Origin of the sequence: Baaleninema sp. (assembly GCF_049974805.1) — a bacterium.
Classification (GTDB): domain Bacteria; phylum Cyanobacteriota; class Cyanobacteriia; order Cyanobacteriales; family Geitlerinemataceae; genus Baaleninema.
Map to the genome: position 1 here is coordinate 1 of NZ_JBNGCO010000015.1, position 57,671 is coordinate 57,671.

47 protein-coding genes and 1 tRNA gene (1 of these 48 running past the window's edge) are annotated in these 57,671 nt (G+C 53.6%); 20 read left to right on the top strand and 28 right to left on the bottom strand.

Translation table 11 applies throughout. The features are described 5' to 3' along the window. The first annotated feature begins 903 nt into the window (after positions 1-903). The 6 genes from ACP5D4_RS04940 to ACP5D4_RS04965 all read left to right on the top strand — a co-directional run bounded on the left by ACP5D4_RS04940 (position 904) and on the right by ACP5D4_RS04965 (position 5,926). The gene (locus ACP5D4_RS04940; protein WP_428010518.1) at positions 904-1,176 is read left to right on the top strand and encodes a hypothetical protein; all 273 of its coding nucleotides are present in this window, start codon (positions 904-906) and stop codon (positions 1,174-1,176) included. Then, complete coding sequence (locus tag ACP5D4_RS04945; RefSeq protein WP_428010519.1) at positions 1,176-1,856, top strand: energy-coupling factor ABC transporter ATP-binding protein; 681 nt, start codon at positions 1,176-1,178, stop codon at positions 1,854-1,856. Before ACP5D4_RS04940 ends, ACP5D4_RS04945 begins: the two co-directional genes overlap by 1 nt. Before the next feature lie 123 nt (positions 1,857-1,979). Further along, positions 1,980-2,528: an NYN domain-containing protein gene (locus tag ACP5D4_RS04950; RefSeq protein ID WP_428010520.1), complete on the top strand. Its 549-nt coding sequence runs from the start codon at positions 1,980-1,982 to the stop codon at positions 2,526-2,528. 142 nt (positions 2,529-2,670) lie between these two features. Beyond that, positions 2,671-2,742 (top strand) — tRNA-Asn (locus ACP5D4_RS04955). A 304-nt stretch (positions 2,743-3,046) separates the two neighbouring features. Beyond that, positions 3,047-3,868, top strand: coding sequence for a thioredoxin (gene trxA / locus ACP5D4_RS04960; RefSeq protein ID WP_428010521.1), 822 nt, complete (start codon positions 3,047-3,049; stop codon positions 3,866-3,868). Positions 3,869-4,357: 489 nt separating this feature from the next. After that, positions 4,358-5,926, top strand: coding sequence for an AAA family ATPase (locus ACP5D4_RS04965; RefSeq protein ID WP_428010522.1), 1,569 nt, complete (start codon positions 4,358-4,360; stop codon positions 5,924-5,926). A gap of 65 nt (positions 5,927-5,991) precedes the next feature. Here ACP5D4_RS04965 and ACP5D4_RS04970 read toward each other — a convergent pair whose 3' ends face one another. Further along, complete coding sequence (locus tag ACP5D4_RS04970) at positions 5,992-6,252, bottom strand: phage tail protein (RefSeq protein WP_428010523.1); 261 nt, start codon at positions 6,250-6,252, stop codon at positions 5,992-5,994. Positions 6,253-6,443: 191 nt separating this feature from the next. Here ACP5D4_RS04970 and ACP5D4_RS04975 point away from each other — a divergent pair, with 191 nt between their 5' ends. After that, complete coding sequence (locus tag ACP5D4_RS04975) at positions 6,444-6,824, top strand: hypothetical protein (RefSeq protein ID WP_428010524.1); 381 nt, start codon at positions 6,444-6,446, stop codon at positions 6,822-6,824. A 219-nt stretch (positions 6,825-7,043) separates the two neighbouring features. Here ACP5D4_RS04975 and ACP5D4_RS04980 read toward each other — a convergent pair whose 3' ends face one another. Next, on the bottom strand, positions 7,044-7,472 hold the full coding sequence (locus ACP5D4_RS04980) for a secondary thiamine-phosphate synthase enzyme YjbQ (RefSeq protein ID WP_428010525.1): 429 nt from the start codon (positions 7,470-7,472) through the stop codon (positions 7,044-7,046). Between the two features lie 124 nt (positions 7,473-7,596). Then, positions 7,597-8,706 (bottom strand): glycosyl transferase, encoded by a 1,110-nt coding sequence (locus tag ACP5D4_RS04985; protein WP_428010526.1) that lies wholly within the window; start codon positions 8,704-8,706, stop codon positions 7,597-7,599. 439 nt (positions 8,707-9,145) lie between these two features. On the opposite strand from ACP5D4_RS04985, the gene ACP5D4_RS04990 reads away from it, so the two are divergent. From ACP5D4_RS04990 to ACP5D4_RS05000, 3 genes are all read left to right on the top strand, one after another. Then, positions 9,146-9,262, top strand: coding sequence for a photosystem II reaction center protein I (locus ACP5D4_RS04990; RefSeq protein WP_017662665.1), 117 nt, complete (start codon positions 9,146-9,148; stop codon positions 9,260-9,262). A gap of 142 nt (positions 9,263-9,404) precedes the next feature. Further along, positions 9,405-11,897, top strand: a complete 2,493-nt coding sequence (locus ACP5D4_RS04995; protein WP_428010527.1) for a DUF3769 domain-containing protein — start codon at positions 9,405-9,407, stop codon at positions 11,895-11,897. A gap of 77 nt (positions 11,898-11,974) precedes the next feature. Further along, entirely contained in the window at positions 11,975-12,514 is a 540-nt protein-coding gene (locus tag ACP5D4_RS05000) for a hypothetical protein (protein ID WP_428010528.1), read from the top strand. Positions 12,515-12,754: 240 nt separating this feature from the next. Here ACP5D4_RS05000 and ACP5D4_RS05005 read toward each other — a convergent pair whose 3' ends face one another. Then, a complete protein-coding gene (locus ACP5D4_RS05005; RefSeq protein ID WP_428010529.1) occupies positions 12,755-14,479 on the bottom strand; it encodes an iron uptake porin in 1,725 nt (574 codons plus the stop codon). A gap of 470 nt (positions 14,480-14,949) precedes the next feature. On the opposite strand from ACP5D4_RS05005, the gene ACP5D4_RS05010 reads away from it, so the two are divergent. Further along, positions 14,950-15,528: a DUF3122 domain-containing protein gene (locus ACP5D4_RS05010; RefSeq protein WP_428010530.1), complete on the top strand. Its 579-nt coding sequence runs from the start codon at positions 14,950-14,952 to the stop codon at positions 15,526-15,528. Positions 15,529-15,560: 32 nt separating this feature from the next. Here ACP5D4_RS05010 and ACP5D4_RS05015 read toward each other — a convergent pair whose 3' ends face one another. Together ACP5D4_RS05015 and ACP5D4_RS05020 are read right to left on the bottom strand one after the other, a co-directional pair. Then, positions 15,561-16,529, bottom strand: coding sequence for a pentapeptide repeat-containing protein (locus ACP5D4_RS05015; RefSeq protein WP_428010531.1), 969 nt, complete (start codon positions 16,527-16,529; stop codon positions 15,561-15,563). A 45-nt stretch (positions 16,530-16,574) separates the two neighbouring features. Further along, positions 16,575-17,660: a hypothetical protein gene (locus tag ACP5D4_RS05020; protein ID WP_428010532.1), complete on the bottom strand. Its 1,086-nt coding sequence runs from the start codon at positions 17,658-17,660 to the stop codon at positions 16,575-16,577. Positions 17,661-18,096: 436 nt separating this feature from the next. Here ACP5D4_RS05020 and ACP5D4_RS05025 point away from each other — a divergent pair, with 436 nt between their 5' ends. Then, complete coding sequence (locus ACP5D4_RS05025) at positions 18,097-19,686, top strand: glycoside hydrolase family 57 protein (RefSeq protein ID WP_428010533.1); 1,590 nt, start codon at positions 18,097-18,099, stop codon at positions 19,684-19,686. Between the two features lie 77 nt (positions 19,687-19,763). After that, positions 19,764-20,039: a hypothetical protein gene (locus ACP5D4_RS05030; protein WP_428010534.1), complete on the top strand. Its 276-nt coding sequence runs from the start codon at positions 19,764-19,766 to the stop codon at positions 20,037-20,039. Positions 20,040-20,227: 188 nt separating this feature from the next. Here ACP5D4_RS05030 and ACP5D4_RS05035 read toward each other — a convergent pair whose 3' ends face one another. Next, complete coding sequence (locus tag ACP5D4_RS05035; RefSeq protein WP_428010535.1) at positions 20,228-20,803, bottom strand: glyoxalase-like domain protein; 576 nt, start codon at positions 20,801-20,803, stop codon at positions 20,228-20,230. Positions 20,804-21,091: 288 nt separating this feature from the next. Here ACP5D4_RS05035 and ACP5D4_RS05040 point away from each other — a divergent pair, with 288 nt between their 5' ends. Continuing rightward, positions 21,092-21,793, top strand: a complete 702-nt coding sequence (locus ACP5D4_RS05040) for a sigma-70 family RNA polymerase sigma factor (protein ID WP_428010536.1) — start codon at positions 21,092-21,094, stop codon at positions 21,791-21,793. A gap of 38 nt (positions 21,794-21,831) precedes the next feature. Continuing rightward, entirely contained in the window at positions 21,832-22,848 is a 1,017-nt protein-coding gene (locus ACP5D4_RS05045; RefSeq protein WP_428010537.1) for a tetratricopeptide repeat protein, read from the top strand. A gap of 48 nt (positions 22,849-22,896) precedes the next feature. On the opposite strand, the gene ACP5D4_RS05050 is transcribed toward ACP5D4_RS05045, so the two are convergent. The 3 genes from ACP5D4_RS05050 to ACP5D4_RS05060 all read right to left on the bottom strand — a co-directional run bounded on the left by ACP5D4_RS05050 (position 22,897) and on the right by ACP5D4_RS05060 (position 27,194). After that, a complete protein-coding gene (locus ACP5D4_RS05050; RefSeq protein ID WP_428010538.1) occupies positions 22,897-23,787 on the bottom strand; it encodes a carbohydrate ABC transporter permease in 891 nt (296 codons plus the stop codon). Between the two features lie 82 nt (positions 23,788-23,869). Further along, a complete protein-coding gene (locus tag ACP5D4_RS05055; protein WP_428010539.1) occupies positions 23,870-24,748 on the bottom strand; it encodes a metallophosphoesterase in 879 nt (292 codons plus the stop codon). A gap of 298 nt (positions 24,749-25,046) precedes the next feature. Beyond that, positions 25,047-27,194 (bottom strand): polyribonucleotide nucleotidyltransferase, encoded by a 2,148-nt coding sequence (locus ACP5D4_RS05060; protein ID WP_428010540.1) that lies wholly within the window; start codon positions 27,192-27,194, stop codon positions 25,047-25,049. Between the two features lie 281 nt (positions 27,195-27,475). On the opposite strand from ACP5D4_RS05060, the gene ACP5D4_RS05065 reads away from it, so the two are divergent. Next, entirely contained in the window at positions 27,476-28,795 is a 1,320-nt protein-coding gene (locus tag ACP5D4_RS05065; RefSeq protein ID WP_428010541.1) for a peptidylprolyl isomerase, read from the top strand. A 23-nt stretch (positions 28,796-28,818) separates the two neighbouring features. Here ACP5D4_RS05065 and ACP5D4_RS05070 read toward each other — a convergent pair whose 3' ends face one another. The 15 genes from ACP5D4_RS05070 to ACP5D4_RS05140 form a co-directional block, all read right to left on the bottom strand. Beyond that, on the bottom strand, positions 28,819-29,250 hold the full coding sequence (locus ACP5D4_RS05070) for a hypothetical protein (RefSeq protein WP_428010542.1): 432 nt from the start codon (positions 29,248-29,250) through the stop codon (positions 28,819-28,821). A 155-nt stretch (positions 29,251-29,405) separates the two neighbouring features. After that, positions 29,406-30,992, bottom strand: coding sequence for a CapA family protein (locus ACP5D4_RS05075; RefSeq protein WP_428010543.1), 1,587 nt, complete (start codon positions 30,990-30,992; stop codon positions 29,406-29,408). Between the two features lie 115 nt (positions 30,993-31,107). Beyond that, positions 31,108-31,707 carry a DUF4126 domain-containing protein gene (locus ACP5D4_RS05080; RefSeq protein ID WP_428010544.1) on the bottom strand — a complete coding sequence of 200 codons (600 nt, stop codon included), beginning with the start codon at positions 31,705-31,707 and terminating at the stop codon, positions 31,108-31,110. A gap of 386 nt (positions 31,708-32,093) precedes the next feature. After that, positions 32,094-32,921, bottom strand: a complete 828-nt coding sequence (dapB, locus tag ACP5D4_RS05085; RefSeq protein WP_428010545.1) for a 4-hydroxy-tetrahydrodipicolinate reductase — start codon at positions 32,919-32,921, stop codon at positions 32,094-32,096. A gap of 189 nt (positions 32,922-33,110) precedes the next feature. After that, a complete protein-coding gene (locus tag ACP5D4_RS05090; RefSeq protein WP_428010546.1) occupies positions 33,111-33,419 on the bottom strand; it encodes a PEP-CTERM sorting domain-containing protein in 309 nt (102 codons plus the stop codon). A 415-nt stretch (positions 33,420-33,834) separates the two neighbouring features. Beyond that, the gene (locus ACP5D4_RS05095; RefSeq protein WP_428010547.1) at positions 33,835-34,374 is read right to left on the bottom strand and encodes a PEP-CTERM sorting domain-containing protein; all 540 of its coding nucleotides are present in this window, start codon (positions 34,372-34,374) and stop codon (positions 33,835-33,837) included. A 552-nt stretch (positions 34,375-34,926) separates the two neighbouring features. Beyond that, positions 34,927-36,069: a 5-(carboxyamino)imidazole ribonucleotide synthase gene (locus ACP5D4_RS05100; protein WP_428010548.1), complete on the bottom strand. Its 1,143-nt coding sequence runs from the start codon at positions 36,067-36,069 to the stop codon at positions 34,927-34,929. A 157-nt stretch (positions 36,070-36,226) separates the two neighbouring features. Next, positions 36,227-37,069 (bottom strand): lysostaphin resistance A-like protein, encoded by an 843-nt coding sequence (locus ACP5D4_RS05105; protein WP_428010549.1) that lies wholly within the window; start codon positions 37,067-37,069, stop codon positions 36,227-36,229. A gap of 159 nt (positions 37,070-37,228) precedes the next feature. Beyond that, positions 37,229-37,645: an AbrB family transcriptional regulator gene (locus ACP5D4_RS05110; RefSeq protein WP_428010550.1), complete on the bottom strand. Its 417-nt coding sequence runs from the start codon at positions 37,643-37,645 to the stop codon at positions 37,229-37,231. A gap of 321 nt (positions 37,646-37,966) precedes the next feature. Then, complete coding sequence (gene lpxD / locus ACP5D4_RS05115; RefSeq protein ID WP_428010551.1) at positions 37,967-39,007, bottom strand: UDP-3-O-(3-hydroxymyristoyl)glucosamine N-acyltransferase; 1,041 nt, start codon at positions 39,005-39,007, stop codon at positions 37,967-37,969. Between the two features lie 103 nt (positions 39,008-39,110). Next, positions 39,111-41,855, bottom strand: coding sequence for a filamentous hemagglutinin N-terminal domain-containing protein (locus ACP5D4_RS05120; RefSeq protein WP_428010552.1), 2,745 nt, complete (start codon positions 41,853-41,855; stop codon positions 39,111-39,113). Between the two features lie 433 nt (positions 41,856-42,288). Continuing rightward, positions 42,289-43,881 carry a B12-binding domain-containing radical SAM protein gene (locus ACP5D4_RS05125; RefSeq protein WP_428010553.1) on the bottom strand — a complete coding sequence of 531 codons (1,593 nt, stop codon included), beginning with the start codon at positions 43,879-43,881 and terminating at the stop codon, positions 42,289-42,291. A 162-nt stretch (positions 43,882-44,043) separates the two neighbouring features. Then, positions 44,044-45,003 (bottom strand): NAD-dependent epimerase/dehydratase family protein, encoded by a 960-nt coding sequence (locus tag ACP5D4_RS05130; protein WP_428010554.1) that lies wholly within the window; start codon positions 45,001-45,003, stop codon positions 44,044-44,046. Positions 45,004-45,138: 135 nt separating this feature from the next. Next, a complete protein-coding gene (hemE, locus tag ACP5D4_RS05135) occupies positions 45,139-46,200 on the bottom strand; it encodes a uroporphyrinogen decarboxylase (RefSeq protein WP_428010555.1) in 1,062 nt (353 codons plus the stop codon). Between the two features lie 300 nt (positions 46,201-46,500). After that, complete coding sequence (locus tag ACP5D4_RS05140) at positions 46,501-47,766, bottom strand: lipid-A-disaccharide synthase (protein ID WP_428010556.1); 1,266 nt, start codon at positions 47,764-47,766, stop codon at positions 46,501-46,503. 76 nt (positions 47,767-47,842) lie between these two features. Between ACP5D4_RS05140 and ACP5D4_RS05145 the strand changes: the two genes are divergently transcribed. Next, positions 47,843-49,105: an O-antigen ligase family protein gene (locus ACP5D4_RS05145; RefSeq protein ID WP_428010557.1), complete on the top strand. Its 1,263-nt coding sequence runs from the start codon at positions 47,843-47,845 to the stop codon at positions 49,103-49,105. Between the two features lie 130 nt (positions 49,106-49,235). Here the strand turns inward: ACP5D4_RS05145 and hisH are convergent, their stop codons facing one another. After that, entirely contained in the window at positions 49,236-49,880 is a 645-nt protein-coding gene (gene hisH / locus ACP5D4_RS05150; RefSeq protein ID WP_428010558.1) for an imidazole glycerol phosphate synthase subunit HisH, read from the bottom strand. Between the two features lie 289 nt (positions 49,881-50,169). Here hisH and ACP5D4_RS05155 point away from each other — a divergent pair, with 289 nt between their 5' ends. From ACP5D4_RS05155 to ACP5D4_RS05165, 3 genes are all read left to right on the top strand, one after another. Then, positions 50,170-50,955, top strand: a complete 786-nt coding sequence (locus tag ACP5D4_RS05155) for a TIGR00297 family protein (RefSeq protein WP_428010559.1) — start codon at positions 50,170-50,172, stop codon at positions 50,953-50,955. Then, complete coding sequence (locus ACP5D4_RS05160; protein ID WP_428010560.1) at positions 50,949-51,149, top strand: hypothetical protein; 201 nt, start codon at positions 50,949-50,951, stop codon at positions 51,147-51,149. The genes ACP5D4_RS05155 and ACP5D4_RS05160 overlap by 7 nt, the downstream gene beginning before the upstream one ends. A gap of 1,089 nt (positions 51,150-52,238) precedes the next feature. Next, positions 52,239-53,087, top strand: a complete 849-nt coding sequence (locus ACP5D4_RS05165) for a class I SAM-dependent methyltransferase (protein WP_428010561.1) — start codon at positions 52,239-52,241, stop codon at positions 53,085-53,087. A gap of 122 nt (positions 53,088-53,209) precedes the next feature. Here the strand turns inward: ACP5D4_RS05165 and ACP5D4_RS05170 are convergent, their stop codons facing one another. Continuing rightward, the gene (locus ACP5D4_RS05170; protein ID WP_428010562.1) at positions 53,210-55,810 is read right to left on the bottom strand and encodes a family 10 glycosylhydrolase; all 2,601 of its coding nucleotides are present in this window, start codon (positions 55,808-55,810) and stop codon (positions 53,210-53,212) included. Positions 55,811-56,185: 375 nt separating this feature from the next. Further along, positions 56,186-57,671, bottom strand: the 3' portion of a protein-coding gene (locus ACP5D4_RS05175; RefSeq protein WP_428010563.1) for a DEAD/DEAH box helicase. 1,163 nt of this gene lie beyond the right edge of the window; the window shows 1,486 of its 2,649 coding nt (coding positions 1,164-2,649); its start codon lies off the right edge, out of view; the stop codon is at positions 56,186-56,188.

Below are 57,671 nucleotides of genomic sequence, written 5' to 3' on the forward strand. Positions count from 1 at the left end.
CGACGAAGACGAATCGATCGCGCTTGAGCCAGTCGTCGAGGACGTCGAACCATCCCCGCTCTGGCACGCGATTGACTGCAATGGTCATTTCGTAAATCTCCGAATGATAGCTTCAGATCGGTTGACACTCCCACGAATAGAATTTGTGGGAGTCTTGGTTAAATGACAAGACTGAAACATTTAGCTGGTAAGTCAAATGTTCAGATATTTTTATATCCCCAAGCGTTGGCGTCGCCCCTTAAGCCCCTTTACCAAGGGGGGGGATGCTTGTTCCAGTCTGCCCGACCGTACAAACGTTATTTTCAAGCGCCCGCTACACAAAATTAACGGACAGCTTGTTCTATTTGACTACTCCCCGCGCTAAAGCGACGGAGATTCCCCGAAAGGATTTCAGAACTTCCGGCAGGCCGGACTCTTAGGCGAAGTCAAAGACGCCTCTACAGGTTGCCGAAGCTTCCCTTTACGTTTTCGTTGCCGTTCGCAGCTTCCATCACAATGCCAGTTAGGTACGCTCATCATCCTGCCGTTACTGCAACTCGGAGCCGCAATGCAATATTGCGCTTTCGGTTGCCGGGGTTTCTCCGTACTAGGAATGACTCATCACGTAGATGGTTGGCCTTACTAAGTTATTTGAATTATACAGCGGCTAAAGCCGCCGTGTCGCTTTTCCGCCCCGCTCTAAAGAGACGGGCCGTGACCTCGCTTGCGAACTCTTTTCGTGTTTACGTTTCTTTACTATTCTACTCATTTTTTTGAGAAGATCCACATTTTGACGAAATCGATCGACCACTATCGAGAGCCGATCGGCGATCGATAATTTGAGAGACGGTCGTCGCCCCTCGAGGAGGCATCGATGCAGTTACACTGAGAAGGTTGAGCTAATAGGCTACGTTTCCTCATTTCATGTATACGATCGATCTGATTCTGAAATACACGCCCGTTCCTCTCTCTGTCCAACGCAAAGAGGAAGAGGACGCCCGCCAGTTGTACCAACAGTTCCGCGACGCCATGAACTCCGGCGAACCCAAGGTGATGGAATTTATCAGCGAGGACAAATCGGACAAAGCCAAAACCATCTGTATCTCTACCAGCGAGTTGATTGCCGTGCAGATGTCCCAAAAAGGCGCCGCCTCCGACGGACGCCAACCGGGATTCTTCATCGCCAGCGAAGCTTAATGACGCTCGATCGCTCCCAGACCGATCCCGCCGTTGAAGTGCGGGATTTGTCGTTTCAATGGCCCGACGGCACGTCTGTATTAAAGGATTGTTCCCTAGACGTGCCGCCGGGAGAGTTTTGGATGCTCTTGGGAACCAACGGAAGCGGCAAATCAACCCTTTTGCGGATTTTGGCCGGCTTGCTGCCGAGTCAGTCGGGAACGGTGCGCCTCCACGGACAAGTCGGGTTCGTCTTTCAAAATCCCGACCACCAACTCGTCATGCCCACGGTGGGGGCAGACGTGGCCTTCGGACTCGTAGAAGAGCAGTTGCCCGTGTCTCAGGTGCGCCAGCGGGTGGCGGAAGCTTTGTCGGTGGTCAATTTAGACGGGTTGCAGCAACGGCCGATTTACGCCCTCAGCGGCGGACAAAAGCAGCGGGTGGCCATTGCGGGAGCGATCGCCCGTCACTGCGATATTCTCCTGCTTGACGAACCGACAGCACTGCTCGATCCCGACAGTCAAATCGATTTGGTGGTGCAAGTCAAACAACTGGTCAAACAGCGTCAGATGACAGCCTTGTGGGTGACGCACCGTCTCGACGAATTGGATTACTGCGACGGCGCCATTTTGCTCGAAGGGGGAAAAGCGGTCGATCGCGGCGATCCCCAACGGCTCAAACATCGTTTTGTCAACGGCTGAAGCCCAAGATGACGATTTCCGATGGCAGGGGAGCAGTGCGATAAAACTTTACAATAGTCAGACGGGATGACTATAACAAAGTATCCCACTGTCGAAAATTAAGAAATTGTAGAGTTTGAATCCATGTCACCCACCTCCCCTTTCGTCACCTTATTCGTAGACGGCTATAACATCATCGGGATCTGGTCGCACCTGCGCCAAATCCGCAATCGAGACGGCTTAGAACCCGCTCGTAGAGCCTTAGTTGAAACCTTGGTCAACTACAGCGCCTATAAAGGGTTTGAAACCTGCATCGTCTTCGACGCGCAATATCGCAATTCTCGGGGATGTCGCGAAACCGTCTCCCGCAACCTCTGCATTCACTACACGGATTTCGACCAAACCGCCGATACCTTCATCGAGAAAAACTGCGCGGTACGCCAGCGTCAAGCTCATCCCCTCGGTTATCGCACCATCGTCGCCACCTCCGATCGCGCTCAACAGTTAACGGTAGTGGGCTACGGCGCCGAGTGGATGTCCGCCGAACAGCTCGATCGTGAAGTCAGAGCCACCACCGTTAACGTCAGACAACGACAGCGGACGTCGCCGAAGCGATCGAGCCGCCGTTTTCTCTCGAGTCGCCTCGATCCTGTGGCGCAACAACGACTGGCACAACTGAGACGAGGAATCTGAAACCCCACCGCTACGGGGGTTTAGCCGTTTTTGACGGGAAGCTCGTTCTCGGAATTGCCAAATTTTCCAAAAAATTTTCCAAACCCCCTTGCCAAATCCCGATAGGTTTGGTTAATATAGATCCTGCGTCAAGCAAAGGCGTTCCTCAGTAGCTCAGCGGTAGAGCGGTCGGCTGTTAACCGATTGGTCGCTGGTTCGAATCCGGCCTGGGGAGCCTAAAAAAAAGAGGTAGGCGATGGCCTGCCTCTTTTTTTATTGTTGGTTTTTATTGTTGGGTTTTTGGAATTGGGTGGGATTCCAACTCTCCGTGAAAACCGCTCTGTGTCCTCTGTGTCTCTGTGGTGAGAACATTTTGAAGGGGATCGATCGACGGTGTTCCCCACTTCCCCGATTCCCATAAAACTGCATAATTGATAAGGTCACGCTGAAAAGCGATCGGTGTGCAACAATTCCCGAACACCGACAGACCGACCGAACCGACAGACCGATCTCGCGTTCTAGTGAGGTATTGAATCGATATGGGATACTCCCTCGAAGTCTACGACCACAACTTTGAAGAAGAAGTTCTCGAAAAATCCCGCGAAACTCCCGTCATCGTGGATTTTTACGCCACCTGGTGCGGCCCCTGCCAAATGCTCAAACCCATCTTAGAACAGGTGGCGAAAGAGTACGATTGCGTCGTCGCCAAAGTCAACACGGACGAAAACCCCTACGTTCCCCAAGCCTACGGCGTACAAGGGATTCCCGACGTGAAGATTTTCCGCGACGGAGAAGTTGTCGATGGCTTTGTCGGCGCCCTTCCCGAACCGCAACTGCGAGATCTGTTGGCGAAATGTCAGATCCGTTCCGAACTCGACGATCGCATGGACGCCGTAAAACACGCGATGGATTCTGGCGATCTCGAAAGCGCCGAATCTAAACTCCTCGCTTTGTGCGAAGCCTACCCCGATCACCCGCAACTGTCCCTCGACGCGGCGAAATTCTACGTCAGTCTCGGCGAATTCGAGAAAGCCGAAGCTAAACTCGCGGACGTTCCCGCCAGCGATCGCCAATACGCGCCCCAAGTGGAGGCGGTTCGCGCTTTGATTACCTTCAAAAGCCAGTGCGATCGACCCCTCGGAGACAGCGAACTCGATCGAGACTTTTCCCGCGCCTGCTGCGAAACCATCTCGGGAAACTACGAAGCCGCCCTCAACAGCTTCATCGATATCGTGGGACGCGATCGCGGCTACCAAGACGACGGCGCCCGCAAAGCCACCATCGCCATCTTCAACCTACTCGGAAACGACCATCCCTTAACTCAGGAATATCGCCGTAAGTTGACGATGGCCTTGTACTAACCTGAAACTCACCGATTCGGACGAGTTTGATGTTACAGGGAAGGGCGCCGAATTCGGCGAACGCCGCAACACGCGCCTAGAGAAGCCGGAGAACGTCACATTAACAGACGAGACGGATTACAGAAGAGGGAGCAAAGCCCACGTCTTTTAAGCGGGGGACGAACGCGTTGAAACTCTTAAGTTTCGATACTAACCTCACAAAAAACCTGGCATCGAAAGATGAGAACCTTGAAAACTGAAGTTATGGGGTTCCACGCGGAAAATAGCTCGTGTGGGTAAAAACTTCAAGCGTCAAGTACGGAGACTCAGGATTTTGAACTCCACTGTACGGTAGGGCTTGGAGAGATATCGACCTCTGGGCATTTGGCTTTCGAGTCGAATGCGTCAACAGCGAGGACAGTTGACGGTTGACCGTTTCGCCTTTGCTTCTTGGTCTCCTTGTCTCCCCGTCTCCCCTGCTGCGGAAGCTCTGCTGCTCTATTAACGATTATGTCTACTTTTCTCCCTCCGCTCATCCAACAAATGCTGAAACCGGAATTTTACCCCCATCCGGTGACGCAAGATATCGAACTGGTTCAAACCCACGTCTCTTTCGTGTTGCTGACGGGAGAGTTCGTCTACAAGCTCAAGAAACCCGTCGATTTCGGCTTTCTCGATTACTCGACGCTCGAGAAACGCCGACATTTCTGTTATGAGGAACTGCGGATGAACCAACGGGGGGCGCCGGGAATCTATTTAAACGTACTGAGGATTGTTCAAAAGGGCGATCGATTCGTTTTGGGCGATAAATTAGCCGAGAAATCGCCAGAGGAGGGCGAAATCGTCGAATATGCGTTGAAGATGAAGCAGTTTCCTCCCAACTGTCTGTTCGTGGATTTGCTCGATCGCGGGGAACTTACGGACGCTTTGATGGAACGCTTGGGGAGCATCGTCGCCGACTACCACGCCAACGCCCCCACCAACGAAGAAATTCTCGAATTTGGTACTGTCGAACAAATTCGACAAGCTATCGACGATAACTATCGCTATACGGAAAACTATATCGGGCGAGTTCAGACGCGGCGACAGTTCGAGGAAACTAAAGCCTACAGCGATCGCACCTTCGATCGCCATCGAGATTGGTTCGAATCGCGGGTTCGCCAGCGCAAAATTCGCGAGTGTCACGGCGATTTACATCTTCGCAACATCGCCCTCGATGGCGATCAAATCTTACTTTTCGATTGCATCGAATTCAACAAACCCTTTCGCTTCGTTGATGTCATGTACGACGTGGCGTTTACCGTCATGGATTGCGAAGCCAGGGGAAGGGGAGATCTCGGAAATGCGTTTCTCAACACCTACATCGAACGCACGGGAGATTGGGAGGGTTTGCGGGTGTTACCCTTGTACCTGAGCCGTCAGGCTTACGTGCGGGCGAAAGTCACCTCGTTTCTCCTCGACGACGAAGCAGTATCGGAAGCAGAAAAAGCCAACGCCGCGAAAACCGCATCTGAGTATTACCGTTTGGCGTGGAAGTACACGCAATCCCATTCGGGGAAAATTTTAATGATGTCAGGATTGTCGGGTTCGGGAAAAAGTACCACCGCCGGCGAAGTCGCCCGTCGTTTGGGGGCGATTCAGGTGCGATCGGACGCGGTTCGCAAGCATTTGGCGGGAATTCCCCTCGACGAACGGGGAAGCGACGAGATTTATACGGCGGATATGAGTCGCCGCACTTACGATCGACTCGCGGAGTTGGGGGCGATGTTGGCGAAGTTGGGATGGACGGTGATTTTAGACGCGAAGTACGATCGCCGAGAATGGCGAAAGATGGTGTTCGATCGTGCCGAAGCCGCTTCGCTTCCGGTGCAGATTCTCCACTGTACTGCACCGATGTCTGTGTTGCGCGATCGACTCGATCGCCGCACGGGAGACATCGCCGACGCTACCGCCGATTTACTCGCCAGTCAACAGGCGAAAGCGGAGGGGTTTACGGAAGCCGAGAAAGCCAAGGTTGTGGAAATCGACACCACAGGGGATCTCGAAGAGATATGGGGAGATGGGGAGATCGTGGGATGATGAGATGATGAGATGGGGAGAACCTCAACTCTTCCCTGAAAAACGCCCCTCGCCCCTACCACCTTTTACGGGCGCATCGGATACATTCCTTGCAGACAGATAATATAGTTGAGGTCGTCGTAAGGGGTTCCCGTATCGGCGCCCAACACCGGACGAATGTTCGGTAACGCAAACTCCGTGTGTCCGTCTCCCCCGTACTTCATCCCAAGAATGCTAAACAGGGCTTCGTTTCCGTGAATCGGCAACAGTTGTCCTTGGCAAAACGCCCAATTGCGAGGGGCAAAGTTGCCAGCAAACAGCCGGATTTCACCAATCGTACCTTCCATGTTAAACCCCTCATTTTTTTGGTATTTTTTACAGTTCTAATATAACTTTGAGTGTTGAGGGGTGCGATTAAAAAAAGCTAAAGAATTTATTTATATAGTATTGATGCTATTATAGCATACATTTTGTTGTTATGTCCAATATATATATTAATTATTAACAAAAAAATTCAGGTTTTAGCCCCCCACGAAGGATGTCCAAGTCCGACCTCACTCTTGCCATTCAATTTGGTTCGGCGTTTCTCGTGATTTTTCTTCTCCTTGGCTACGATTCGTTACTCAGTATTCTATTAGCGATCGCCGGGGGAATTTCGGGAAGTGTCACGGTTTCGGGGTGGAACGATAAAAGTCAACCGGACGATATAAAACCGAAAAGTTTGACGGAAGATAATTTGGACAAAACGCGATCGATTTGGATACATCCGACGCCGTTGGAAAAGCGCCAACGTCAATATTTAGAAAAGCGATCGATCCAACATCGCGGTCGTCCGAAAACGCTATGGAATCGGATTTCTAAATGGTTGGGTTTAGAAAAGAGTGGAGAGACAAAGTCTGAGGAGGAGAGTGAGGAATAAGGCAGTGTTTACTACAGAAATACAGAGAAGACCGAGAGGTTTGGCGCAGTCAAACCCCCAGCATCTCGAAGAGACTGGGGGGAGTGAAGAGACGACTCAGAATGAGGGCGATCGAGAAAAAGAAGGGTCTTCTGAGATTACGGTGTCATTTGTTAATTTAAATACAAAATCTGGGTAGGGTCGCATCACCTCAAACTCCGAAGACCCAAAAAGAACGGTCTAGGTTCCGCTGATATGTACCACCAGTTCTCGATTGTGGGAAAAACTGCGGTGTTCCCAAATGTAAATCCCTTGCCAGGTTCCTAAGACTAATCGACCTCTGGAAACGGGAATTTGTTCGGAAGTGTGGGTAATGGCGGTGCGGATGTGGGCGGGCATATCGTCGGGTCCTTCGGTACTGTGGATGTAATGCCCGTCTTCGGGAACCAGTTTTGAGAAAAAGTTTTCTAAATCCCGCAAAACGTCGGGGTCGGCGTTTTCTTGGATAATTAAACTGGCGGAAGTGTGGCGCAGAAAAATCGTGCAGAGTCCGGTGTCGATGCCCGATTCTTTCACGATGTTCTGTACTTGCGAGGTGATTTTTTGTAGGGATTTTCCTGCTGTTTTAATTTGCAGGGATTTTTGATAGTGTTGCGTTGCAGTTGGCATGGTAATTTTCAGGGTGCGATTAACGGTTTCACCACGGAGGCATATCCCCGATGGTTCAGGGGATGCAAAGTTGGGAGAAACCGCTGTGGAAAATAAGGATGGAGTTTGAAACCTTGCTTTAAGGTTAGGACGCGCGATCGAAATATTCAACCACCGCCCGGGCAATGGTTTCGTTGCCGTCGGTGGCGAAGCGATGGGGCGTTTTTGGCGGTTCGACGGGTTGGCGTAAAAAGTCCCAGTGTCCTGCCAGAAAGTCCGTCGGGGAAATAATTTGATGGCGGGCGCAGTTTTTTAAGCCCTCGAGGAGAAGGGGGGTTTCAGCGAAGCCGTCGCGGGTGATGGTGACGATGGGAAGGTCGAGGCGCATGGCTTCGGCAAAGGTGCTGTAACCGGGTTTGGAGACGACGCGATCGCACAGGGGCATCACGTCCACTGGACGCAGGTGGCGGGGCAGTTTTCCTTGACGTTCTAGGTGCAGGACGTTGACGAGATTGGGCAATTCCGGGGCGTTGAGGTCGAAGCTGAGAAACTGCCACTCGGGAAAGTCGTTGAGGGTGTCGTAGGGGATTTTTTGCAGTCCCAAGCCGCCGAAACTAAGTAAGACGGTGCGATCGCGCGGGGCGGTGATGCCGAGTAACTGACGCAGTTCGTCGATGCTGTAGCGGGGCGTTCCTCCGGTCAGTCCGGCATCGGTGATGTGGGGAAAAGCGGCGAGAGATTCGTGCATCGGCAAGCGAAACAGTCGATCGCACTGTTGAAAACACTCGCCAATCCAGTCGGCAACTTCGAGGAATTCGCCGCCCCAGTCGCGATAGATGAAATCCCAGCCGAAGTTACTCATCATCCAGCCCGGAATTCCGGCGGTTTGGGCGATGGGGGCAGCCAGAGGCGGAATGTCGGCGAGGACGAGTCCCACGCGGTTGAGGCGGATGAAGTTGACTTCGGCGGCGATGAGGTCGTTTTGGCGCCGTTGGATGTCTCGCAGTTTCTCGAGGGTGGCGTGGCGATCGGTGGTGATGCTGTCCGATTGCACCACCCCCACGTCCAGGGCGCGGGGACGATAGAGAAATTCTCCGTCAATATAGGATTCGAGTAACCAGCGGGGGGCAGTCGTCACCATCGCCACGAGAATCTCCGGGTTGAGGCGTTGGATTTCGGCGACGACGGAGGCGGCGCGGACGGCGTGACCGAATCCGTGGTTGGTGACGGCAACGTAGAGGACGGGACGGGACATTCGATTGACCTTTTTTCGATCGACCTTGGGAAAAACCTTCGTGCATGGTATCGCAACTCGGAGAGTCTGGCGGGAATTTAGCCGATCGAAACCCGGTCTCTCTAAGAGACGGGATATCCGAAACGGAGGAGGTTCCGGAGACCGGGTTTCTCTCGATGGAGATTTTGGCTTTCTTGGAAATGCACCGGCCGATCTCCACTTCAGAAAGCCTGTAAAGATAATGGTAGAATCGGAGTACTCAATTGTCGCTCGCGCGGTATGGTGAACGGCTCGTGACGGGAAACCCTGCGATCGAACGGGTCAAGACTTTCCCAAAATCAGCTTTGATTTGCCGGGAGAAAATGCCAAAATATGGAGTCGGTTGGGTTTTGCCATCGCAGCCAACTGCTAGCATCGCCAACGCATTGAAGCTTTTTTCAACAGACTGGAGTAATCGAGAATGTTAGCCCTTAAAATCACCGTTTACATCGTCGTTGCCTTTTTCGTACTTCTGTTTATCTTTGGATTTTTGTCCAACGACCCGTCTCGGAACCCCGGCCGTCGGGATTTCGAGTAAAGTCGAAGTCGGCACCACTCGATCGAAAACCAGGCGGGGGGCGGTTTGCCGTACCCCCGCTTGCTATGTGCGGTCGAGGGGGAGTACTCTGTTCGATCGCGCCTCGTCTCAACCTTTCCCGTCGCCCATATTTCGTTAAACGATGACCTACCCGGTGCAGCCTCCCGAACCGCCACCGATCGTGAAGGTGGTTCCGTCGAAGCAGTTGGCGGAACCCGAGTTTGAGTTTTCTTCCCATCCCCTCGATCGCGCGGTCAACTCGCCGGAAAACGGTCAAGCGCCGTCGGTGTCTCCGCCGGAGTCGATCGCCCCTCCTTCGGGATTTCGTCCCGATCCCCTGTCTCCCGAGATGGGTTGGGTGGCACCGAGTGCCAACGAACTGCTGCCGCCGCCGCGATGGCAAGATAAAGCGAGGCGGATGGCAGCGTTGGAATCGATCGAAAACCGCATTTCTCCGGAAGAGGAACCGGAATCGTTTCCCGAAATCGAGTTCGACGAGAGAACGCCCGATCTCGACAACGAAGCAATTGAGGATCTCGAAATTGACGAGGGGGAACTTGAGGAGGGGGAACTTGAGGAGGAAATCGACCTTGAGGACATTTCCCCAAATCTCGACCTTGACGACGGGGAAACGGAGGACGCCGAGACGGACGAGAACCTCGAAGACGACGAAATCGAAGTTGAAGGCGAAACGCCTCCCGCCAAACAACCCAACCCCCCAACGGTAGACGGTTCGAGTTTGCAGGAACCCTTGGAACTGGAAACCCCCATCGAAGTCACCGCAGACTATCAGGAATTTGACGACGATCGCCAAATTTTCACCGCCCGAGGAAACGTGGTCATGCGCTACCGCAACACGGTTATCGATGCGGACTGGCTGCAAGTGAACTTACTCACGCGCATGGCGAGGGCGGAAGGAAACGTCGCCCTGACGCAGCCGGGACAGGTGTTGCGCGGGGAGTTGTTTCGCTACAACTTCGTGCAGGAAATCGGCACGATCGAACAGGCGCGAGGGGAAATCAGCAGTTTGACTCGGGCCCAGGGGGCGACGCCCCAAACCGCCCCGACTGCGGTTCCTTCTGTCAATACGTTACTTCCGGTAGATATCGGGGCGCGAGGGCTGTCGGACGCGCCTCAGAGCGATCGCATCGCCGAAGAACAACCCCTGAACGTGGCGCAAGGGGGAGCGGTTCAAATCGGCGTGGGGGCTGGACGGGGCTATCAAGACGCCGCTGGCGGCGGGACGATTAACAGTTTCCGGTTCGAGGCGGAACAGGTGGAGTTTACGCCGGACGGTTGGGAAGGAACGGGAGTTCGCATTACCAACGATCCCTTTTCGCCGCCGGAATTGGAGATTCGGGCTGAACGCGCGACCCTGACTCCCATCGATCCCCTGCGGGACGAGTTGCTGTTGAGTCGCCCCCGATTGGTGTTCGACGACGGCTTTTCGCTACCGATTCTCAAACGCCGCTACGTCATCGATCGCCGGGAACGCCAGGAACCGTTTTTAGAATTCGGGTTCGATCGCGAAGATCGCGGCGGGTTTTTCATCCAACGCAGCTTTAGCATCGTCAATACGCCCCGTTTCTCCCTGCGCGTCGCCCCGCAATACTTCGTACAGCAGGGATACGACGAGCGGAATTTACTGGACCTCGACCAGTTCGGCAGCTTGTTTCGCTTCCAGTCAATTATTTCACCGACGACGACGCTGCGGGCTGAGGGAAGTTTGACGAGTTTGGATTTCGGCGGCGACTTCGACCCGGACGACGACCTGCGGGCCAGCGCCCGCCTGTCTCAGAAAGTGGCAAACCACACCCTCACGGGGGAGTACAGTTTCCGCAACCGTTTGTTTAACGGGTCGTTGGGTTTTCAAACGGTTCACAGTAGTGTCGGGGTTGTTCTGACTTCGCCTCGGTTGATTTTGGGACGGACGGGTATCGACCTGGAATATCAGTTAGGGGTCAACCGGGTGGAGGCGGATACGGACGATTTGGATTTACTCGAACCGATTCGGGACAACAACCGGGCGACGCTGACGCGGTTTCAGGGCAGTTTCGTCGCCCGTCGCGGCTTTACGCTGTGGCAGGGGGAGGCACTTCCGGCTACGGCGGAGGAAGGGTTGCGGTTTTCTCCGGTTCCGGTGATTCCCTTCGTGCGCTTTTATGTGGGGGCGCGAGGTATTGGAGGGTTTTACAGTAACGGCGATTCGGAGGTTTCGTTACGAGGGACGGCGGGATTGGAGGCGCAGTTCGGACATTTTTCGAGAAATTTCCTCGATTACACGGCGTTTAATCTAGAGTATTCTGAAACCCTGCAAGAGGGTGAGTCGCCCTTTTATTTCGATCGCGTGGCCGACCGCCGCGTGTTGCGGTTTGGCTTTACTCAACAACTGGTGGGGCCGTTCCGGTTCGGGGTGCAAGCATCGGTCAACTTGGATTCGGGGGAAAACTTTAGTACGAATTTAGTATTGGAGTACAGTCGCCGCACTCACGGCATTATCCTACTGGTCAACCCGGAACGAGAAATCGGTTCGCTGACGTTCCGCATTAGCGATTTCGACTGGAACGGCAACACGGGCGCCTTCAGCGATACGGAAACCTGTGAGGTTACGGGCGGACTGCGCTGCGATCGATAGGATCGAAGAGGTGTGGGGTGCGCGATCGCGGTTTCGGGAAATCCTACATCGTCTTAAACAAATCGTCTTTAAATAATATGACGCGCGATACTGCGGCGATCGAGGCGATTGCTTTGTTGAACTACTACAGTTTCGACCTCTCGGGAGAAACGGCCGAGGGATTTGTCGATCGATGGCTCGATCGCGTTCCGGCGGCGTGGCTGCGTTTGTCAGTGTTGGAAGCTCTCTATCAAGGTCGATATAAGGGAATTTCCGTCGAACACCTGTTGCAACTGTGGTTGCGGCGAGACCGTCCTTTTCAACATTACAGTTACGAATTCGAGCGGTTGGTGTGCGATCGACTCCCGGGAATGCCGAAACCGCCGCAAGAAACCCCTGAAATTCCCACGGCTGAGGAAGTCGAATCGGAAACGCAGGACTCTGAAGAGACGCCAACTCAAACCCCTTCTTTGGCTCCGCAACCGCAGATCGATCGCTTTACCCCCTCGGTGGAACGATCTCCACTGCACTCGAAATTGAAAAACTTTGCGGTTTCCGATGCCGCTGTTTCAGATTCCTCCGAGGTCGCGGCAGAAGACCCAGAGGATGAGGCGCGATCGTCCCCCGAAACCCCCTAACCGTCAGGGGTTGTGGATGACTCCCCAGACCCTCAGCATCTTTCGAGATCTCTTTCGAGATCCCCGGCATCTCCAAGATTCCGGGGATCTTGCCTGAATCGGTCAGAACGCCACGAAACATATATCATAAAAACTATAATTTGTCAACAGTATCGACCCATCAAAATTCAAAACCCCGGTATCTCGAGGATACCGGGGTTTTCATCAAACCGTTTTCAACCGAAGTTCTAAACCCAAAATCTAGAACTTGAAGGTCGTCCGGAGGGTCGCCACCCAATGAGCATCGTTGTTGTCATTGTGTTCCGGAGAAGTGATGACAAAGAAACCGGGGGTGATCAGGATATTATCCGTCAGAGCGTAGCGATAGAATGCCTCGATGTGCAGGGAAGTATCGTCGTCTTCCCCTGCCACCAAGGTCGGGTCAGCTCGCTCAATGCGAGTCGCTTGAGGCGGAACGCCAACCACGAGACCGGCCAAGTTGCCTTCGCCACCGAGGTCGGGAGCGGTCAGCGCCAGAGCGTAGTTAATGAGGTCCGCTTTATCGTCTTCCTCAAAGCCGTTGCCGTCGCTTTCCGCACGGGCCCAGCTATAGCCGAACCAACCCGTCAAATCGACCGGCCCCAGACCCACGAGGAACTGAGCGCCGAGAGAGTCGGACGAAGCGGCTACAGAATCGCCAAAGGGACTTTGTGCCAGGTCGCTTCCGGTGCTTCCAGTAAAGTTGACCTCACCCGCCGGGGCGTAATAGCGAGAGTAGGTCAGACCCAGAGCCATACGCTCGCCGAGATTGTAGGTCAAGTTAGCCATGGCCGAATGTTGGCCGTTGAACAGACCGTTCTTGAGAGACGGATCGTTGGCGTTGTCCGCCAAATACATGACATCCATGTGCAGGTCGCCGAAGTCACCCTGCACGGCCAAACCTGCGCCCCCCGGTTGGCGAAAGAGGGGGTTGAAACGACCGAAGCGAGAAATCGAACCGCTGCCGTCGCTTTCTTGGGGAGACAACATGTTCGCGAAATCGTAGGCTTCGTTGCTGTGAGCCAGGAGCCAGACGCGGAAGTTATCTCCCACCGGGAAGCGATAGGAGAAGTCGTCGATCCTCATCGCGTTATCGCTATTGGTTTCGTCGTAGAGACGGGTCATGTCCGTCCCCGTGACGCCAGCATTGAAGGCGGTGGCGTTTCCTGCCCGCAAGCGAGTGCGCAAGCGATCGCGCCCGGTAAAGCTGGTATCGAAGTTCAGCGTTGCCCGATAGTGGAAGTTAGTTTGCGTCGGGTCGTCGCCGTCGTTATCCTCGTCGAAGTCAACAAACTCACCGAAAGTGTCGTTGAGGGAGAAGATGACTTCACCGCTGAGTTTAGTGGTGGTGGAGAACTGGTTGGCTTCCAGTTCGGCCACGCGAGCTTCTAAGCCATCAACCCGTCCGCGCAGGGCTGCCAGTTCGGCGGCAAATTCTTCTTGCAGGCGGCGGACGGTGGCCAAGTCGGCGGGGTCGATGGTTTCACCGCCACCGATGAGGGCGACGATTTGGTCTAAACAAGCGTTCACACCCGCAGCGAATTCGTAACGGGTCATGAAGTTGTTACCGCGATAAGTCCCATCGGGATAACCGGCGATACAACCGTAGCGTTCTACCAGCGATTGCAGTGCTTGGAAAGCCCAGTCCGTCGGTTGCACGTCGGACAGTTGGGACACCGAGGTCACTTGGTCGAGGCTTTCGCGCAGTTCGTAGGCGGACAGTTCGTCCACAGTCACGGTCTGCGCCAGTTGTTGCGAGGTCTCGAGGTCGCTGACTTCGTTGAGACCTTTAGAAGCCGACAGCACCGGAGCGGATTTTTCGCTGCGTGCGGCGGTGGCTTCTTTAGCGGAGGCATCGGTTGCCCACGCCAGAGACACGAGTCCTACGAGAAGAGGGGAGACTCGCAGGAAGGATCTCAAAATGGTTTGATTCGTTCGTTCTTTCACTCTCACACCTGTGAACGTTCTGCAAAAGTTGACAAATTCTCGAAGGCGAACTCTTTTGCGGACTCTAGGCTACAGTTCTAGAGAGAACCACCGTAATGGCACCTAGCTGTACTCAGGGTACGCTTCAGAGTATCACCGACAGGTTAACGGAATGTTATCTCTGCCGGGGTTAGGCGAGGTGTCCCTCGCGCGATCGCGCCAAGCGAGCGGGGTATCGCGGCGCGTTTGCCTGCTCGAGTTTTGCAGGAAGTATCCTACTATTTTACTACGATCGACTGAGTCTGTCTGGATCGAGTTAATGGAAAATTCTGCGATCTCGTTCGGTCGTCATGCCTGTCGTCTACCGATCCATAACCGATCGAGATCGAGGGTGTCAAGATTCGATCGACGGCTGAAACCCCTATAAAAACTAGGTTTAACAAGATCGATCCCTCGTGAATTCCGTCAAAAAGCACTGCTGCGAGAAAACCATGTCCGATCTCCGCCAAAGCTCTCGAAGGTTCCCCTTTTCTCTAAGTTTCTCCCTCCGGCGTCTGCTGGCGTTGCTGCTGTGCTGTTTGGGGCTGTGGTGGGGCGTGGCGCTCCCGGCCCGCGCGAACATCGACACTTACCCCGACCCCGCCAACGGCGACGTGGTGGTGCGATCGCTGCAAAGCCTGCGAGATACGCGCGATGGCAGTTGGCAACTGGTACTGTTCGAGCGTCTGACTCCGAGGGGGGTGCGAGGGATTTATCTGCGGGTGGTGGGCTTTCCCGGTCGGCGGATCGATCGCGAGACCCCGTTACAGCTCGAAGCGGCGACGGGTCAATCCTGGGAGGCGATCGATCGATCGGCTTCGGCCTTAACCCAAGAACCGCTCCCGGCCAACATCGCCCAATACGACTTCGAGTCCATCGCCCGCCAGCTCAGCGCCGATACCGCCATGCGACTATCCTTCTCTCTCATCAACGATCGCCGCCCCGTCGAAATCCCCGTTCCCCCCGTCGTCGTGCGGGAATGGCGAACTCTCCTCTTCGAGACGGCACCATCTCTCGACCCCTTTTCCTGAAAAGCTCCAAAAAGCACTTTCTCAAAAAGGCTTCAGACGCCGCCGACCCTAACCGGAACCATCGGCATTTCCGTACCCACCTGGCGAGTGCGGAAAAAGTTCGCGTTATCCAACTTAGCCCCATCCAGCCTCGCTTGTGTCAAATCGGCATAAGCCAGGTCAGCCCCTTGTAAATCCGCCCCGTTCAGGTTCGCCCCCCGTAGGTTCGCCCCCCGCAAATTGGCATCGACCAGGTTCGCCCCCACCAAATTCGCCCGAGCGAAGTTGACGTTATCCAATTGCGCCCCTTTCAGGTTCGCCCCGGCGAAAGTCGTCGCGCCCAAATTCATCGCCGTCAACACCGCCGCTTCCAGATTGGCGTTACTGAAATCGATTCCGTCGAGATAAATTTCCGGTTCCGTCAAATCAGCCCCAGCTAAATTTATCCCCACAAACGATCGCTCTCCCGACTCGTACTGTTGCCAAAACTGATTCGTGCGTTCGGCGGTGGCGTCGTTCGTCGGCGAGAGGGGGGGAATTTCCACCGCCACGTTATTCAAGTTATTGCCGAGGTGGCCTCCGCTTTGGGCGGCGATGGCAGCGATTTGCGCCGCGAGATCTTTCATTTGCCCTTCCAAGCTCGACACGGCGGCCATCGGCTGTTGGACGTGAGCTTGTAACGCTTGTACCTGATTTTCCAGCGGTGCGATATCGAAAGCGGCGACCGCCGTGGGCTGTTGTTGTTCTCGGGAGAGGGTTTCCTCCCGCAAATCTTGCACTTGCAGTTCCACTTGACGTTCGACTTCGAGTCGCGCGTTGGCGATGCGATCGATCGTCTGTTGCTGCATTTGCTGGTGATGTCGTTGGCGGTTGACGAAATTCATCACCAACGCCAGCGTCACCGGTGCCGAAGCGTACATCACCTGTTGGAAGACAAATCCAGCACCGGTTCCCAAAACTGCCCCCACGAGGGACAATCCCTCCACTGTATCGAGCCAATGGTAAGAACGTTTCTCAGTCATGTTTGTCCCTCTCGAGGGTCGATAAAACCAAAACCAAACCAAAACTTACTGCGCTTGTTGTCGCGCGTAATCTAAATTTTTTTGATAGTCCTGAGCCTTTTGCTGGGCGACGTCGTATTTCGGATGGTCTTCTGGCACCGCTTTCATCTTATCGATGGCCGTCTGCCAGTTATCCGCCACCTGTTGCCACTGTTGGGGCGTCGAAGCGGTTTGGGCGCTTTCGGCTGCGGCGATCGCTGCGTTCACCGCTTCTCCAAAGGGATCTGGAGCTTCCGTCGCATCTGCTTCTGGAGCCTCCTCCGTGGGCGTCGTCGGTGCAGCTTCGGGCGTCGCTTCCTCCCCTTCAGTTCCGTTCCCCGGATTGAGGAAGGGAATCGCCGAGAACAGTTCCGGTTTCGTGGTGTAGAGATAATAGCCGCCACCGGCGAGAACCACCAGAACCAGGAGAACGATTAATCCCACTAAAGAGGATTTCTTTTTCGGTTGAGATGCCATTTCTTCGGCGTCCTCTTCCTCACCGCCTTCCTCGTAATCTCCTTCTTCGTAATCTCCTTCTTCGTAATCTCCTTCTTCGTAATCTCCTTCTTCGTAATCTTCGTAACTGTCCTCGTCCTCAGCGTATTCGTCTCCGACGTCGTCGTTGAGGAAGGCTTCCGCTTCCGGCGGCGGTTCGGGAAACTCGTCGGCGTCCTCTAACGGTTCCTCCCCTTCCTTGTAATAGCCTTCGAGGAGATCGTTGGGAAGGAGATTTTCATCGGCCAGTTCGTCAAGGGGAACCGCTCGATGAGAGAGTTCTGGAGGCGTTGACGGGGGAGGGGCTTCCGGCGAGGGAGTTTTCAGGACGATTTCCTCTTGCCAAACTGGCGTTTCGCGACCCACTTGGCGGCCGTAAACCCGCACCCGATCGATCGAATCGATATCGAGTTTGAGCATTCCCTCTCGCACGAAGCCCACGCTGTTCTTTTGGCTGGGGGCGTTTTCCCCTTCGAGAAGAACTTGCAAACAGCGATCTTTGAGAGTGGCTTTAACCGAAATTCCTTTCGGTTGGGTCGAACGGTTCATCAGTGCGGCGATCGCCTTGGGATCGCCCTGTTTCGCCTGTTCGAGTAATTGACTGGGGGTAGGACTCATAACGATCCAAGATCGAAGAACGGAGGTGAACGCAAAGAGGCGTGCGTTCCAGGGTTGGAGCGCCTGACCGATTCGATCGCGCCCGAGCCGGAGGGCGGTGCGACTTCTTCGATCGGGCAAAGTTTGTCTTCATCATACTGCTTTCTCTCGAAGACGCGATCGCCGCGCAGATCTCGAAAATGTCTCGATGGCATCGCTTAACCGAGGCCAATAAGCGCGGATAATTCCCAGCATTGCAGATCTTCTTTGAAATCGACGGCCGCGATCGAACAAGAACGCGAATTAAGCGGTATAGTTCTAACCAAGATCGATCCTTAAGCAATTTTTAAGTTGCCGGGATCGCCCTGCCACGGTCGTGTCGAGGCCGTCGTTATCGATCGCTCTCGCCGCGATCGATCTCCCGTCCCGTTCGCTGTCAAACCACAGGTTCTCAATTATGGCTATTGGCTATGTCGCTCTGGTGCTGCACGCACACCTACCCTTCGTCAGACACCCCGAAAGCGATTACGTTCTAGAAGAGGAATGGCTCTACGAAGCGATTACCGAAACCTACATTCCCCTGCTGCGCGTTTTTGAGGGCTTGAAACAGGACGGAGTAGACTTCAAAATGACCATGAGCATGACACCGCCGTTGGTGTCCATGCTCCGAGACCCGCTCCTACAGGAACGTTACGACGCCCACTTAACCAAACTCGAAGAACTGGTCGCCAAGGAAATCGACCATAACGAACATAACGGACATCTGCGCTATCTCGCCGAACACTACGCCTCGGAATTCCAGCACACGCGAGAAGTTTGGGAACGTTACAACGGCGACTTGGTGACGGCGTTCAAGCAATTCCTCGACAGTAACAACTTAGATATCATCACCTGCGGTGCAACTCACGGCTATTTGCCGTTAATGAAGATGTATCCCCAGGCGGTGTGGGCGCAGTTGCGCGTGGCGGCGGAACATTACGAAGAGAACTTCGGCCAGCCCCCCAAAGGCATTTGGTTGCCTGAATGCGCCTATTACGAAGGATTAGAGCGCCAAATCGCCGATGCGGGACTGCGTTATTTCCTCACGGACGGTCACGGGATTCTCTACGCCCGTCCCCGTCCTCGTTTCGGCACCTACGCCCCCATTTTCACCGAAACTGGCGTTGGCGTTTTCGCCCGAGATCACGAATCCTCTCAGCAGGTCTGGTCTTCGGAAGTGGGTTATCCCGGTGCGCCGGAATACCGAGAATTTTACAAGGATTTGGGCTGGGAAGCGGAATACGAGTATATCAAGCCCTACATCATGCCCAACGGCCAGCGCAAAAACACGGGGATTAAGTATCACAAGATTACCGGGCGCGGGCTGGATTTGAGCCAAAAAGCTCTTTACGATCCCTATTGGGCGCGGGAAAAAGCGGCCGAACACGCCTCGAACTTTATGTTCAACCGCGAGAGTCAAGTGGAGCATCTCCACGGGATTATGGGGCGTCCGCCGATTGTGGTGTCTCCTTACGACGCGGAACTCTTCGGTCACTGGTGGTATGAAGGGCCTTGGTTTATCGATTATCTGTTCCGGAAGTCTTGGTACGACCAGAATACTTACGAGATGACCCATTTGGCGGATTATTTGCGGACGAACCCGACGCAACAGGTGTGTAAGCCGTCTCAGTCGAGTTGGGGCTTTAAGGGCTTCCACGAGTACTGGTTGAACGAGACGAACGCCTGGGTTTATCCCCATTTACACAAGGCCGCCGAACGCACTATTGAGTTAAGCAAACGGGAACCGGCCGACGAGTTGGAGTGGCGGGCCCTCAATCAGGCGGCGCGGGAGTTGCTCTTGGCGCAGTCGTCGGACTGGGCGTTTATTATGCGAACGGGGACGATGGTTCCTTATGCGGTACGCCGGACGCGATCGCACTTGATGCGGTTACACAAGATTTACGACGATATCAATGCTGGTAAAATCGATTCCGGTTGGCTCGAGAAGGTGGAGGCGATCGATAACATTTTCCCCAACATCGACTATCGCGTGTATCGACCTCTTTAGAGATGAGGAAATGAGGGGAAACTGTCAACTGTTCGCTGTTCGCTGTTGATTGCTGACTGCTGATTGCTCGCTGCTCTATGAGCCATACCCGTTGTATTTTCTGTTTTCGCGCTGAATCGGTTCGATCGAACTTCGACGAGAATCAGCTTCCCGATTGGTTAGAGGTTCGGGCGAACTGGCAAGGCTACCGCGTCGCGACTCAGCCTTGGGTGGCGGATGTGGCGCGGGAAATTGGCTTGCTGTTGGCTGACGATACTCCTGATGATTGGATTCGCCATCTCGAAAGTTTGGGACTTCAAGAGATTCGCCAGATTTCTTGTCAGGACTACTATGAAGACACCCTCTATTGGTAATTCTTGACCTTCTCAGCGAGATCCCCGGTATCTTCGAGATGCCGGGGATTTTTGGAAGATCGGCAATCGAAAACGGATTTAGTATCATACAAAACAATTTTTGTCAATGCTTTAAAATCTGGTTTTGTATATCACAAAAAACAAGAATTGTCAACCCTCGAAAAACGAGATCTAAATATGAGAGGGGTTCAACTGTTGGCTTCGACCATTTCGATGACGTGGCCTTGGAGGTCTTTGACGAGGAAATTGAGGGGTTTTTCGCTGCGAATTTTGTATTTCGTGCCGTAGCTTTGGGCGCGAAGCAACACTTCTTCAAGACAGTCTCGATCGAAACAGACGTGACGCTGGCGGTTTTTCTGTCCCAAACTCGCGCCGCTAATCACGTGGAGTTGTGCGTTTTTCTTGAGTTGATACCAGAGTCCATCCGGGGCGTCGTTGCGACGAGGGGCGCCGATATCTGCCGAAAGATAAAGCGGATCGACGGTGGCAGCGCCTAAGGTTTGCTCGTAGTTGTAATAATAGTGAAGCGGCACGTCGGCGGCGGGAAGTTGTAAATCCCCTTCGTAAAACTGTCGTGCGATCTCGAGATCGGACACCATTACAGTATGAACCTTTGGCGCACTGGTCAAAAACATCCACATGGCCACCCCATAGACAGCCAGCAGCATGACCATAATGCCTTGGGTGGAGAATAAGGTATCGACCAACGGCAAGGCAGCGAGCGTCATGCCGTCGATCGAGAGAGTAGAAACTGCATCAACCATAGGTGTACGAAGGAGTTCGATCGATTAAAACAGAGCGGGTATTTTTCTAGTGTATCCAATTGTATCGGCAACCTGGCTTTCGACGCCCTTTCGGTGAGGCTCGAGGAGGGACATTATGGAAGTTCTCGGGAAAAGGGCGACAGAAGTGGTAAAGGGTCGATCGCCTGCGGTAGACGGCTAACAGGAAACAGATATCCTAGAGGGAGGTATTGCCCCATAGGGGAAAAAACCTCATCTGGGTGTCTCCTTGGTATTCTAGTTACAAACTTTGCCGACTGCCGAACAACCGTGCAAATCCCCACGTTTCCCGAAGCGAATCACCCGATCGTTAAATCGCTGTTTCACCACAGCGATCGCGAGTTGCTGACGCTTTACCAACGACACCCAGACGAAGGTAAATACTTCACGGCACTTTTTTGCCGTTACAGCGCGATCGTTTACACTTTAGTTCGCCACTCGGCGAAGTCTCCGGTACGAGCTGATTATCTGTTTGCCTTAATCTGGCAACGCATTTTTCACGAAATGCGAACCCTCGATATCAATCCGAGTTGGGAAGCCAACAACGACGAAACAGGGGAAGTCACGCTACAAAACTGGTTGATCGAACTAACGGCGATGTCGATCGATAACGCCCAGCTTCCTCCTGTCGAATCGATTCAATATTCGATCGAAGCGGCGCCGCCTCCCCTCTGGTGTTATCTCCAACAAGCTCTCGACACCCTCTCTCCCTTAACGCGGTTGATGGTGGTGATGTCGCAGACTTTTAAATGGAGCGAAACGCGCATTGCAGCGTATTTACAAGCCGAAGGCGAAACGGTGACGCCGGCCGATGTCGCCCGCGAACTTCCCCAGGGATACCGACAACTGGAAGAATCCCTTCCGGAAGACATTCGCACGATTTATCTTTACGGCTACGACTCGATCGATCGCCCCGAGTCGTCGTTTCCCGCCTCCAACAACGGAACGTTACCCGAAGCCCCTCAACACTGACGCTTCCCCCCTTCACTTTCACCACCCGGTAACTGCTCGTGAAACCTTACGTTAGCGCCCTCAGCCTCATTGCTTGTTTGGGATTAGCAACGCCTACTCTGGCTCAACTCACCGCCCAAACCACCGACGCGCCGTTTCAAAATTCCCAGCCGAGACCCTCCCTAGACGATGCGGACGAGTTGTTGGAGTTGGGACGCCAACAGCAAAACGTGGGAGATTTAGACGCCGCCATCGCCGCTTGGGAAACCGCTCTGGAAATCTATACGGACTATTACGATTGGGAGGGGATGGGACGAGCTTACAACCGTTTGGGTTTGGCTTACGCCCAGTTAGAGGATTTCGCCACCGCCGAACAGATGTTCGCGGCGCGGCTGTCGATGGCGCGACGGCGAGACGATTTGCAGGGGTTGATGGCGGGATTGAACAATTTCGGGACGGCGTTGTTGCGGCGGGGGAAATTCACGGAGGCGCAGGCGGCGTTCGGCGAGGCGTTGATGTTAGCTGAACGCACGAACTCGACGTTAATGCGGGGACTTTCGACGAGTAATTTGGGGTTGGTGGAAGCCTCGCGGGGGAATTACGAGGAGGCGATCGCGTTTTACGAGGCGGCGCTTCCGTTTCGGATGCGGGCCGACGATGCTGCGGGGGAAGCGAACACTCTCAACAACCTCGGCGATGTGTACTGGGCGGTTGATGATTACGATAACGCCATTGGTACTTACGGTTCGGCGTTGCGGTTGGCGCGGCTGAATGAGGATATTGAAAACTGGTTGAGAGCGATCGACGGGTTAGTGGAAGCCCATCGCAGTGTGGGGCGGTTTTTGCGATCGCAGGAGTTATTGGAGGAACGGTTGGAACTGTCGCGGGAACTGGGGAGTTCGCGTCAGGAAATGCGGACTTTAACGGAGTTCGCCAAGTTGTATTTGGCGGCGGAACAACCGCAGGAGGCGATTCGGTTTTATCGTGGGGCGATCGCCATCGCCCAGGAACTCGACGATACGCGGGCGGCGTCTCGACTGGCGACGGAGTTGAGCCAACTTTTGGAAAATCGGTAAACTGACGAGGATGCGATCGAACCGATCGATCGAACAAGCCAAAACTCCCTACCGCTGAGTGAGTTTCAAATTGGCAAAGGACAGCCCCAAAATCAGCAAAAACAAGACTAAACCGATGGTACAAGCGTAGCTGATTTCCAGTCGATCGAATGCCTGTTCGTATAAATAATACACCACGGTTTTCGAGCTGTTACGAGGACCGCCTTGAGTCATCACGTACACTTCCTCGAACACCTTCGTCGCCGACAACGCCGAAATCGTCCCCACCAACAACAAATAGGGACGCATTAACGGAACGGTGATGTCCCAATGCTTGCGCCACCCGTCAGAACCGTCGAGAGACGCCGCTTCGTATAATTCCTCGGGAATCGACTGCAACCCCGCCAAATACGCCACCATGTAATATCCGAGTCCTTTCCACACCGTTACCGCCATGACGCTAAACAGGGCGAATTTGGGACTCGTCAGCCAGGGAAGGCCGTTTTCGAGTCCCAACTGCTGCAAAATTTGGTTGAACAGTCCGTTTTCCGCGTAGAGATATTTCCAGGCTAATCCCGCCACGACCATTGACAAAATCACCGGAGTGTAGTATGCAGCGCGAAACCAAGAAATGGCTTTGAGGGGACGGTTGACGAGAATTGCCAAACCCAGGGGGACGGTGACTAAAACGGGAACCACACCGACGAGATACAGCAGGGTTTGGCGCAGCGTTTGCCAAAACAGGGGATCGCGCCAAAGCCGTTGGAAGTTCGCCCAGCCAATCCACTGGGGAACTTGGGTGAGGTCGTATTCGTAGCGGGTAAAGCTGAGTAGAAAGGCTTGGGCGGTGGGGAAAAAGACGGTGACGAGGAGAACCAGTCCCGCCGGGAGGAGAAAGAGATAGGGGGTGAGGGTTTGTAAGAGGCTGGAGTGAGACTGACTGGAGTAAGACTGACGCATGGTCGAAGCTGGAACCGCGATCGATCCACTTTAACGCCTATCGTGGTGGGTTCGGGAGATCGATCGCGGACTCAACCGCCGTTTAGCAAGAAAGAGCGGCCACATCGCGCTCTGGCGACACCGAGGATTTCCGTTGAGGTTCGAGGGTAAACACCGTCACTTCCGGCCAACAGAACAACCGCCCGGGAAAATAGGTTCCCAAACCGCGATTGACATAGAGTAAATTCTCGCCGACCTGGTGCAGTCCCAGGGCGTGTTCCCAATGTTCCACCACCTTCTTACATTCCGACAAATAGGGAACGAAACGACGCCAGGGTTTCGGGACGAGTTTACGAATCGGTTCGAGGGCTAACGCCAGCGGTCCGATACCAGGAACGACGATTTGTCCGCCGTGGGTATGTCCCGAGAGGATTAAATCCGCTCGCCACTGTTGCAGAACCTGGGCGCTGTCGGGGTTGTGAGACAACACCAAGCGGGGCATATCCGGCGGAATCGAGGCAAAAAGCGGTGCGGGTTTAAAGTCCCGCGACCAGAAATCTGGCAGTCCCACCAGCGCCAAACTGTCGCCGAAAGGATAGGCGACCTGGTTCCAGAGGACGCGGATACCGATACTTTCGAGAGCGTGGGTGACTTCCGTTTTCGATCGCCGTCGGTAGAGATCGTGATTTCCCAAAACGGCGTAGACTCCCGCGCGACTTTCAAGGCGTTGGAGATGTCGGACGAGTTCCCAAGCTGGCTCTGGGTCTGTGGTCACGTAATCTCCCGTGAGGAGAACGAGATCCGGTTGTTGCTCGTTACAAACTGAAATAGCGCGATCGAGCAGTCGATCGCTCAAACGCAGTCCGTCATAGTGCAAATCTGACAGTTGGACGACGCGCATCCCCTGTAAATAAGAGGGAAGAGCATCGATGGCGATCGCCAGACGTTCGACCTGTAAAGGCCCAGAAAAAACGCTGTGCATTGCTTACCGCTCGACGCAAAAGACCGTGGACTAGATTTACTGTCCATTTTTGACAGCTCGCCGGCCATTTGCCAACCCCTTGGGAGCGCGAACCGTAGGGTACGTGACTTAAAAAAATCGGGTGTGAATCCTGAAACCGAGAAATGGTCACGCACCGCCAACGTACACCGCGCGGGATGCAAGATGCCCCAAACGCAAAATTCCCAGGTTTCCCTGGGAATCGCGACTTGAAAGATTAGGAAAACGGGAGTCAAGAAAACGGCGTTACGCTTTTCTCCCCCTCTCCCTTTCTCCCCAGCTAGATCGCAGCCGCTTCGCGGGCGGCGGTGGCTTCGTCGGGGTGGATACCGAGGCGCGTGAGGTTGATGCGGTTCTTGTTGTCGATGTCGCGAACCTTCACGATCACTTCGTCGCCGACAGATAACTCATCTTCGACCTTACCGATGCGGTAGTCAGCGATTTGGGAAATGTGAACCATTCCTTCCTTACCGGGGGCAATTTCCACAAAAGCCCCAATGGGAATGATGCGCGTGACGCGGCCGAGGAAGACTTCTCCGGCTTGGATTTTGCGGGTCATGCCCTGGATGATGCGGCGGGCGCGGGTGGCGTTGGCGCCGTCCATGCCGGAAATCGTCACCGTACCATCGTTGTCGATGTCGATTTTGCACCCGGTTTCTTCCGTGATGCCTTTGATGGTTTTGCCGCCGGGGCCGATAACCAACCCGATGAGGTCGGGATCGATTTTGAGGCTGTACAGGCGCGGGGCAAAGGGCGATAAGTCCGGACTGGGCTGGTCGATCGCTTCCATCATCTTGTTCAAGATGTGGAGTCGCGCCGGAAGTGCCTGTTTGATGGCGTCGCCCACGACATTTAAGGGCAGCCCGGTAATTTTCATGTCCATTTGCAAGGCGGTAATACCGGAGTCGGTTCCAGCCACCTTGAAGTCCATGTCCCCGAGGAAGTCTTCGATCCCTTGAATGTCGGTAAGGATGCGAACTTCGTCCCCTTCTTTAATCAATCCCATCGCCGCACCGCTAACGGGTTTGCTGACGGGGACGCCCGCGTGCATCAGCGAGAGGGTGGAACCGCACACCGACCCCATCGACGTCGAACCGTTGGAGGAGAGAACTTCCGACACTACGCGAATCACGTAGGGGAATTCTTCTTTCGACGGGAGGACGGGAATCAAAGCGCGTTCGGCTAAGGCACCATGTCCGATTTCCCGGCGTCCGGGCGATCGCATCGGGCGCGTTTCGCCAACGGAGTAAGGGGGGAAGTTGTAGTGGTGCAGGTAGCGTTTTTCTTCCTGGGGGTGCAAGTCGTCCAATTCCTGGGCGTCGCCGGGAGTTCCCAAGGTGGCCAGGGACAACACTTGCGTCAGACCCCGGTTAAACAGGGCACTACCGTGGACGCGGGGGGCGAGGATTCCCACTTGACAGGAAATCGGTCGCACTTCGTCGAGTTTGCGTCCGTCAACCCGCACGCCCTCTTCGACGATTTGAGCGCGCATGAGTTTTTTGGTGACGCTTTTGAAGACGTTGGAGAGAACTTTGGCGTCTTCGGTAATGGTTTGACGAACGGGGTTGTCTTCCTCGAGTTCTTCGATTTTGGCGGCGATTTCTGCTTTGACGCCATCGAGGGCTTCGTCGCGACTGTTTTTGTCGTGGTCGAAGTTACTGAGGATTTTTTTGACGGGTTCCGTGGCGGCGTCGCGGACGTAGATTTCGAGGGTATCGTCGACTTCCGGCGGTTCTTCGGTGACTAAGCCGATACCGAGGTCTTTCATCAGTTCCTCTTGCGCCGCGATCAGGTCGCAAGCGGCTTCGTAGCCGAAATCGATCGCTTCGATGATGTCTTGTTCGGGGAGTTGGTTGGCCCCGGCTTCCACCATGACCACGCCATCTCGGGTTCCGGCGACTACGAGATCGAGGTCTCCGGTGCGAATTTCTTCAAAGGTGGGGTTGATGATGAAGTCGTCGCCGAGCAAGCCAACCCGAACGCCCGCCATCGGACCTTTGAAGGGAATTTGAGCCAAAATTGTGGAGATGGAAGCGCCCGTGACGGCGAGAACGTCCGGGGGAACTTGTTCGTCCATGGCCAGGGTCGTGGCGACGATTTGAATGTCGTCCCGCAACCATTGGGGGAACAAGGGGCGCATCGGTCGATCGATCAACCGACTGGTGAGGGTGACTTTTTCGGGAGGACGGCCTTCCCGTCGCAGAAATCCGCCGGGGATTTTCCCACCTGCATACAGTCGTTCTTCGTAATCTACGAGCAGGGGGAGAAAATCAATGCCTTCTCGACCGCTAGACCGGGTTGCGGTCACTAGAACTGCTGTATCGCCAGATTCGATTAAGACGGAGCCACCAGCTTGTGGAGCGAGTAATCCAACTTTTAGTCGAATATCCCGTCCGTCGAAGGATATTGACTTTTCCATTGCGTTCATGCAGGACTTGACTTCCAATATGTTTCTTCTTCTTCTTCTGTGGCAATCGTAACACCCTTTTACAGGGAACAGGGAACAGGGAACTCCGGAACTGGGAACTCCGGAACAGGGAACAGGGAACAGGGAACAGGGAACTCCGGAACTGGGAACAGTTTCACTCCCTCCCCCCGATCGCACCATCTCGAGGAACTTGAAGGTTGGGGGTGGCGTCGAAGGGGGTAAAAGCGTGCATAATCGAACGCGGACAGTACATAGGGATTTTAAGCCCAGTAGATCGATCGATGGCTAATTTTTCTCCTCTCTCGGGTTCTGTGACGGCGGTGATGGTCGTGGACGGCCAGCCTATCGAAATTTTCCTCGATGGCGCGAACGCTCCGGTTACGGCGGGTAATTTTGCGGATTTGGTGGAACGGCACTTCTACGACGGGATTACGTTTCATCGCGTCGATGCAGGCTTTGTGGCGCAGGCGGGAGACCCCAACAGTCGCGATCCGAATTTTCAAGGGCAACTCAGTATTCAGGGGTTTATCGACCCGGCAACGGGGCAAGAACGGACGATTCCTCTGGAAATTAAGCCGGAAGGCTTCGATACGCCCGTTATCGGGCAAACGTTAGATGAGGCGGGGATTACGGCTGACCCGGTGCTGAAAAACGAGCGCGGTACTATCGCCATGGCGCGGACGCCCGACCCGAATTCGGCGTCTTCTCAGTTTTATTTTAATTTAAGCAATTCACCGTTTTTAGATGGAAAGTATGCGGTCTTTGGTGAAATTACTGACGGCTTGGGGGTGATGGATGCGATCGAAGTCGGCGATCGCATCGACGCGGCTCGTATTGTTGATGGGATTCTCCCCTCTCGCATCTCGGGATTTCTCACCCCCGAACCGCTCAATTTTTACCTCAACCGCCTGAATCGCGCCAGTTTACCTTTGGGGTACGAGCTGTTGACGGACAACGCCGACAGTCTCGCCCTCGATAGCGCCCGCAGTGCGGCCAATCCCTCGGGATTTGTGGGATTTGGTGGCAACGACACCATGACGGGATCTGCCATCGATGACGTACTTTATGCCAATAAGGGCGATGACCTGCTGACGGGGAACGGTGGAAACGATTTGTTACGCGGCGGACAGGGAAACGATTCCCTCAGCGGCGGCGATGGGAACGATATCGCCCACGGAAATCTCGGTATCGATACGGTGTCTGGTGGGGCGGGAGATGATTTCCTGCGCGGCGGACAAAATGAGGATTTGTTGTTGGGCGAGGAGGGGAACGACGTACTTCTTGGCGATCGCGATAAGGATACGCTGGTTGGAGGTACGGGGGCCGATCGATTTGTGCTGCGGGCGGATACGGACGCCGGACAACGGGATCCCAACGCTGTCGATGTCATCACGGATTTCAACAGTGCGGAGGGCGATTTGGTGGTGGTTGCTGCGCAAGCCTCGCTCAACGACGTTCGCTTCTTGCAATCGGGGGCGGATGTCTTGTTGCAGTTGAGCAACGACGACTTTATCGGACAGGTGCAAAATGCCTCTCCCGATGTGGTTCAGGCGGCGACGGTGGTGGTGTCTCCTTTCGATTTGGGCTTGTCGATCGGTTAGGTTTTTTCAGTTAGGTTTTTCGGTTAGGTTTTTCTCGATTTCTCCTTGTGGATTGGGGCTGAATTTCGGCCCCATTTTTTTAGGGCGAATAAGGCTAAAAACAGCGATAAGGAGATTTTGTGGAAGTTGATGAAATTGCGAACGGTTTGCTGCCGTTCGTCGCTGAAAATGAAGTCTTGGGGAAAGCCGAGATAAAGGACGAGTTGGGAAAGGGCAATTAGCAAAAACAGGGCAATTCCCCAGGTTTGTTTTCGCCACAAACCGACTGCGGCGAGGGTGTCGAGGAGGGCGTAGCCGATATCGTTAATTTGAACGATTTGGGGCATTTCGCTCCAGGGAATCTCGCCGAAGCCGAGGAGGTTTCCGTAGTAGACGATGGCGCTGTAGGCGTAGGCGACGGCGAGAAAGCGCAGGAATAGATAGTACGGGAGGACGGTGAGGGGTTGGGGTTGCATGAAAACAAGGAGGGAATTGAGTATCTCAAAAGAATTTTCGGCATAGAATTTTCGATGCCTACCAATTTCTAAGTCCAGAATTATTTACGTAAAACCTAAAATTATACCATATTTTTAGTAATACCTCTACAAAAAAATATCACTAAAAATCATTTTTATTGAATAAAGATTTCTCCGTTGTCATTGATAGTAATTGGCGTATTGGGAAAGTCCGATCGAGTCAAATCTTGAATCAAGCCAACGGAGCGAAAATTGTTGTCGATTCGGGGAATTCCATCGTTACCCAAATGAACCGGAATGATTTTCCCAGACACCAAATCTCCATCGAGATTGACTTCCACTTCTAAAATTAACGAATACGCCAATTGTGCATCTGTGGAAAGGGTTTCGTACCCGACGAAATTCCCGAGAGAATAGGCAATGAGTTTGTTGTTGTAAAGTTCGATGGCTCGTGGCACGTGAGGTCCGTGACCGAGAACGAGATCGGCACCCGCCTCGACGACAGTTCGGGAAAATCTCACGATATTACCGCGATTTTCCCCGAAAAAGGATTCTTGTCGGTCGCTGACGTGCATCGCCCCGGTGCCTTCAGCCCCGGCGTGGACGGAAACCACCACGATGTCGGCGTTCTGACGGGCTTCAGACACCAGTTTTTTGGCACTTTCGTAATCGTTGACGGAGTTGTGATAGTCGTAGGTACTGAAGCCGATAAAGGCGACGGGGACGGTGTTGGCTTCGGTGTAGAGGATTTGGTTTTTCTGACCGACGGTTTGAATGCCGACGCTGCTAAAGTGTCGAATGGTATCGGCTAATCCCGGTTCGCCGAAGTCCATCGAGTGGTTGTTGGCAATGTTGAGTACGTCGAAGCCTGCGTTTTGAAAGAGCGTGGCGTAACTGGGAGGAGCGCGAAAGGCAAAGACGGCGCCGCGACTGATATCTTTGACGCTGTAGGGATAGTCTGTGAGGACGCTCTCGAAATTCCCGAAGGTGAGATCGGCGCTGGCGAGGTAGCTGGCGACGTTGCTAAAGAAAATATCGGGGTTGGCGGGAAGTTTGTTATAGGGAAAGTCGGTTCCCGGTACGATGTCGCCGACGGCTTTGATGGTAATGGTGGCGGGATAGGGATCGGAAATTTCGACGGGAGGGGGGAGGTTTTCGGACAGGTTGGTTTGGGCGAGGCGATCGAAAGTTTTGGGAGTTGTAAAATTGCTGAGGGTGCGATCGATCTCTTGACTGGCTTGGGCGAGGGGTTGTTGTAAATTGATGGGGAACGGGTTGCGATCGACCAGTCCCCAAGCCCCGCCGAGACTGAAGCCAAACAGCCCCAACGCCAACACTAACCGATACGATCGCCCTTTGAACGCGGCGGTTTGACGAGGTGGCGTCGGACGGGTGGGCGTCTTCGCCCCAGGAACGACAACAGAAGCAGAAGCTGTTGCGGAAGCCGTCGTCACGAGTCCGAATTTTTGCACCCAAGCCGGTGCGGTTTCGCCCGTTTTACGGCCGTATACCACCACCGCCCGCACCCCGGAAATCTGCAATCGAGATAATTCTAGTTTAAGTTGGGGAACGCAAGTTCTCGCCTCTGGGGGAAATTGTGCTTCGAGGAGAACTTGTAACCAGCCTTGTTGACGGTGAACGCGGACTTTGAGAGGTTGGGGTTGCAGAAGGCGACCGATAACGGTAGCGATGGCTTTGGTATCCCCTTGTCGGACTAAGGCACGCAACGGTTGAACTGCCACGAGTGTTGACTCCTCACACCACACTTTTGAGAATTCTTTTGAGAATTCTTTTGAGAATTTCGGGAATTGCGATCGATTTTAACGGCAGTTCGATCGCTTCCGCCGTTCAAAGAATTTACCCCAAAGTGCCATCGTCTTCCCACCGTTCCAGATGTTGGCGGCGCCGTCGGCGGCGATCCTCGTGGTAAGAAACATACCAGGTCGAAGAACTGCGAATCGCCAACCACAACAGTAACAGAGCGATGAGTCCTCCTTGTTGGGGCGCGTCGAAGGCGAACAACACCAGAATCGCACAGAGGGCGTCTTGCAGTAAAATCGCCCAAATGGGCAGTCCTCGCAGGCGAAAAAACCAGCCCACCTGTACCAGTTGCAAGACTAACGCCAGCAATCCCCCCACGATACCGATTAACCCCACCAGCCAATCTTCGAGACCCGTCAGTTGCGCCACCGCCATGCCTACGATCGCTCCGGCGACGGGACTGAACAGGAGCTGCACGATTTGCAAAATCCGCTGTCCGAGGAGCTTTTTGGAGGCGAACAACTCGAACAGCGACCAACTGACGAGGACGCCGACCACCACTTGGGGGGAAAATTCCGATAAAATCGGCACGTCCGACCAGAGATTGGTTTTCACTAAACCAATCAGCAGCAAGGGCAGCCCGATACGGAGTCCGGCAGCGGCGGATGCAGAGAGTGCGGCGAGAATTTCAACCATGTAGGGAATACCTGCGGGCGATGGTCTCGATCCTTTAATGCAAAGGTTTTTGGAAAAATCCCCATCTTGGTTCGACAAGGGTGCATCTCTGACCTGGCTGAAATCCACACTTCGAGAAACCCGATCGCTGGGAGAGCGTCGGTTTCTGGCGTCCTGTCTCGTTGACCGACTGGGTTGCTGTCAAACAACGGCTTTGAGATGTCCCTGTTCGAAAAAATGGGGTTTCGATCGAAATGCCAACGGCGATAAAGACTGACCTCTGTTTCTAGTGTACGAATCCCGACAAAAAACGGTCGGAGGGGATTCTCTCCGACCGCTGGTTTAGGTCGAGGGGTGAGTCGCGATCGCAAGACTTATCATGTCGATCGATACTGCGTCTGACGGTTTTACAAAATTTTCTCTAATCCATAAATCAAGGATTTCAGTTCGGTCACTTTACGAATCGCCAGTAAGACACCGGGCATATAGCAGGCGCGATCGGTAGTATCGTGACGCAGAGTGTAGAGTTGTCCCGGTGCGCCGAAGAGAATTTCTTGGTGGGCGATGAGACCGGGAAGGCGCACGCTATGGATGCGGATGTTTTCGGCGCCGAGGCTGCCCCGGGCCCCTTCCAGTTTTTCTTCTTCCTCGACCTGTTGGGGATTGTAGGTTTTGCCTAACTCGCCCAGCATTTGCGCCGTTTTGATGGCGGTTCCGCTGGGGGCGTCGGCTTTTTGGTTGTGGTGCAGTTCGATGATTTCTACGTGGTCGAAGTATTTGGACGCTTGAATCGCCGCTTGCTGCATCAGAACCACGCCGATGGAAAAGTTCGGCACCACGAGACATCCGGTACTGGCTTTTTCGGCGAAGTCGCTGAGGTCTTGCAGTTGTTCGGGACTCAATCCGGTCGTCCCGACGACGGGACGCACGCCGTAGGCGATGGCCGCTCTGACGTTATCGTACACGCCGGAAGGGTGGGTGAAGTCCACCATGACCCCCTGTTGCTGTTCTTGAGTCGCCATGACGAGGGTACTTTGCAAGTCCGTCAGAACGGGAATTTCGAGGGGTCCGCATCCGGCGATTTCTCCGATATCCTGGCCGGCGATTTCCGGGTTGGTATCGATCGCACCGAGGAGCATCATGTCATCGGCTTGCGCCACGGCTTTGACGACTTCGCGCCCCATTTTTCCGGCGGCGCCGTTGACTACGACAGGGATGGGAGATTGACTTGCCATAACCTCAGTTCGATCGAATGTGTTGCAGTACAAATTTCTACGATACAGGTATTCGATCGAAAAATCTCGGGTTCGATGGGAGCGCCCTGCCAGGCTTGGCTGCCATGTCAGTGGGGGGCAATACAGAAAACCCCGACCGCTTGACTGTCGGGGCGTTGAGGAACCGAAATTAAATTGGCCAGACGAGGGTTAGCGGTGGCGACGACGTACCGCCAAGCCGCCAAGGGCGATCGACCCCAATCCAAGCAGTATTCCCGGTTCGGGAACTGATTGCATTTGACCCAGGTTGAGGGCGTTCGCCAGCAGGGGGTTGACACTCGGGCTTCCGCCTTCGCGATCGCCGCTGGCCGAACCTTCTCCTTTCTCGGAGAGGGAGGCGTCGCAGTCGTCGCCGGAACAGGCCGCTGAGTCAGCCCGGGCTGATTCGGGTACGCCGAGAAGTCCCAAGCCGAGGGTCAACGCTACCAAAAACACGGGAAACCAGGAGTTTCGTTTCATGATGTCTCCATGATTGCTGTACAAGTAGCAGAGATTCCACAGTGACACCCAATTAAAACTGTGTTTTGCGTAGATTTTCCCTGTTTTAAGGTTTGAGAATCCGTTTGAACCCGCAACTACTGCGTGTTTGTATTTATGATTTTAGGCAGAACCATTTTAATGTCTGTAAAATTTGCGTATTTTTGCGTAAGCTTCACAAAAATCTCGGGGTTGGGGTCTCAGCTTTATCTCATCTTTAAGAAAAGTTAAGAGTTAACTTTAATCATTCGATCGAATTTGAGGGAGATCCGGACAGTTTCGATCGACTTTTCTCAAAAAGTGCGATCGCTTTACGTCCAACACAAAACCGCCGACTTTGAAAAAAGTCGGCAGTTTTGCGAGACCTATATACACAGACAAGAAAGGCGTCGAAAAATTAACGGTTGCGACGACGAATCGCGCCGAAGGCAACTGCGGCAAGTCCTAACACCATCGCCGGTTCGGGAACCGATTCCGTCGGAGGGTTGCTGGGGGTTCCGCGACCGTAAACGCTGACGTGAGACACATCTTTTTCAAACGGATTCGTCCAATTTCCGGAAGTGACCGAACCATCGAGCAAGTACCCCGTCAAGTAAGTTCCTCGACCGCTCTTGAACACGAGCATCACATCTTCAAAGTCGCTAAAGGAGCTACCGATATCCCAGCTTCCACTTTGACCGCCAGTTTCGTCTTTCGAGATAAAGCTCCAGTCCGTTTTACCGAAGAACGATTCTGCGTTGACGGTCATCGGATCGGTGTTGAGAAAGTCTTGGGTGGCAGTATCGCTGACTTCGCACAGGGACGCACCGTTGACCACGTCTTTGATGCTGACGTCACAGGCAACGGTACCTGCGGAAGCCGCTTGGGGCATGGCGATCGCGCCGAGTCCGAACGCTATGACGCCAGAGGTTGCCGAAAGTAAAAAGTTGCGATTCATTGGGTCTCTTCCTCTTGTGGATTTTGTGAAGTTCCTCGAGCATGATGCAATAACACTTACACCTGGAGATTGGAGGTAGATGTACTCTGAAACTTCTCTATGGTTTCTCGAACGGCTCGACGCCGATTTCGTTTGCCTCTCTATAAGATTATTATGACCAATCTAATTGAGTGAGTAAATACAAATGTAGTTAATTTCACATAAACATCATACTTCGAGACGTAGGCTTCACGAACACTTTAAACAGCCTACAATATAAGAGGTTGCCACCTTTTTTTTCTCTGTAAAACCCCGTATTTTGCTTACGTAAAATTACGGAATTTTGAAGACGGAGGGTGAAGAGATGGTTGGGAGAACCGAAGAAATGTACGGAGAAAGTGCAGAGAATGAGTCGCGAACCCGATCGCCGACATCCTGGGTGTATGGCGGACAACCGATTCGCGGAACCCCCCGCCGTCGAACAAGTAGGTTCGAGATTGGCTCCCCAGCATCTTCAAGATACTGGGGAGCGAATGGGAATCTGATTGATGCCAGAGAATGTTAAAGACGCCGTCAGCCTCCGTACCAAATCCCCTCGATCTCTCGAGCCACTGCCATCGCATGGTGAGGCTCGTCTGCCAAAACTGTCGCGTGGGCGAGTTTGCGCCCGGGTCGAGATTCGGTTTTGCCGTACCAATACAGAAAGACATTGGGAATGGCCGCGATCGCCTCTCGTTTGTCCCGGTAGTCGCGGCGAGCCTGTTCGTATCCCAATAAATTGACCATCACCGCTGCCGGGGACTTCATCGCCGTAGACCCCAAAGGTAAATGGCAGACTGCCCGCAAGAGTTGAGCGAATTGAGAAGTCTGGCAAGCATCGAGGGAAAAATGCCCTGAATTGTGGGTTCGCGGTGCAATTTCGTTGACCAATACCTTCCCGTTTTGGGTCAAAAACAACTCGATGCCGAAAAGTCCGACTACGTCGAGTCGATTCAAAATGGTGCCGGCGATCGCTTCGCATTGAGACACCACTGTCGAACTCACCGCCGCCGGGGCCACCACTCGGCGACAAACCTGGTCTTCCTGTTGCGTTTCCACCACCGGATAAATGGCGAGGTCTCCCGTCGCGTTTCGCGCAGCAATCACTGCCAGTTCGCGATCGAACGGGACGAATTCCTCAATTAAAACTGACGGATATCCCCACCGCTTCCAAACAGCATTTAACTCGTCTCCTGTCTCGACGATAACCGTTCCCTGGCCGTCGTAACCGTGGCGGCGAGCTTTCATCACCAGTGGAAACCCCATATCGGCAGGAATCGTTTCCTGGGGCGCGAGATTGAAAAATCGCGGAACGGGCAAGTTCCATTCTTTTAAATGACAGCGTTGGTGGTACTTATCCAGCAACGGTTCTAAGGTTTCCAGTCGCGGCTGGAAACAAACGCCGTTCTTCGCCAGTTTCGAGAGTGCCTCGAGTTCGACGAATTCGTTTTCAAAGGTGATGACATCGCATTTTTCCGCGAGTCGGCTTGTGGCTTGGGCGTCTGCGACCTCCGCCAAAACGGTCTCCGCCGCCAACTCCACCGCCGGATCGTCGGGTTTGGGGGTTTGCACGACGACCTCAAGTCCCAACGATGAGGCTTCCCGTACCATCATCCAAGCCAGTTGACCGCCGCCAATGATACCCACGCGACGGCAAGGGGTTCGATCGCTGTTCATGTCACTTTTCCTTGAAGAGCTTTCGGCATCAGGGAAGGGGGAGCTTCTGGAGAGGGGAAGAGGAGCGGTGCGCGATCCGGTAATTCCCCATTCACCTGACTTCGCCGACATTTTCCGGCCGCCTCACACAGCCTACGATTGGGTTCCCGGTTCCCTCTCAAGTATCAATTATCAATTGCAAAAAACCGCCGGTTGCCATCAGGAGACCTAAGCCTAATACTCCAGCTAAAGGGCGGCCGTCAATGCCTGAAAGCCAAGCGGGTGCTGTTTCGATCGGTACGATCGCCCCCGTACTCTCGAGAAAGATTGCCGCCCATACCCATCCGGTATGCAATCCCCATGCTAAACTCAGATTTCCGTCATCGACAACGCGGGCGAGGGTTAAAATTAGTCCCATCAGCCACAAGCCAGGAATTTCTGGCAGGGTTTCTCGCCAACCCCAAACCAAATGCAGGACGGCAAAGATTGCACTGGTTATGGCCGCCGCCGCTCCAAGAGACAGTTGAGATTGAAATTGGGTTTGGACGAATCCACGAAAGAGAAATTCTTCCGTCCCCGCCACCCAAAGGGCTAAAATCCCGGCCACGGAGAGGGGGGACATCACAGTAGGAAGAGCGTCGATCGAGGGTACTTTAAATTCCCAGCGAATCCAGCCGAAGATTCTCTGGACGGCTGCGAGAATCGCGATGCCAAATACCCCCAATCCCACCCCGATCGCCAGTGATTTCAGGCTGTCCAACTGCCAAGTCCAACCATAATCTGAAAAGGATAAGTTCTCGATCGCGGCCGCGCCAGAGATCGTCACGGGAAACAAAAAGTAGAGCGATCCCACCAACGTTAGCTTTTTCTGGGGAGTTAGGGATTTTCCCGGGTACCAGTTCCAGCGTCGAGCGAGGGGAATCGCGATCGGCAACCACAGCCCCAACCATACTCCAAAAAACCAACTTATTTTGACCCAGACTCCGGCTTCCGACCAGCGATCGAGGAACCCATGCAGCATTGACGGTTTTTTATCGGCCGACTCCGCGATCGTCTCTACTCAAACCTTTACGATCGCGGTCTTTTTGTTCGAGGAATCGGGGGAATTCCCGGAGCTTCGATCGGCTTAGATTTCACCGACGCTCTTTCGGGTCAACCCCCGTCGCGAACGAGAGAAAGCCTATTCCTCGTCGCTAGAAGACCCATTTCTATCGGAATCCGACCGATCGATCTGAATCAGGTGAATGTGCTTGTAGCCCAGTTTAATTTCAAATTCATCGCCGGGTTTCAAGCCCATCGCTCCCGTATAGGTGGAACCGATGACGATCTGACCGTTTTTGTGAACGCTGACGCGATACGTCGGTTCGCGACCGCGCCCGTCTTTTGCCCCTTCAGGATCGAGGGGAACGCCTTTAGCTGCCAGCACCGCATCGTAGAAATCTGTCAAGTTGATGCGGGTTTGGTTGTTTTTTGTGACCGTGTAGTATCCGCAGCGCTTCGCTGTTTCTCGACGGGGTAAGTGGGAGAGTTCTTTAACTTTTGTAAGTAGCGCCTTTCCCGTCAGCGGCGTTGGGTTTTCGGGTAACGTTTCGCTCATTGTCTGTTCAATTCTCCATCTAGACTCTAGATATATTAGATCGAAATCCCCTACAAATTTGCTGGTTCTATAAAAATATAGCCTCAAATCTCACAGTTTTGTCACTCTTAAACAAAACTTTCTGCAATCGAGGCGGTCGAAATTTCCTTCGACTGGCTCATAGCCGGAGCCGTTAAAGAGGATACCTATACTGAGAGCGATCGCCTGAATGCGACCCACGAAGACGAAGACAGCCACAGCGGAATTGTTCCGCCGTCGGCTGTCCCCTGTTATCTCGAGATTCCGGCGAGGCTTTCTCACTGAAAAATCGGAGAATTTTCGTTAAGAGCGATCGTTGAGACGGCGTTGAATTTGCCGTAGGCTTTGGTAAATTTCCGGCAGTCGTTTGTATAAAGCAGCACTGCGAAGCCATAACGGATTCGCGATGGCCGGAAATCCCGAAACCACGGCTCCGGCTTCTACGTCCTGATGAATCCCGGTTTTCGCCGAAGCCACTGCTCCGTCCCCGATTTTGGCGCGGTTGGCCACGCCCACCTGCCCCGCAAGGGTAATATTGTTACCCAAGGTTACACCTCCGGCAAGGCCGACTTGAGCGCAAATGGCACAATTGGCTCCGATACGGCAACCGTGACCGATTTGAACTAAGTTGTCGAGCTTGGTATTTTTCCCAATACGAGTTTCCCCGACGGCGGGTCGATCGACGGTAGAATTACAGCCGATTTCCACCCCGTCTTCTAAGACGACACAGCCGGACTGTTCCATCCGCATCAATCCCGAGGGCGTGGGAACGAAGCCGAACCCCTCCGCCCCGAGAACGGCACCGCTTTGAATCGTACAGTCGGCACCGATTTGGGTCCGTTCGTGAACGGTACAGTTGGCGTGTAACACCGTGCGATCGCCGATCGTCACTTGAGGATACACCACCACATTGGCATGAACGCACACTTCGTCCCCGAGAACGACTCCTTCGTGAATCACCGCGTTGGCGCCGATGTGGACGTTTCGCCCCAATTTCGCGGACGCCGCCACAGACGCCTTTTCGTGAATTCCCGGTTCCGGACGAAAGGGACGATACAACATCGCGATCGATCGGGCGAAGGCTTCTCGGGGGTTGCGAGTACTCACCCAAGCCATACCCCGTTGTCTGGCCTGTTCCCGTAACCCCTCGTCGTCGGGCAAAATCAAGGCACTGGCCTGGGTTTCTGCTACGTACCCCGCAAACTTGTCTCCTGCGACAAACGCGATCGTCCCCGCTATCGCCTCGTCGATGGCCGCCGCTTTCGCAATCTCTAACGTTTCGTCCGATACGTCAAAGGCCACCACATCTTCGCCGAGTCGTTCGACAATCTCCACAAATTTCACAGTTGTTTTTGCCTCCGGGTTCGACTTTGCACAGATGCAATTATGGGACAGATGGGGAGAGGGAGAGATGGGGTGATGGGGAGAAACTGTGAATTATCAATTATCAATTATCAATTGTCAATTCCGAACAAATTCCTTGGAAGCGAACTGGAACCTCAGACCGTTCGCTCGCCGACAGGCGAAGGCGACCGTTTTCTCGTCGGGTTCCCTGGGCTTCTACGATCGCGTCCCCGAGTTGCCAGGTTGGGGTTTCGGTTAGCAAGGCGGGCGGGAGGTTTGCTTCTTCTGACAACTCTCCATCGAGTCCTGTCACCGATGCGACGCCGTAGCGTCCCATCGATAACTCGTAAGGATTTTCGGGCAAACCGCCGGTTCCGGTTACTGTAAACTGTCCGCCGCTGTTGCCCCGCGTCAAACAACTGTCGGCCACCAAGCGATCGACCGCAATGAAATCGCTGGCTAGTTCCACTAACGAGGTATCGAGTTGAACGTCGGGATTGGTAATTTCGACCAAACCGCCAAATTCCGCTCCGAGGTCGGAACTGGCGGTGATATCGCTTTCTGGCGTGGTGCGATCGCGAAACTCCGTGCCGAAAATGCCCTGTGCGTTGACGAACACCCGGCCGCCGAAACCCGTTTGTGCGTTAGCGGTAATATCGCTGTTGTCGAGTGCCACCAACGTATCGGTATCGATAACAATGTTGCCTCCCGTGGCCGTATCTCGAGCGTTGGTGGAAATCGAACTTCCCCCGGACAACCGCAGGTCTTGCGATCGAATCTCGATATTCCCTTCGCGGGCGGTGGCCGTTTCCGCCACCAATCTCGCTGCGTCATCCAACCGCATCCGAGGCGCGTCGATGGATAAATTCCCCGCCCGTTCTCCTTCGCCGATGCTGCTGACGACGATTTGTCCCCCGTCGTTCATCCTCAGTTCTTCCGTGACGAGGGTAATGTCTCCCGCTGCCCCGATAACGTCGGCCGTTTCCGAGGGAGGAACGGGAGAGGGCAATGCTACGTTGGTTGCGTTCGATCGCAAGCCGCTGCGTAACTGGCCGTTCGTACTGGTTCCGGAAATCTCGACGAATTCCGACGCGCGCACTGTCAAACGTCCTGCCGCTCCTCGGTTCGAGGTGGAGGTCACGATTTCGCCCCCATCGCGCAACAGCAACCGCCCCGTCGTAATTTCGATATCCCCGGCTGCGCCACTGCCTTCGCTGCGCGTGGTGATGTTGGTGGTCACACCAGAACTCCTGGGATTTCCCCAAATTTCAACGGACTCGGAGGCTCTGACGACCACGGTTCCGCCTCGCGCCGCTCCGAAGGTCACGGCACCGACCCCCGCACCATCTCGCAAAACAATCCGTCTGGCACGAATGTTGAGAGTACCCGCTTGAGTGTTGGCTTCCTGAAAAGCGTTCGCTCCGATGCCCGTGTTATATATTCCGTTGGGGGTCGTTCCCGACATTTCGATGGTGTCCTCTGCCACCAGGTTCACCATCCCGCCGTTGCCACCGCCAAAGGTAGAGGCGAAAAGCCCGCCCCCTTGGTCGAGAACGATGTTTCGGGCGCTGACGTTCACTGCTCCCGCGTCGCCGTTGCCCACGGCTTCCGCCACGATTTGCGAACCGCTCAGATATAGGGTTTCGCTCAAGCGCACGTCGAGACTGCCGCCGCGTCCGTCGCCTCGCGTCGCTGTGGAGAGGAATGCCCCTTGACGCAAGGTGAGGTTTTCGGCATCGATGTCGATCGCCCCCGCATCGCCGTCGCTGAAGGTGTTGGCGTAGAGTCCGTTACCCACTTGCTTGGGGTTCTCGAGGGTGTCGAGGGCGAACAGTCGATCGAGTATTTCTTCGAGTTCTCCGGCACCGTCGAGGGTAATCGTCGTGGCCACCACCTGCAAATTCCCCGATCGCCCGCTGCCGAAGGTGGATGCGGAAATGAGGGAATCGTCGAGAACCTGTACGGTATCGGCTACGATATCGATTTCTCGTCCGTCTGCGTCGCCGAGGGTGTCGGCGAGAATGTAAGACATCTGGCTTAACTCGAGGTTGCCCCGCAGGAGAACGGAACCGCCGCCGTTGCCGCTGACATCGATGCGGGAACCGTTGCGGAGGGCGATCGCGCCCCAGGGCGAGATCGAATCGGTTTCCACTTCTCCAGTCTCTAGATTCCAAGTTCCCTGAGCGATCGCCACGATTGCGGCTTGTCCTTGAGGAATGCTTACAATCCCGCCGTCGAATTCGATGTCACCGCCGACGAGGGCGATGGTTTCTCCGCTATCGACGCTCAATCCCAGGGGGTTGCCCTCACTATCGCGTACTTGGGAACGGTTGGCGATCGCCCCCGGTTGCGATCCCAATCCCAACCCCACGGGAACGCTCACGGAGAGGATGGGATTCGAGACAGAATCGGTATTAAACGAAGTTCCGTCAGCGAATTCGATGCGGTTGGCGGTACTGGCGAAAAAGGACCCGCCGATATCGAGTTGGGCGTTTTCTCCGAAGACGATGCCGTTGGGATTGAGGAGAAACAGATTTGCCGTTCCTCCAGCGGCGAGGGTGCCATCAATTGTTGAAGGGAAGTCTCCCGTGACGCGACTGAATATATTGCGAACTTCTGGGGAATTTTGGAAAACGGCTCGAAATCCTGGGGGAACGGAAAAGGATTCAAAGCTATGAAAGAGGTTGCGATCGCGAGTCGTTCCCCCCTCGAGGCGAATGGTGTTTCCGTCCGTTTCCACCTGGGAAGGATTGGGTAACGTGCTGTCGGGAACGATTTGCGCCACAGCCGGAACCGTCAGACTCAGATGGAGTCCGAGGCAGAAGCAACAGAGGATTTCAGGTTTCACGGGGATAGGGAGATCGGGGGTGTCTAACCGCTATTTTACTCGCCTGTTTTGGCTGCGCAATTTGAGTGTCGAGCCTAAAACTCGATACAGAATCATGTATTCATTGTATATCCTCAATGTATATTCTTACGGTATATTCGTCAGTCAAATATTTAAATAGTATTAATGTTATTTAGGCTTGGCATACTCTTTTCGTTGAGTTAAATAAAACAACATTTATTGTCTTTTTTAACCTTGTTGACGGTAAGAATCGCGATCGATTTTCCCTTTGTCTTTTCCCTGCCCCTCGTCCTTTTCCCCTTCTCCCGGTAAAGATCCCCCCTGTAAAGATCCCCGGCATCTTGAAGATGCCGGGGATCTGGCGAATTCAGGCCAAGTTTAGGCGATTCTAATACTCTAAAAACAGCAAACAGTCAAGAGATTAAAACAAAACTTAACTATTTGCACCTGCACTGACGGCGACAGCTTTTTCACAAGACTCGTCTAAATCCGCCTTCGCTTTCAAATAAACCTCCAATTGCCTTTCGATGTTGTGGCGAACCACCTCGCGATACTCAATAAAATGTTCGCTGAGGGCGCAGGTGGCCAAATAGCTGATGACCAGACGGGGTTTTTTGAAATAAACGTCCGCCAAATAGCGCCAGAAGGTCCAACGGGTGCGTCGAAGAATCCCCTGACGCCAAGCGATCGTCAACAGGGCGCGAATTTCCGTCCAAGTGACTTTTCCCCGGTTCGAGGAGGTATGGCGCGGTTCGCTCATACCGATATAGTGTCGGTAAGTGCGATCGAGATAGCGAACGGGGTCGTACAGCCGATAGAAAGCGTCCACGTACTCTCGGGCGATGTCTTCGATGGGGCGGGTGGGGACGAAGTTCATCAGCGTGGTTTGGTTCATCCCACTGACTTGTTCGAGAAGCCGCCCTTCCTTCTTCAACCGTTCCATCAACGCCGTATTGGGAAGCACTTGTAGCATACTCATCATCGCCGTGGGAATCGCCGTTTGTTCGACAAACTCGACGATGCGATCGCCCGCCCCCGCTTTCTCGCCGTCGAAGCCGATGATAAATCCTGCCATCACGCGCATTCCCGCCTCGTTAATCGCTTTCACCGCCCCGGAGAGAGGATCGCGGGTATTTTGGAATTTTTTCGTGAGGGCGAGGCTCTCGGCGTCTGGGGTTTCGATGCCCAAAAAGACGCTGTTAAAGTTGCACTCAGCCATCAAATCCATCAATTCCGAATCTTTGGCCAAATCCACCGAGGCTTCCGTACTGAGGTTGAACGGATAGCCATGTTCCGCCATCCAGGGCGCCATCGCCCGCAACAACAGCTTGACGTTGCGCTTGTTGCCGATAAAGTTGTCGTCCACTATGAACACCGGCCCGCGCCAGCCGAGATCGTACAGCGCATCGAACTCCCGCAGCAGTTGTTCGGGGCTTTTGGTGCGGGGTTTGCGTCCGTACAGTACGATGATGTCGCAAAACTCGCATTGGAAGGGACAACCCCGCGAAAACTGCACGGACATATTGTCGTAGGCCTTCAGTTCCAGCAAGTCGTATCGCGGAACGGGGGTTTCCGTGACGGCGGGTTTTTCCGTGGCGCGGAAGATACCGCTGGTTTCGCCGCGTTCGACGGCTTCGACGAACATCGGCAGGGTAATTTCCCCTTCGTCGAGAACCAAGAAGTCCACCCCGGCTTCTTTGAACTCCTCGGGGAGGGAGGTGGGATAGGGGCCGCCTACGGCAACGGGTTTACCGCGCCGTTTGGCTTGCTGGATTTGCGCCATCATGTCGTCTTTTTGGACGATCATGCCTGAGAGAATCACCAGTTCCGCCCAGTCCCATTCTTCCTCTTTCACCGGACGCACGTTGAGATCGACGAGTTTGAGATCCCAGCGTTCCGGCAAAATGGCGGCGACGGTAATCAAGCCCAGAGGCGGTAAAACGGCTTTACGGCCGACCAGTTCCATGGCTTTGTCGAAAGACCAAAAACTCTTGGGAAATCGCGGATATAAAAGTAAAACTCGCATAAAATAAATGTTCCTCACATATTTTCGTCAGGCTAACACAAATATTTCTCAGTTAGCCCGAGAGATAGGACAGTTCGTCGTGAAAACTCGGTTAAAACTTGCTTAAGACGGAAATCCCGGCCGAGGGGGAAGACATCGAGCCTTGGCGAGTTAGGATCTTGCTTAAGATTTGGCTTGAGAGTCTGGAAGAACGCCCCGTTCCTTGAGGGCATCTGCAAAGGTCTCGCAATAAACCGGGCGATCGAACGTGGCGGGATTGACGACGCCGGGATAGGTAAACTGTCGGTATTTCAAACAAAAGCGATCCCAGGGTGACATCTGCACGTTAAACAGCACGATGAAGAGTTCGATCGCCCATTTCGGCAAGCGAAGGCGGAAGTAAATTCGTTTTCCGAGATAGTGACAGAGTTCGCTGACGGCACGATCGACCGTATAGGGTTGCGTACCCAAAACGTAGCGACGGCTCACCCCAGGGGGATGTTCCACGAAATAACTCACCACTTCAGCAATATCGCGGGCGTGGATGAAGTGAAAACTCCCGCTGACGCTGAAGAACCGCGCTAAATTCGCCCATTTCGGGACTTCAGGAAGTCCCGCCGAAACGTGAGAATAGGGCTTCGTTTCGTCGCCGCCGAGGACGATGGTGGGAAACAAAATCGTCAGGCGATCGGCCACGGGCATTCGGTGCAGTTGGTTGAGACAATCGTATTTCGATCGAATATAATCCGTCCCCATATGGGCGGCGGCTTTTAACACCTGGCCTTCGCGATCGAGCAAACTGGCTGTGGAAAAATAAATCACCTGTTCGCACACCTCCCGATTCAGCAGGTGCATCAACATACAGGTTTTCGTCACGTTGATATCAAAAGTTTCCTGCTGTCCCCCCCAAGCCGCAGCTGCCAAAATCGCACAGTGGACGGTAGAGAGCAACTCCTTGTATTGGTGAATATCCCGCAAATCCCCACGAATCACGTGAATTCCCGGCCGTGCGTCGATATCGACCCGTAGTTTCGCCGGATCGCGGACGAGCATATACAACTCGCAATCAGTTTGTGCAATGAGGGTTTCGGCGATGTAATGACCGACACACCCACTCGCACCCGTCAGGAACACTCGTTTCATCGATTCGCGAAGGTAAGAAGCGGAGGGGAAGAGGGAGGGATGGGGAGAGCGGGAGATGAGGGGATGAGGAGGTCACTATACTTTTCGATCTCCCCATCTCATCATCTCATCATCTCATCATCTCATCATCCCCAACTAGGCGGTAGCCAAGAGTTTGTCGGCGTTTTTGGCGGTTTCAAAGAAGAAGGCCACGTTTTCTTCCGGGGTGTTGGGAAGCACGCCATGTCCGAGGTTGAGAATGTGGCCTCGGTTTCCGGCTTTGCGGATGGTATCGAGGATTCGATCGCGGATGAAGTCTTGGGAACCGTACAACACCCCGGGGTCGAGGTTTCCTTGAACTTTCATATCCGGACCGAGACGTTTGCGGGCGTCGGCCATGTCCACCGTCCAATCGACGTTAATGATATCAGGGCCAGCTTGCGCCATCCGTTCCAAGAGTCCCGCACTTCCGCTGACGAGTAGAATTAACGGCGTGTCGGGGTGAGTTTGTTTAACTTGCTCGAAGACCCGTTTTTGATAGGGTAGCGCAAAGGTTTCGTAATCCTGGGGGCTGAGTTGTCCGGCCCAGGAGTCGAACATTTGCACCACTTGGGCGCCGCAATCGATTTGATAGCGGACGTAAGTGGCGATCGAATCCGAGAGTTTTTCGAGTAGCTTGTGCAGCATGGCCGGCTCGGAAAAGGCCATACTTTTAATAATGGAATAGGTTTTCGAGCCTTTTCCTTCCACGGCGTAAGCCGCCAGCGTCCAGGGGGCGCCCACGAAACCGAGAACCGTGGATTCGTTTTTCACCTCTTCCCGCAGCGCCTTCAAAATCGGTTTGATGAAGGGGAGAGACTCTTCCGGTTCCAGGGGGTGCAGGCGATCGACCTGTTCCATCGAGCGAATCGGCGGGTCGATAATCGGTCCTTTCCCTTCGGCGATGTCCATATCGATCCCCATTCCGGGTAACGGTGTCACGATATCGGAGAACAAAATCACACCGTCGGGTTTGAAGGCTCGCCAAGGCTGCAACGAAACCTCGATCGCCACTTCCGGAATTTCGGAGCGTTCCCGGAAGCTGGGATACTTTTCGCGCAAGTCTCGATAAGCTTTCATATACCGTCCGGCTTGCCGCATCATCCACACGGGCGGACGGTCTAGCACTTCACCGCGTGCGGCTCTCAACAAATAGGGAATCTGGGGAGAACCCGTCATTATAACGTTTCCTTAAAAATGTTTTTGATTGCCATCGCTTAGCTTACCACCTTTTACAGCGAACCGTGGACAGTGACTAGCCAACAGCGAGATGATGGGATGATGGGGTGATGGGATACCCCATTAAAAACCTTGACATTTTTGTATTTTCGTGGTAATAAAAACAAACCCCGTAGGGTGCTGTGACGCGGGCAACAAAATTACCGCATTCCACCGTCCCATGACGTCCCCGCGTCACGCACCGCCCCCACCGGCCGAGGGGGAGATAGGAAGATGGGAAAATACATTGTTACAGATTGTTTACTGTTCCCGATCGATTATCAATTGTTGAACGAGTTTTTCCGCTGCGCCGGGTTCGCCTCGGACGCGGGCGAGGTTTTGGCGGATTCGATCGAGTTCGGCGGGATTTTCCAGTAACTCAACGGCGTGGTGGGCGATGTCTTCGGGGGGAAATTGACCGACGAATTCGGGGACGATTTGTTCGTTGGCCCAGATGTTCGGCCAGGCTAAGCGGGAACCGCCCGCCTTGCGATCGAGCCATTTCCAGGCTATCCAGCTAAACAGTTGGGTAAAGCGATCGCCAACGCCGGGTAAGCGGGCTAACAAACCGGGAATTCCATCCCACGCCCGCATCACATCGAGGCGATGCGTCGGAAGCAAGACCAACATGGGAACGGCGAGGGCGGCCAGTTCGGCGGTGTTGGCGCCGACGGTGGTAATGCAAAGGGCGCATTGTTGTAAGAGGGATGTTTTCAAATGGGAGGGGGCGGCGGTTTGCGTCCACAGGCGCAGTTTGACCCCCGATGGCGTGACGAGATAGGGGATGTCTGCGTCGAACATCAGTTGGCCTGCAGGCCAGTTTAAAGCGGAGATCGATCGATTGAATTGCGGATCGGCGTATTTAGCCAAGGTCTCGAGATCGACAGTGGGGGCGACGGGGACGATAAACTGTATGTCTGGGCGCAGTTGGTGGATGCGATCGGCGATCGCTAAACTTAAGGGAACGCCGAGGGTGAGTTTGAGGGGTTTAGAACCAGGAAGAAAGCCGATGGTTGCGTTGGCGGTGTGGGGGATAGCGTCGGTGTCGCCTCGCGCGTCCGCCATAAGGTTTCCGACAACTGTGAGTTTGTGGGCGTAGCGTTTCGGGGCGTTGTCGATGACTTGTTGGGTGGCGACGCCGAAGCGATCGACCCAGGGATACCATTGAGCTTCCCATTCGGCGTAAATTACAATGCGATAGCCGAGGCGTTTTCCGATAAGGACGGGAAACAGTCGATCGCCTCCGAGAAACAACACGACGCCGCGATCGCACCAATCCCAATTTTCAGCAGTTTTCCCCCACAACAAAAAATCCCAAAACACCTCTGCACCCTGAACGCGATCGACCTCGGGATAAGACGCCACGATCTCCGCTTCCCGTCCGCTGGCGTGGGGACAAGGGGACAACACCACGGAAATCCGCAGGTTCTCGAACTGTCGCCGTACCTCTTCAACCACCGGACGTACCCAAGTCGCAATTTCGCCGGGGCCGTTGGAGAGAATGAGAAGATCGAAAAATTGAGACATGATGGGGTGATGATGAGGTGAGAAACTGTCAACTGAGAACTGTTTCTCACAGGTGACTGGCGACGGGTCAGTGTTTATGTTACGACGATTCACACAATGGAATTGGATAGAAGCGGGGCTATTGGTGTTCCCGTTGAGTCCGTTTTTAGGCGGTTTGGCGGTGGTTGGCGTTACCGTGGCCGTGTGGTGGCGCCAGTGGCGAGAGTTGTTGAACCGCCCGCTGGTGTGGGGATTGGGCGTGTTTGCACTGTTGGCGGTGGTGTCGTCGTTGACGGCGATCGATCGCACGGCTGCGTTATTGGGACTGTTTAATTTTTTGCCATTTTTAGCCGTTTTCGCGGCTGTAACTTGTCTGATTCGCTCTCCTTCGCAACTGCGACAACTGGCGGAAGTGGTGGTGGTGTCGTCGATTCCCGTGGTAGTGGTGGGAATCGGACAGATGTTTTTCCGATGGCGAGGTCCGATCGATCTGGGATGGGTCTTATTTTGGCCGCTGGAACCCGGCGGCGCACCTTCGGGGCGAATGTCCTCGGTGTTCGAGTATGCAAACGTTTTAGCCAACTACGCCGTCATCGTCTGGGCGTTGGGATTGGGGTTGTGGGCGGATGCGTGGAGAATCCCGACGGGAAACCTTCGATGGAAACGATTGCTGTTGTGGACGGTGGTATTACTGGGAAACACCATCGTTTTGCTTCTGACTTCCTCTCGTAACGCTTGGGGGGTGGCGTTTCTCTGTTTTGTCGCCTATGCGGTGTATTTGGGATGGCGATGGATTTTGCTGGGGTTGGGTGCGATCGCCGCGTCGGTTTTGGGGGCGGCGTTTCTCCCTGACGGTTCTGGGGGAGGGTGGTTGAGAACTATCGTTCCGCCCTATTTTTGGCTGAGATTGTCGGATCGATTACACCCCGATCGCCCGGTGGAGTTAATGCGCGTGACGCAGTGGCGATTTGCGTGGGATTTAGCCATCGATCGCCCGTTCTTTGGCTGGGGACTTCGCAATTTTACGGCCTTGTACGAGTCTCAAATGGGCTTGTGGTTGGGACATCCCCATAATTTATTGTTGATGTTATTTGCAGAAACGGGATTTACCGCCACCTTAGTTTTATGTGGCGTCGTGGCTTGGATTTTGTTTCGCGGAATTCAAGTTTTTTATATTTTAGAAACTCGCGAAAAATTGCGATTATTTGCGATAATAAACGCCTTTATTTCAACAGTTTTATTTCATTGTTTAGACGTGACTTTATTTGATGCCAGAATTAATATTTTAGGATGGATTTTATTGGCTTCTATGGAAGGATTTATTAGACAAAAACAACAGTTTATTAGAAACACCCTTTAGACTCAAAGGGAGAAAATAAAATAGTTCTGGGAAAACGCCCCGCAAAAAAGCCCCTTTGCGAGCCAGATCCCCCGCATCTTCGAGACGCCGGGGATCTTGAGAAAATCGTAATTCAAGGATTGCTATCGAATTATCCAGCCGTTGCCAACGCCGATTTTTCAGCCAGGGCGACAAAATTCGAGAGGATTTTCAAACCGCCGTCGGCGGATTTTTCCGGGTGGAATTGAACCGCCATCAGGTTGTCGCGAGCGATCGCAGCAGTAACGGTTTGGGAACCGTGGGTGACAGTGGCAGCGTTAACGCTGGCATCGGCAGGATCGACATAGTACGAGTGTACAAAATACATCCACGCCGGATCGGGGAGGTTTTGCCAGAGGGCAAGTTCCGGTTGGGTGAGTTGCAAGGCGTTCCATCCCATGTGGGGGATAGTGATGTCGGGTTCGTGGGTGAAGCGACGCACGACGCCGGGAACGATACCTAAACCGGGTTCGGTGCCTTCTTCGGATCGATCGAACAGGATTTGCAATCCCAAGCAAATGCCGAGAAAGGGTTTTCCACTGGCGATCGCATCTTGAATGGGTTCGACGAGATGGCGCGATCGCAAATGCTGCACCGCCGGATCGAACGATCCCACTCCCGGTAACACCACAGCATCCGCGTCGTGAATGACTTGCGGCGAATCAGTAATTTCCGGCGTTGCCCCTGCATTTTCCAATCCTTTACAAGCAGAGTGCAAGTTTCCCATGTCGTAATCGACGACAGCAATGCGAACCATAAGCGCGACGTTAAATGTATTGGAACGAACTGTATTGGAACGAACTGTATTGGAACGAACTGTATTGGAACGAACTGTATTGAAACGAAATGTACGGGAACGGTCGATCGCCTTCTATTTTCCCATCATCTCATCATCTCATCATCCCATCATCCCATCATCCCATCATCTCATCATCTCTCGCCCGAGTTGGCGGGATGTCAAGCTACGTCCATTAAACTTGAAACCAACTCAGAATCCATCTCACGTTGGACAGAGTTCTGTTTCGTCCTCTCACTCTTCAATTATCATGTGGTCTCAAGTGTCTAGCCTCAACCCCTGGATTATCGCGGTTCTTCTCAACTCCCTATTGTGGTCGATCGCACTTGCAATCCCCAAAAAACTCCTAACGCCTGCGGGATACCTCCACGCCTGGATTCTCGGCGTTCTCGTCTGGGGATGTCTCGGATGGCGGGGTTACGTCGTGGTGATGTTTTACTTTCTCGTCGGTTCGGCGGTGACGCGAATCGGGATGGCGGAAAAAGAAGCCGCAGGAATCGCCGAAAAACGAGGGGGTGCCAGAGGTCCGGAAAACGTCTGGGGTTCTGCACTCACCGCCGCCATCTGCGCCGTCGCTTATTTCTTCGTTAACTGGAGTGTCTTCCCATTACCTCATTACCTCATCACCTCATCATCTCTCCTCCTTCTCGGCTACGTCGCCAGTTTCGCCACGAAGCTTTCGGATACGACAGCCAGCGAGGTGGGAAAGGCTTACGGAAAACGGACGTTTTTAATTACCACGTTGCAACCTGTCGATCGCGGAACGGAAGGGGCGGTAAGTTTGGAAGGGACCTTAGCCGGGGTGGTGGCGTCGGTGGCGATCGCTCTTTTAGGATGGGGTATCGATTTAATTGACAGTTTGGGGTTAGTTTGGTGTGTTTTAGCGGCCTTTGTTGCCACGAATGTGGAGAGTTTCATCGGGGCGACGTTGCAGGATAAGTTCGACTGGATGACGAACGAAGTGGTGAATTTTATCAATACCTCAATCGGCGCGGTGGTGGCGATCTCGCTGGGGGTGTTTGGGTTAGTTTGGTAAAGGCGATCGATCTTCCTGAAGAACTGCTGGCAGAGGTTCAGTCGCGGACGGTTATTGCCACCAACGTCGAAGGCGGCGCACTCATCCACCTCAATGAAAACACCAATGAAAACAGCAATGAAAACACCTCAGTCTTATTGCAAAACATCGAGCCTTCGCTGATTGAACCCACGGATTTAGTCAGCAGGGTGTAAAACTTCAGGTAGAACCCCAAGGTGAAGTTTTTGCGCCCCCATCGTTTTCACAACCCCTGTCGCCACGGCAGGGGTTTTTGGGGAGAGAAAAATCGAAACCCCAACTCGAGTTTGCGGTGCTATAATCGCTTCAGGTTACGGTTCCGGTCTGCTTTTTTGTCGATCGACAGAAATGATAGCTATAGCCATAGGAAATGATTCGTGGCCAAATCCCCGATCGATCCAGGGCTGTGCGAGATCCCCGGCATCTCCAAGATGCCGGGGATCTAGAGACAGATCTAGAGACAATCCGATCTTCGTTCGATCTTGAGTTTCACTTCTATGAATTGCCACAATTGACTTAGGATTGCTATAGTCACGTCTTATCGCTGTGACATCGCTTAAAAACACAAATCAATCGTTATATATCAGTATTTTGATTTCGAGTCAGCGAACTTTGAGGGCAATTTTTTTCTGAGTTTTAAACCGCATAACAGGTAAAATATTTGCATTTTTACACATTTTTACACATTTTTACCCATGTAGTTTATCGGATTTGCAAACTCAGTTATTATTGCCGTTTCTTGACAATTAAAGCCTGAGCTTGCGAAACAATATTTTCGAGAGTGCGTCTCTGTTTTTAGTGTCCTCCTGCAAAATCCAAAACGACCGCCCCATACCACATGGAATTCTTCATGATTTGAATCCAAACCTTAAAATATTCCCTTTGAATGCTCGGTTTCCAATTGGGTAACGAGCGATTTATGGAATTTTATCGCCGTTAACAATCTGCGCTTTTGCTTTGCATCGGATTTTAACTCCAAATTTTAAATCGAGCAAATTTCAGCCAATTTCACAACCCAAAAAATCACATACTAAAAAAAACAAAAATCACATAATGCGCCGCCCAAATCTTTTTTAACTGAAAAAGTCCCTTGCCACTCAAACGGTTACGATCGACCGTTGGAAAATCATGCTATTTACTTCAAAAAATAGCCCCTCAATGATATTCGCTCGAGTTTGATAGTCACCCAAAACTCAATCTACGCAAATATCGATTTCATGTAACTCTTTGAACTAACCCTTTAAATATCAAGGTCACTAAAAATTGTGAAAACCAACCCGAATACATCTCGAAGCTTCGCACAAATCGAAAGCCATTATCAAATCGAAAAAAGACTCGCCGAACGGTTAAAAAAATCCACGGCTCGAGAGCGAAAATATTTATACACTCAGCTCTACGACGAGCTTTATCAAAAAGTTCCCGACCATCCTCAAATCATACGTTCTATATCTTCAGACATCCAGAATTGGATTGTCAACCAACGGCTTTTGTTGTTGAATCGATTTTTAACCCCTCAAACTCATTATTTAGAGTTAGGGGTTGGCGATTGCAGCTTAGCCCTTGAAGTCGCTCGAAAAGTCAAGCAAGTTTACGCGGTGGATGTTTCGAGAGAAATCACAAAAACTCTGCAATTTCCCGATAACTTTGAATTCATTTTATCTGATGGCTGTAGTGTTGATGTGCCTAAAAATAGCATCGATATTGCATACAGTCATCAGCTTATGGAACATTTACACCCAGAAGATGCACTCGTTCAACTTCAAAACATTTATCATGCTTTAGCCCCGAACGGTATTTACATTTGCATCACGCCCAATCGCTTATCGGGACCTCATGACATTTCTAAACACTTTGATGAAGTGGCGACGGGATTTCATTTAAAAGAATACACAGTCACCGAACTGCGAGAAATGTTTCTGGAGGCGGGTTTTCGTCAAGTATTTTGGATTAAAAACAAACCGCGAATATATTTTAAGATTCCTTTGAATGGCTTGACCAATACCTGCGTAAAAATCGCGGAAACACTTCTCGAGTTTTGTCCGTATTTTCTGAGAAAGTCCGTAGCCAATACACCCTTGTTATTTCGCGGTATGACTGTGATTGGCGTAAAGTGAAAAGCACGAAACTTCGGAATCGGATGGGGTATTATACGGAATCCGTTCCCGATCAGCTAGGCTTCAAGAAGCCTTCACCACTCAGGTTAGGCAAAACCAGTATTTGAAATTCGGATTCTGTATTACAACCGTCGCTGTCCGTAGCGTAACAAGGTTTCGATCGCCACCAAACGATTTTGCCAAGTCGTCACCTGGTAAGGATTGCTCAACCGCTGCAACCGCAACCAGTCAGACAAGTGGGTTTGATAGTCTTTCAGGCGATCGATCGCCCGTGAAAAATTCTCATCCGTGGGATTTTCCGCCAAGCGATCGAGCGCCTTCGACAACGCCAAATCCGCCGCTTGCCACTCCCCTAATACCTCGCTGTCAATCCACAGACCCCGCGTCGCTAACGCCGCTTGCCATTCCCCCTGTAGGGCGTCATATCGCGCCGAAGCCGCCTTAAACGGGCGTCGGTAGGGAATCGGATCGTTTGTCGCCGCGCCCTGGGTGCGACGGAGAATGTTGTAGAGGCGATCGTCCACCATTTCCGCCGCAAACAAAGCGTAACCGTTGGTGGCGCGATCGCGAATTAACTGCATTTGGTCGATGGCCACGATTTCCGGAAGTCCGTGCAGCTTCACCGCCGGAACGATGGGAACCCCCACGGGAACGTTTTCTAACATCGGTTCCACCAACCGTTCTAGGGCGTTGGTATCCTTGGCGTAAGTCATGGGAACCACCATGTCAACGCTGCCGTTTTCGATCCAACTTTCCCAATGTTGCTGAATTTTATGAATGCGATCGTGGGTCGATTGAGGAAACACCGCCACCGATAAAATTAAATCGGGATCGCGACTTTGCAAATGGCGATCGACCTCCGCCACGAACGAGGTAATCTGTTCGACGCGAAAATCCGTCCACCGCTGCCACAACTCCACCTGACGGGGGGAAATCTCCAGAGGATCGGTTCCCGTCAGTTCTCGAAATCGCTGGCGTGCGGCGTCTCCGTAACCGTAGGTGCGTTCTGCCCCCGGATCTTGGAACGGATAGCGGATGTAATCGAGTTGAATGCCGTCTACGTCGTAATTGCGGACGATTTCATCGATGACGCGCATCACGTACCACCGCGCCTCGGGATTGGCGGGATCGAGGAAGGTTTTTCGGGAACCGGGGTGACGGATTTGTCCGCGATCGTCCCGATTCGCCCACTCGGGATGTTCTTCGAGAACGGGGCTGAGAAATTCTGAAGATTGTCCCAATAGAAGGTTGTGGCGTTCGTTCCCCACTGCAAAAGTCCAAATCCAGGCGTGAATTTCCATTCCCCGTTCTCGGGCGAGTTCGATGGCCGCCTGAAGCGGGTCCCAACCTTGAGTGAGGGGATTTTGAGCCGGGGCGATTTGCGTGGGATAAATGGGATAGCCGGCGTTGACGGTTTCAAAGAAAACGGTGTTGATACCCGCCTCGGCGAAGCGATCGAACAGTTCCGCCAACCCTGCTTTCGACCCCGCCTTCACGATCGATCCCCGATCGAACCAAATCGCCCGAACTTCCGGCTGCGCCCGCAATCGATCGTTCGGATAGCTGTTCCAAAGTTGCGATCGCGCTTCTAACCATTTCGATCGCGCTTCCCGGTAGTTTTGTCGGTCTATCCAACCCGGAAACGCTTCTAATACTAACGTTGCCAGTTCCACCGCATCCGGTACCGACGACATCGCCTCCATTTCACGGCTGGCGTGAAGTTGCTCGAGATTGTCCGTATAAGTATTGTTCGCGGCTCGAGCCGCGAGAGTCGCACTTTCAACCCGACCGAGAAGTTGCCTCAGTTCTTTTTGCATCGTCAGGGCGATTACCCGGTCGATGGGCGCGTCGCCAGGTTCCACTTGCAAGCCAGGAGGGGCGCTTTGAGACGCCGGATCGCTCAGTTCCACTGAGGCTTCCTCTCGCTCGTTACGGGCGATCGATGTTGGAATAACGGAACCTTGCGGCGTCGGCGTAGGTTCGGGAGTCGGAGACATCGACACTTGCGGCGTCGGTTGGGGCGAGGCTTTCGGTAAAGTCGCCATCGCCCTTTCAACATCGAGACGCTCGATCGCCCCTTGCAACCAGGCACGATCGAACTCCACCGTACTCTCGTCCCCCGCCCCCCAAGGCCACCCGAAATAGGTCGCCGTCGGGGACACCGCCACCGCAACGCCCTCTCCCGTCACGCGCCAGTTCGCCGACGCCCAGGCGCGATTGTCCAGCAATTGCAGAATCCCCCCCGGTCGTCGGGGATGAGTTTGCGTGGCGGGCATCCAGCGGGGATTCGGACAAGTCGCGTCTTCCTCCTCGCAGGCGTCCGCCAGCAGTTGCAGCGAAGCCGCCTGCGGTAGCGCGATCGTCCACCGCACCCCGAGAATCTCTTCCAGTTGTCGCCGCACTCGCCGCGAAGACTCCACCGCCAACGGTCCGCTGACGACGAGCTGTCCGCCGCGATCGACCCATTCGGCTAACAAATCCGCTTGACGGCGAGTCAGGCTTTCGTGGTCGGGGAGAAACAGCACTGTTGCCCGATCGAAATCGGCGATCGATCGCACGTTCTGCCAGTCAAACACCTGATAATCCAGAACAGACCCCTCAAGACGCCGTTCGATACCCGCCCAAATATCCCGATTGTCCTCACTGCGAAGCACCCCTAACCGTTCGGCCCCGTTAGCCGCCAATCCCCCCGTCAAAGTTGCCGTAACTGCCAAAAGCGCCACAGCGAGACCCTTGAGGGGAGAGGGGGAGCCGGGAAGAGGGAAATTGTTGTTTTGGGTGTTCTTTTTAATTGGTTTAATTAAGTTTTTTTCTTGATTTTTAGCTCGTTTTATGTTATAATATATATCCTTTTTTTGGGGAGTTCTGGGATTGAAAGTGTTGGAGGCCTGTGGAGGTTTTCGGAAAAAGAACAGCATTTTTCGTGGTTGGGAGCGAATTGAAGGAAGGGTTTTCGGTATGGCGAGCGTACCGTCCTAACAGGAATTTTAAGCGGTTTTTAATGAGATGGAACGAATTGATACTTGATAATTAATAATTGAGAGGGAACGTTCTCCCCATCTCATCCCCTCACCTCGATCGTACCCATCATCCCCTCATCACGCCTCTTCATTGACGGGGAATCGATCGATCCGCTGACTGGCGTCGCGAGCTGTCATCCGCAATACGTCGTTAATATGGGGAACGTGAGGGATCTGAGATAAGAAATCGAGAGTTCGGCGTAAAATCCGGACGATATCGCCTTCGTCCAAACTCGTGTGGTTGCACAGTTCCGTCCATTCCACCCCGTTCGCCCACTGTTCCACAAGAGCGATCGCATCGCGTTCCAACCAAACCGGATGCGCCACCTGATAGCGACGCTGTACCTGGAACAATTGGCGGCGCACCCCGCGCAACTGAGCCAACACCTCGTCTACCTCTCCCGAAACATCGTAATTCGTCCAAGTATCGGGGCGGGAAATCTCCGTCACCAACGCCGCGCAAGCCGTGGCGAAACCTTCGGGACTCAACCCTTCAAACGACCCACTGGAGAGAGCTAACCCCAACCATAACTCGTTATCTCCACGAATGGCCGCAGTCGATTCGCCCAATTTCGTCGGTTTCAGAGAAACTTCCTGCAAACAACCGAATTCCAAGAGAATATCGATTAAATCCAAAAACTCCTCCCAGTGACGGGCTAAGTTGTAACGCACCTTCTCAGATCGATCGCTCAACTTCCATTGTAGCTTTTCAATACGTTTCGCCCGTTTAATGAGCGTTCCGGGGTTGCCAAACTCCTTCAACGGATGCTGTTGCAACTCCGCTTCGATTTCCGACACCCGTTCTTCCCATTCCGTCACCTCCGGCGCAATTTCCAACGGCGGTAAAATCGGAATTCGATCGACAATCCCTTGAGTTTCCTCGTCCCCCTGGCGCGTCTGACCCGGTTTCAGGGGCATCTCCGCCGGCGGATTCAACTCGTCCACCGCACAGATGCGGGGAATCTCCCCGTGAAGCGTCACCACATCCTTCGTCGTCACCACATACCAACGGTTGTTCTGCCCCAAACAAACCAAATAAGGCGCTTTCCCCGGACTGGGGGCTTTCGTCACCAACACCGCCGGAAGCGGGTCGGATACCGGAACGTTTTTCCCCTTCAACCGCAAAATACTCCCCGCCACCGCGAACTGCAACGCCAACACCAAAGACTTCGTTTGCACCTCATTCGCTTGCTGTTGCAAGGTTTTCAAAATCCGCCGTTCCTCCCGCAACCGTTCCTGTAACTTCTCGTAATCTCCCAAAAGCTGCGGGTCGATATTTTGCAGTTTAGCTTGAGCGGCGGCGATTTCCCCCTCCAAATCTGCGATCGCCTGCTGTTGCGGCCGCAACGTCAGCGACGCCAAATATTGCCCGAAACTCCGTTCCACCAGTTCCTTCGCCTCGTCCACCGTATGGGTTTGCAGCAGGTTCAACACCATACCGTAAGTCGGCGTAAACTGACTCACCAGCGGGTCAGCCCCAGACGTGGCCAAATGCGCCGCCTCCACCGACCCCTCAAAAGGCGTATCCAGCGTCACCACATAGCCCTGTTCGTCCATCCCTCGC

Bases quoted from the DNA above. Each gene is read 5' to 3' on its own strand.
- ACP5D4_RS05000 (WP_428010528.1), top strand. From the start codon at position 11,975: ATGACGCGCGATACTGCGGCGATCGAGGCGATTGCTTTGTTGAACTAC.
- ACP5D4_RS05015 (WP_428010531.1), bottom strand. From the start codon at position 16,529: ATGACTGAGAAACGTTCTTACCATTGGCTCGATACAGTGGAGGGATTG.
- ACP5D4_RS05110 (WP_428010550.1), bottom strand. From the start codon at position 37,645: ATGAGCGAAACGTTACCCGAAAACCCAACGCCGCTGACGGGAAAGGCG.
- ACP5D4_RS04940 (WP_428010518.1), top strand. From the start codon at position 904: ATGTATACGATCGATCTGATTCTGAAATACACGCCCGTTCCTCTCTCT.
- ACP5D4_RS05020 (WP_428010532.1), bottom strand. From the start codon at position 17,660: ATGAGTCCTACCCCCAGTCAATTACTCGAACAGGCGAAACAGGGCGAT.
- ACP5D4_RS05130 (WP_428010554.1), bottom strand. From the start codon at position 45,003: ATGAAACGAGTGTTCCTGACGGGTGCGAGTGGGTGTGTCGGTCATTAC.
- ACP5D4_RS04950 (WP_428010520.1), top strand. From the start codon at position 1,980: ATGTCACCCACCTCCCCTTTCGTCACCTTATTCGTAGACGGCTATAAC.
- ACP5D4_RS05155 (WP_428010559.1), top strand. From the start codon at position 50,170: ATGTGGTCTCAAGTGTCTAGCCTCAACCCCTGGATTATCGCGGTTCTT.
- ACP5D4_RS05095 (WP_428010547.1), bottom strand. From the start codon at position 34,374: ATGAATCGCAACTTTTTACTTTCGGCAACCTCTGGCGTCATAGCGTTC.
- hisH (WP_428010558.1), bottom strand. From the start codon at position 49,880: ATGGTTCGCATTGCTGTCGTCGATTACGACATGGGAAACTTGCACTCT.
- ACP5D4_RS05100 (WP_428010548.1), bottom strand. From the start codon at position 36,069: ATGAACAGCGATCGAACCCCTTGCCGTCGCGTGGGTATCATTGGCGGC.
- ACP5D4_RS04965 (WP_428010522.1), top strand. From the start codon at position 4,358: ATGTCTACTTTTCTCCCTCCGCTCATCCAACAAATGCTGAAACCGGAA.
- ACP5D4_RS05065 (WP_428010541.1), top strand. From the start codon at position 27,476: ATGGCTAATTTTTCTCCTCTCTCGGGTTCTGTGACGGCGGTGATGGTC.
- ACP5D4_RS05145 (WP_428010557.1), top strand. From the start codon at position 47,843: ATGTTACGACGATTCACACAATGGAATTGGATAGAAGCGGGGCTATTG.
- ACP5D4_RS05090 (WP_428010546.1), bottom strand. From the start codon at position 33,419: ATGAAACGAAACTCCTGGTTTCCCGTGTTTTTGGTAGCGTTGACCCTC.
- ACP5D4_RS05140 (WP_428010556.1), bottom strand. From the start codon at position 47,766: ATGTCTCAATTTTTCGATCTTCTCATTCTCTCCAACGGCCCCGGCGAA.
- ACP5D4_RS05070 (WP_428010542.1), bottom strand. From the start codon at position 29,250: ATGCAACCCCAACCCCTCACCGTCCTCCCGTACTATCTATTCCTGCGC.
- ACP5D4_RS04990 (WP_017662665.1), top strand. From the start codon at position 9,146: ATGTTAGCCCTTAAAATCACCGTTTACATCGTCGTTGCCTTTTTCGTA.
- ACP5D4_RS05060 (WP_428010540.1), bottom strand. From the start codon at position 27,194: ATGAACGCAATGGAAAAGTCAATATCCTTCGACGGACGGGATATTCGA.
- ACP5D4_RS04970 (WP_428010523.1), bottom strand. From the start codon at position 6,252: ATGGAAGGTACGATTGGTGAAATCCGGCTGTTTGCTGGCAACTTTGCC.
- ACP5D4_RS04985 (WP_428010526.1), bottom strand. From the start codon at position 8,706: ATGTCCCGTCCCGTCCTCTACGTTGCCGTCACCAACCACGGATTCGGT.
- ACP5D4_RS05035 (WP_428010535.1), bottom strand. From the start codon at position 20,803: ATGGTTGATGCAGTTTCTACTCTCTCGATCGACGGCATGACGCTCGCT.
- ACP5D4_RS04975 (WP_428010524.1), top strand. From the start codon at position 6,444: ATGTCCAAGTCCGACCTCACTCTTGCCATTCAATTTGGTTCGGCGTTT.
- ACP5D4_RS05025 (WP_428010533.1), top strand. From the start codon at position 18,097: ATGGCTATTGGCTATGTCGCTCTGGTGCTGCACGCACACCTACCCTTC.
- ACP5D4_RS05010 (WP_428010530.1), top strand. From the start codon at position 14,950: ATGTCCGATCTCCGCCAAAGCTCTCGAAGGTTCCCCTTTTCTCTAAGT.
- ACP5D4_RS05050 (WP_428010538.1), bottom strand. From the start codon at position 23,787: ATGCGTCAGTCTTACTCCAGTCAGTCTCACTCCAGCCTCTTACAAACC.
- ACP5D4_RS05055 (WP_428010539.1), bottom strand. From the start codon at position 24,748: ATGCACAGCGTTTTTTCTGGGCCTTTACAGGTCGAACGTCTGGCGATC.
- ACP5D4_RS05105 (WP_428010549.1), bottom strand. From the start codon at position 37,069: ATGCTGCATGGGTTCCTCGATCGCTGGTCGGAAGCCGGAGTCTGGGTC.
- ACP5D4_RS05125 (WP_428010553.1), bottom strand. From the start codon at position 43,881: ATGCGAGTTTTACTTTTATATCCGCGATTTCCCAAGAGTTTTTGGTCT.
- hemE (WP_428010555.1), bottom strand. From the start codon at position 46,200: ATGACGGGTTCTCCCCAGATTCCCTATTTGTTGAGAGCCGCACGCGGT.
- ACP5D4_RS04980 (WP_428010525.1), bottom strand. From the start codon at position 7,472: ATGCCAACTGCAACGCAACACTATCAAAAATCCCTGCAAATTAAAACA.
- trxA (WP_428010521.1), top strand. From the start codon at position 3,047: ATGGGATACTCCCTCGAAGTCTACGACCACAACTTTGAAGAAGAAGTT.
- ACP5D4_RS04995 (WP_428010527.1), top strand. From the start codon at position 9,405: ATGACCTACCCGGTGCAGCCTCCCGAACCGCCACCGATCGTGAAGGTG.
- dapB (WP_428010545.1), bottom strand. From the start codon at position 32,921: ATGGCAAGTCAATCTCCCATCCCTGTCGTAGTCAACGGCGCCGCCGGA.
- ACP5D4_RS05030 (WP_428010534.1), top strand. From the start codon at position 19,764: ATGAGCCATACCCGTTGTATTTTCTGTTTTCGCGCTGAATCGGTTCGA.
- ACP5D4_RS04945 (WP_428010519.1), top strand. From the start codon at position 1,176: ATGACGCTCGATCGCTCCCAGACCGATCCCGCCGTTGAAGTGCGGGAT.
- ACP5D4_RS05080 (WP_428010544.1), bottom strand. From the start codon at position 31,707: ATGGTTGAAATTCTCGCCGCACTCTCTGCATCCGCCGCTGCCGGACTC.